Source organism: Streptococcus sp. 477 (assembly GCF_013277295.1).
GTDB classification, from domain to species: domain Bacteria; phylum Bacillota; class Bacilli; order Lactobacillales; family Streptococcaceae; genus Streptococcus; species Streptococcus pseudopneumoniae.
The window spans coordinates 1-56,756 of the sequence record NZ_VMMQ01000005.1; the positions used below are offsets into that span (position 1 = coordinate 1).

Consider the following 56,756-nt stretch of genomic DNA (forward strand, 5'->3'; position numbering starts at 1 on the left):
ACTATTCTAGTTTCAATCTACTATAAATAGGTTTCATTCGAACTTTAATAGACTATGAAAACCAGTGGAACTTATCCTGACACGGAATTCCACTGGTTTTTTCGATTTTTACCAGATTAACTTCTACTATTCTTAGCTGTGAAAATTAGTTTAGGACTTTAACTTATTTTCAATCTTCTAATCTAAAGGCCACTTCCAGTAAAGAAAAATCAGGGGTCTCCTGACTTTTACTTAGCTAATTCTCTTTCTCGTTCTTTCATTATTTTATGATTTTCATACAAACGGGATAAGAACTTAGAAATTTCTTTTAAGATAGAATAGGTTGGCACTGCGACAATCATTCCAACTACACCATAGATATTGCTTGACAACAAAAGTAAAACTAAAATCGTGATTGGATGAACCTTCATAACACTTCCTACGATTCGAGGATATAAGATATTGCCATCTACCTGCTGAACAACAAGCATATAAATCACTGCAATCAGCATTCTATGGGGATTAGTGAATATATTTGCAATAATCATAGGAATCAAACCAATACTTGGCCCCACATAAGGAATTAAATTGGCTACACCAGAAAAAATAGCAAAAACTAAAGCATATTTTAAACCAATAATACTATAGCCAATATAAGCTAAACAACCTATAATGATTGCGTCAATCGAAACTCCACTAATATAGCGAGCAATCGTCGCATTTAAATTCTTTAAGAGACCTGCGATATGCAAGCGATCCCTCTTTAGAACCGTTCTTTCAAGCATGGGCAAGAATTTATGTCCATCTAATAAGAAATAAACCAAAAAAACTGGAGTCATAATCAAAATCAAAACAGTACTGATAAGAGCTGACAAGACGCTCCCCACACTATTTGATACGCTATTTAGGATCTTTTGAAGAATATCAACATAGGATAAGTTTAACTGCTGAATTGTAGCTTCTACATCCAAATTCTGGAGCGCAGGATAATTAGATAAGTCTATGATTAAGTCTTGTACTCGACTATAAATAGTTTGACTAGATATAATCAAGCTAGATAACTGATTAATCAAAATAGGTAAGAGATAGACAACACCTATGACCATTCCCCAGACCAAAGCACACAAGGTAATTAAAATACCAAGTAAACGATTGAGTTTACAGACTTTATTTAAGAAAGTAACAATAGGGTTTGTCAAATAATAAAGAAAGCCCCCTAATAAAAATGGAATCATAATTGTATTAAGCACGCTAACAAAAGGGTTAATCAAAGACCCCATCTGTCTCCATAGGTAAAAGATGATGGTTAAGAGTAAAATTTCTGTGGTCCAAAAAAATAATTTATTTCTACGAAACATGAGTTACCTCCCTCACTCTATTTTACCATATTTTCAAAAAGCTTAACGGATGAATTATTAAAGCAAGAATATTTTTTTTCTTTATGATAGAATAAGACTACTATGAAAAAAATATTGTTAACTTTATTAACTGTCTCCCTTTTAGGAGGTGCTTCTACTGTTGCTGCTCAAGATTTTACCATTGCTGCAAAACATGCCATTGCTGTTGAGGCAAATACTGGTAAAATTCTCTATGAGAAGGATGCAACGCAACCTGTCGAAATTGCTTCCATAACAAAATTGATTACTGTTTATCTGGTCTATGAAGCTTTGGAAAAGGGAAGTATTACCCTCTCCACTCCTGTAGATATTTCTGATTATCCTTATCAATTGACGACAAATTCTGAAGCCAGTAATGTTCCTATGGAGGCCCGTAATTATACTGTCGAAGAGTTGCTTGAAGCAACTCTGGTATCTAGTGCCAACAGCGCCGCTATTGCCCTAGCTGAGAAAATTGCTGGCTCAGAAAAAAACTTCGTTGATATGATGCGAGCAAAACTCTTGGAATGGGGAATCAAAGATGCTACTGTTGTCAATACAACTGGTCTTAACAACGAGACTCTAGGAGATAATATTTACCCGGGCTCAAAAAAAGATGATGAAAACAAGCTCAGTGCTTATGATGTTGCTATTGTTGCTCGTAACCTCATCAAAAAATACCCACAAGTCTTGGAAATCACCAAAAAACCTTCTTCTACTTTTGCTGGAATGACAATCACTTCGACCAACTACATGTTAGAAGGTATGCCTGCTTACCGTGGTGGTTTTGATGGACTGAAAACAGGAACAACAGATAAGGCTGGAGAGTCTTTTGTTGGTACTACTGTCGAAAAAGGCATGAGGGTTATCACTGTTATTTTGAATGCAGATCATCAAGACAATAATCCTTACTCTCGTTTTACAGCTACATCTTCCCTAATGGATTATATTTCTTCTACATTTACACTTCGCAAAATCGTTCAGCAAGGCGATGCCTATCAAGATAGCAAAGCCCCTGTACAAGATGGAAAAGAAGATACGGTCACTGCAGTGGCTCCAGAGGATATCTATCTAATTGAACGTATCGGGAATCAATCTTCTCAATCTATTCAATTCACACCTGATTCCAAAGCAATCCCAGCACCACTTGAAGCTGGAACAGTGGTTGGCCATTTGACTTACGAAGACAAGGACTTGATTGGTCAAGGTTACATCACCACAGAGCGCCCTAGTTTCGAAATGGTTGCAGACAAGAAAATGGAAAAAGCCTTCTTCTTAAAAGTTTGGTGGAATCAGTTTGTCCGCTTTGTTAACGAGAAATTATAAAAAAATCGCGATTTAAACCGCGATTTTTTTTTATTACAAATTCATCTTCAAAGTTCTTGATTTTGAGTAGATCTAATGCTCAATGAAAATCAAAGTCCTTGATTTTGAGTATATCTAAAATCAAATTTTACCCAACTGACCCTTCCATCTCATAGCTAATCAAACGGTTCAGCTCAACAGCATACTCCATTGGAAGCTCTTTTGTGAAGGGCTCCACAAATCCCATAACAATCATTTCTGTCGCTTCTGATTCTGACAATCCACGACTCATGAGGTAATACAATTGTTCTTCTGAAATCTTAGAAACCTTAGCTTCGTGTTCCAAAGCAACTTGCGAGTTGTGGATTTCATTAAATGGAATAGTATCTGATGCCGACAAGTCATCCATGATAATGGTATCACATTCAATGTGAGAAACAGATTTCTTAGAGTTCTTGTTAAAGGTTACTTGACCACGGTAGTCAACCTTTCCTCCGCCTTTAGCGATGGATTTAGACACGATAGACGAACTGGTATGTGGAGCATTGTGAATCATCTTGGCACCAGTGTCCTGGTGTTGCCCTGCATTAGCAAAGGCAATAGAAAGCATAGTACCACGCGCCCCTTCTCCATCTAGGCAAACAGATGGGTATTTCATGGTTGTTTTGGCACCCAAGTTTCCATCAATCCACTCAACAGTCGCATCTTTCAAGGCTTTGGCACGTTTCGTTACCAAGTTATAGACGTTGTCAGACCAGTTTTGAATGGTTGTATAACGCATATAAGCTCCTTTTAAGGAAAAGATTTCTACGATGGCCGCATGCAAGCTGTTACTTGAATAAGTTGGTGCTGTACAGCCCTCTACGTAGTGGACACTTGCTCCTTCATCAACGATAATCAAAGTACGTTCAAACTGACCAGTATTTTCGTTATTGATACGGAAGTAGGTTTGAAGTGGAATATCTACCTTGACCCCTTTTGGTACGTAGATAAAGGTTCCACCTGACCATACTGCTGAGTTAAGGGCAGCCAACTTGTTATCTGTCGGCGGTACCAACTTAGCGAAGTATTGTTTAAACAAGTCTGGGTATTCTTTGAGAGCAGAATCCGTATCTGTAAAGATGATACCTAACTTCTCAAACTCTTCCTTCATGTTGTGGTAAACTACTTCTGACTCGTACTGGGCAGAGGCACCAGCTAAATAAGCACGCTCAGCTTCCGGAATTCCGATACGTTCAAAGGTTTCTTTAATTTTTTCAGGAACCTCATCCCATGAACGAGCTGGCTTATCAGATGGTTTTTGATAATAAATCAAGTCATCAAAGTCAATCTCTGACAAGTCTGCTCCCCAAGTTTGCATGGGCATTTTTTTGAAGGTTTCATAAGACTTCAAACGAAATTCTAACATCCACTCAGGTTCTCCCTTAGCAGCTGATAGTTCACGAATGACATCTTCATTCAATCCTTTTCCTGTCGATAGGACAGGCTCTACATCATCATGGAAACCAAATTTATATTCACCAAGGTCAATTGGTTTTGGTTCTACTCTTTCTTCAGCCATAATATCCTTTCTTTCATTCTTCATTTCTACTGATTCATAAGACAAAAGAAGCTTGCCTTACTGATTTTCTTGATTTTCAATTGTTTTCTTCAGGGCGTTCCAAGCTAGGGTTGCACACTTGATTCGTTGAGGAAATTTGGCAACACCTGACAAGAAGGCTGCATCTCCAAGACTATCTTGTCTGTCATCTTTTTGCCCTTGAACCATTTCAGAAAAAATGGTCGCAAGTTCTAAGATTTCTTGCTTGGTTTTTCCTAAAACTGCATCTGTCATCATGCTAGCAGATGCAGTTGAGATGGTACAACCTGAATTTAGAAAAGCGATATCCTCCAAACGATCATCTGCATCAAACTTGACAGAGAGGTTGATGACATCGCCACAGGTTGGATTGTTGAGACTGATTTGTTCAGCATCTTCCAGCTTCCCTTGGTGATGTGGATTTTTCGAATGGTCCGCTACCACTGCCATATAAAGGCTATCTAGTTTAGAAAGTGCCATTGAAAAACTCCTTTGTCTTTTGTAAGGCATCGACTAGCTTGTCGCAATCTGCCTTGGTATTGTAGATATAAAAGCTAGCGCGAGCTGTTGCTGGGACATCCAAATACTGGAGCAAGGGTTGCGCACAGTGGTGACCCGCACGAACTGCTACTCCTTCATAATCCAAAGCAGTCGCAAGGTCGTGAGGATGAAGGTCGCCTAGGTTAAAAGCAATGACACCTGAACGTTGAGCCAAGTCCTGTGAACCATAAATGGTCAGTCCTTCAATCGCCTGCAGTTTTGGATAGACGTATGCGATCAATTCCTGTTCATGGGCTTCAATGGCATCCATACCAATCGTTTCCAGATAATCCACTGCAGCAGCAAGTCCGATTGCACCAGCCATGTTAGGAGTTCCAGCCTCAAATTTCCAAGGTAATTCCTTCCAACTAGCAGATTGCTCATAGACGAAATCAATCATCTCACCACCAAATTCTACTGGTGACATTTGCTCCAGATACTTTTCTTTGCCATAAAGAACACCGATACCAGTCGGACCAGCCATCTTGTGACCTGAAAAGGCAAAGAAGTCCACATCCAAGTCCTGGACATCAATCTTCATATGAGGTGTAGATTGAGCACCATCCACTACCATGATTGCCCCAACTTGGTGGGCTAATTGAGTGATTTCCTTGATCGGATTGACCACACCAAGAACATTGGAGGCATGAGCTAGGGAAACAAATTTAACCTTATCAGTCAATTTAGCTCGCAAATCCTCCATATCCAAGGCACCATCTTTAAGACAGACATAGACAAGCTCTGCTCCAGTCTTTCGACAAGCTTCCTGCCATGGAATGATATTAGAATGGTGTTCCATTACTGAAATCAAGACCTGGTCTCCCTCAGTCAAGACTTCCTCAGCATAACGCGCTACCCAGTTCAGACTGGTTGTCGTTCCTCTGGTAAAGAGAACTTCCTTTGTAGAGTCTGCATTGATAAACTTACGAATGGTTTCACGAGCCGCCTCATAAGAAGCTGTCGCCCTTTCTGCCAAGGTATGAACACCACGGTGAACATTGGCATTGTCGTTCTCATAATAGCGGTTAATTGTTTCCAGAACTGCTAGTGGTTTTTGTGTCGTCGCAGCATTGTCCAGATAGACCAACGGTTCATCGTTGACAATCTGGTCTAAAATTGGAAAATCCTTGCGAATCGCTTCTACATCTAACATAGGCTTCCCCTTAGCGTTTTGACAATTTTTCTTCGATAGTCGCAATCATTTCATCACGAACTTCCTTGACTGGAATCTCAACGATAACGGATCCAAGGAAACCACGAACAACCAAGCGTTCTGCAGTTGCCTTATCCAAGCCACGGCTCATGAGATAGTACATGTCTTCTGGATCTACTTGCCCGATAGAAGCCGCGTGACCAGCAGTGACGTCATTTTCATCAATCAAAAGAATTGGATTGGCATCTGAACGCGCTTGGTCTGAAAGCATGAGAACACGGCTCTCTTGTTGCGCATCTGCTCCCTTGGCACCCTTGATAATGTGGCCAATACCATTGAAAGTTAAAGTTGCTTTTTCAAGAATAACCCCATGTTGCAGGATATTTCCGATTGAGTTGCAACCATAGTTTGTTACACGAGTATCAATCCCTTGCACCTGACGGCCACTTGAAAGAGCTACAACTTTCAGGTCAGCATGGCTACCGTTACCAATCAAGTCACTATCAAAATCCGCAACGACATTTCCTTCGTTCATGACACCGATAGCCCAGTCAATGCTTGCATCGTTGCCTAGTTTACCACGACGACTAATGTAAGCAGTGACGTTTTCACCTAGACGGTCGATCGCAGCAAACTTGACTTGCGCACCAGAACGTGCAATCACTTCCACTGTGATATTGGCAGTTGCTTTGGCACTTCCTTCACCGCGTGACTCTAAACGCTCCAGATAACTAATCTTAGAGTTTTTACCAGCGATAATCATAATATGCTTGTTAAACGGCACATCACTATCGCTGTCTTGGTAGAAAATTCCTTCGATTGGTTCTTTAATCTCAACATTATCAGGAATGTAGAGAACAGCACCACTATTGAAATAAGCTGTATGGTAGGCTGCCAACTTATCATCGTCATACTTGACAGATGACATGAAGAATTCCTCAACAAGCTCTGGAATTTCTTCTAAAGCTGAGTGGAAGTCTGTAAAGATGATACCCTGTTCAGCCAACTCAACTGGAATTTGCTCAAAAACAGTTTGCGTTCCTACTTGCACCAACTTCAAGTGGTTATCTAGTGCAGTGAAATCTGGAACATTTGCTGATGGCTCGCTTTCTGTAATCGTCCCATCCCCCAGATTCCAACGGTGGAATTTGACACGCTCAATAACTGGTAATTCTAGACTCTCAATCTTATCAAAAGCTTTTTGACGGAGGTCAGCCAACCAGCTTGGTTCAGCGTGCATTTCTGAAAAAAGTTTAATATTTTCTTTAGTCATTTACTTCTCCTAAAAGATACGAGGGAATTACAATTCTTCCTTGTAGTCGTAGCCAAGTTCTTCAGCTAGTTTTGCGTATCCTTCACGTTCCAAACGCGCAGCCAATTCTGGACCACCAGAAAGGACAACACGACCTTCCATCATCACGTGTACCACGTCTGGTGTGATATAGTTCAAAAGACGTTGGTAGTGAGTGATGATCATAGCACCAAAACCTTCACCACGCATGGCATTCACACCTTTAGAAACAACTTTAAGAGCGTCAATATCAAGACCAGAGTCAATCTCATCCAAAAGGGCAAAAGTTGGTTCCAACATCAAAAGTTGAAGAATTTCATTACGTTTTTTCTCACCACCAGAGAAGCCTTCGTTGAGGTAACGCTCTGCCATTTCTTCTTTCATGTTGAGCAATTCCATTTTCTCGTCCAACTTAGTGATAAACTCACGAACTGAAATCTTCTCATCATCTTCTTTACCAGCATTCATAGCGGCACGAAGAAACTCAGCGTTAGTAATACCAGGAATTTCTGATGGGTATTGCATAGCAAGGAAAAGTCCCATACGCGCACGCTCATCTACTTCCAACTCAAGGATGTTTACGCCATCAAACAAAACTTCACCTTTGGTTACTTCATAGTTTGGATTTCCCATGATAGCGGCAGAAAGAGTCGATTTACCTGTACCATTTGGTCCCATGATAGCGGCAATTTCTCCTGTTTTCAGGGTCAGGTTCACCCCTTTTAAAATTTCTTTTCCTTCAATCTCAACGTGAAGATCTTTGATTTCTAATACTGACATGATAGTTCCTTTCTTTTTCAAGACCTTTACAGTGCTTACTAGAAACATACTTGATTTCCCTAGAAAGTACGGTAATACTCAATGAAAATCAAAGAGCAAACTAGGAGGCTAGCCGCAGGTTGCTCAAAGCACCGCTTTGAGGTTGCAGATAAAGCTGACGTGGTTTGAAGAGATTTTCGAAGAGTATAAAAGGTCTATAAATATACTTTTCTAGTATAACAAAAAAAAGCCTAAAAGGCTTTGATTTTGTCTGGAAGCTAAGGGCTAGTCTTTCCTATTAAAATGCTGATCGATGACATCAACGATTTTGCCCATCACATAACTGACTCGGAAATTTCTGAAGAGTAAAATTGCCCAAAAGGCTGCCATAATATAGCGACCAGTCATCCAAGCTTCATTGAAAAAATAGGTCTCAGCAGCTGTAAACAGCGCCATAATAATAAATTGTTGTTTATTCATAAACTTATTGTATCATGAATTCTTTCTTTAGTCTTCCTCTACCTTCACTTTATCAGCCAAAAATTCAAATCCTTCTGGAATCAGGCTTTCTTCTGCTTCTTTTTCAGTTTGAGAAGATTTGGCTTTGGCTGAAAAGGCTGCGCGAACTTCTTTCCATTCCTCCATGGAAATAGCTAAAATCTCAGGTGAAAAACCTGCTGCCTGACTGAGGATGTTGCCAAACATAGTGTTGAGATTGTCCCGTTTCATGGTTTGACCAGCATTAAAGTTAGACTCAAAAGCAAGAATTGCATGGTGTTCATTGGCCGCAACCGGTTGAGAACCAACCAGCAAAGCCTTATCCGGCCCACCTAGACTTTCAATTACCTCTCCCCAGGCATTCTGCAAGCGAATCAGGTTTTGACGTGCCAAATCAGGATTTTCGACAGCCTCTTGTAAGATAGATTGAACTTTATTGCGATCTACACGATAGACTGTTTTGCCCGTAGCTGGACGACTAGGAGCTGGACTTGTTGGCTTGGATACAGTTCCCACATTTGCGAGTTCTTGTTTGAGACGTGTCACTTCCTGTCTCAGCGTAGCAATTTCATGTTCAACTGCCCCAGAAAGAGCTAGTTCAGGCTTAATCTCTGCTAAACGGATGGTCATCATCTCAGCATAAATCTTGGGCTGCAAACTAGACTTAATATCTGCTAAACTCACTGTCGCTAAGCGAATCATTTCAAACAGATTTTCCTGAGGAAGTGCCAAATTTTCTACAAAGACTGGACTATGATGAGTATTTTCTCCCCCTGTTTGAACAATTAACAAGTCTCTTAAATAGTGCAAAAGGTCGGTCACAAAACGGGTCATGCTCTTACCATTATCAAAAAGAAGACTTAAGCAAGACAAAGCTTTGGGAACATCCTGTTGAGACAAGGCAGCCACATAATCATCCAAGGCTGATAGGCTAATGGTGCCAGTAATTTCTTCAGAGATGGCAGTCGTCAATTCATTTCCCTGTGTCAAACTCAGGGCTTGATCCAAAATAGACAAGGCGTCCCGCATTCCACCTTCCGCTCGTCTGGCAATGATTTCCACAGCCTCTGGTTCAGAACTGATATTTTCTTTTTCTAAGATATAGTGGATATGTTCCTTAATATCCTGTGTCTTAATTGATTTAAACTCAAAACGTTGCACACGGGATAAAATAGTAGCAGGAATCTTGTGCAATTCAGTAGTGGCCAAAATAAAGACTACATTCTGTGTTGGCTCTTCCAGCGTCTTTAGGAGGGCATTAAAAGCCCCTGTAGACAGCATGTGAACCTCATCTATGATATAAACCTTATAACGAGCAAGACTAGGGGCGTAGGTAGATTTATCACGAATTTCACGAATTTCATCCACCCCATTATTAGAGGCCGCATCCATTTCAATGACATCTTCTAAACTACCGTCCGTCACTGCCTGACAAATATAGCAGTTATTACAAGGTTCACCACCCACTTGATTGGGACAGTTCATAGCCTTAGCAAAAATCTTAGCTACACTGGTTTTTCCCGTTCCACGTGGACCAGAAAAAAGATAAGCATGACTTATTTTTTCTTGTTCCACTGCTTGTTTAAGAGTCTTAGCCACAACTTCTTGACCAACCAACTGGGAGAAGTTTTGACTTCTATATTTTCGATAAAGTGCTTGATACATTAAGATTTTTCCCCAAACATTGTAAAGTCCCATTCTGTCTTTTCAAGCAAAATAGCGACAAATTGTTCCAAATAATCTCGATCCATTGCATCGTAATCATCAATCTCTGAAGAATCCAGATCCAGAACTCCAAGTAGTTGGCCATTCTTCATCATCGGCACCACAATTTCACTTTTAGCTAGACTATCACAAGAAATATAGTTGGGATAGGTCCTTACATCACCAACCAGGACTGTTTCCTGAAAGTGAGCTGCCTCACCACAAACACCCTTACCTAGTGCAATACGGATGCAGGAAACACCTCCTTGGAAGGGACCTAAAACCAATTCCTTTCCATCGAACAGATAAAAGCCTGCAAATACGGTATTAGGAAAACGTGATTTTATGAGAGCACTGGCGTTGGAAAGATTAGCCAAAACATTGGTTTCGCCTTCCAATAGGAAGGACAATTCTTCATTTAACATTTGATAACGTGATTGTTTTTCTGATTTTAACATAGAACTATTATATCAAAAAAGGAGCAGAGACAAAAGAAAAAATCCCTTGTTTAGTAAACAAAGGATTTTGTGAATTTTCAATTTGATTAAAGTTCGATATCACCAAACAAATCAGCCATTGAAAATCCTGTTTGTGTTTCTGGAAGTTCGAAATCACGCTTCTCTTGACGTCTTGGACGACGTGGACGAGCAGCACGTTTTTCTTCTTTTTGTCCTTCTTCTTGAGCTGGACGTTCTTCAAGAGCTTTAATAGAAAGTGATACACGCTCTGCATCTGCGTTAACTTCAAGAACTTTAACTTGAACTTCTTGACCAACTTTAAGAGCTTCTTTTGGATTTTCAATACGTTTGTGTGAAATTTGTGATACGTGAACAAGTCCATCGATACCTGGCAATACTTCAACAAATGCACCGAAGTCAGTCAAACGTTTAACTGTTCCTTCTACTACATCACCTTTAGCCAATTTTTGCTCAACACCATCCCATGGTCCTGGTACTGTTGCTTTAAGTGAAAGTGATACACGTCCTTCTTCTTCGTTAAGATCAAGGATTTTCACTTCAATTTCTTCACCAACAGTTACAACTGATTTTGGTGAAACGTTACGTTCATGTGACAATTCAGTCAAGTGAACCAATCCGTCAACACCACCAAGGTCGATGAAAGCACCGAAACTTGTGATACGAGCAACTTTACCAGTTACAACATCACCAACAGCAAATTTACCAAATACTTCAGCGCGAGCTGCTGCTGTAGCTGCTTCAACAACTTCACGACGTGAAAGGATGAAGCGGTTTTCTTTAGCATCAACTTCTTTGATTTTAGCGTCAAATTCTTGACCTACAAAACGCTCAGTGTTACGTACGAAACGAGTATCCAACATTGAAGCTGGGATAAATCCACGAACACCTTCAAATTCTACTGAAAGTCCACCTTTAACGGCACGAGTTCCTTTAACAGTAACAACTTCTTCTTCGCGACCAACAAGTTTGTCCCATGCTTTGCGAGCTTCAAGGCGTTTTTTAGATACAAGGTATGTAACTGTATCAGTATCTTTACCAACTACTTGACGAAGTACAAGAACATCCAATACTTCTCCTACTTTAACAAAGTCATTGATATCTGCATCGCGATCGTTTGTCAATTCGCGAAGAGTCAAGACACCTTCAACACCAGTTCCAGAGATTGCAACGTTAGCTTGAGTCGCATCAACTGTCAATACTTCAGCACTAACAACATCACCAGTCTCAACTTGGCTAACGCTATTTAGCAAATCTTCAAATTCGTTCATCTAAAAAATCCTCCAACAATCAAGTTTTTCTTAAACTTGACATACTTATAATTTTTTTCCTAAGCACCCGCAAGGACATGTTCATATCATTCACGTCTTTCAATTATAAAAATAAAATACCCTAAGATATTTTGCTTTTTATCTTGATTATTACCTAAGAACTGGGGTAGCTGGATTCGAACCAACGCATGAGGGAGTCAAAGTCCCTTGCCTTACCGCTTGGCTATACCCCATTGATGAAATGGAGAGAGAGGGATTCGAACCCCCGAACCCGAAGGAGCGGATTTACAGTCCGCCGCGTTTAGCCTCTTCGCTATCTCTCCTACAATCAACATGGACTATTATATCATGAAAATTTCAAAAAAACAAGACTTATTTTGCTAAATTATAATTTTCAATCAAAATTTCCACAGCTTTTTCCAATTTTTTATAAAAACTATCGACATTCCCATTCTTTATGATGGCAAATTGTCCCTCTAATTCGGCAATTTCTCCGATAACTTTTTTACCAATGATCAAGGTATAGCCTTCAAAACTGTCTTTTCCTACATTAACTTTGGCATCTGCTACTTGAATTTCGATTTTTTTATCTTTCTTACTCATTTCATACCTCTCTTCACTTTTTCTATTGTACAAGAAAATCCTAAAACTAGCAAGAAAAAACTCTATATCAGGCTTGTCTGATATAGAGTTTTATGTAAACAACCTTAATCGATTTAGCATAGCTAATAGTTAGTAAACAAGCATAAGTGACTATCCTTTTTAGATTATCAGTGAGTCTCACCACCTACTAACTGCAAATCCTTATCTTTGTAGTCTACAATAGCTTCAATAGCTACCTCTATGCCTCTTACAATATCACATAGACTCATTCCTGCAGTATTCGGCTTATTTACTACTTGTTCCATCATATATGGAATATGCATGAAACCTGCTCTCATATTAGGGAATTTTTTATCCACTAAATAAAGAGCTTGGTACATCAAATGATTGCAAACAAAGGTTCCTGCACTATTGGATACAACTGCTGGAAGTCCCTGTTTTTTAATAGCTTGTACCATCGCTTTGATAGGTAAACTACTAAAATAGGCCGATGCTCCATCAATACGAATCGGTGTATCAATTGGTTGATTGCCTTCGTTATCAGGTATGCGAGCATCATCTTGATTAATAGCCACTCGTTCAGGTGTTAAACCTGTCCTGCCGCCTGCTTGTCCAATACAAAGTACAGCATCTGGTTGATATCGTAATATTTCTGCCTCTAAAACTTCTGACGACTTATAAAAAACCGTTGGAATTTCTACCCAGCGAACTTCGGCCCCATTAATCTCAGATGGTAATAATTTTACAGCCTCCAAAGCTGGATTAATCTTTTCACCTCCAAAAGGATTAAAACCTGTAACCAATATTTTCATTTTATTTTCCTTTACTAAAATGCGAGAAAGTACATTAAGAATATGTGAATAACAATCATTACTAGAGCAACACCTGCTTGAGCCTTTATAACACCATTCTGATCTTTCATATCCATCAGTGCTGCTGGTAGAGCGTTAAAATTAGCAGCCATTGGGGTCAATAAGGTCCCACAATAACCTGCTGTCATGGCAAGAGCACCAGCCACAATTGGATTAGCTCCCAGAGCAAATACAAAGGGAACTCCAACACCTGCTGTAATAACGGTGAATGCTGCAAAAGCATTTCCCATAATCATTGTGAATAGAACCATTCCAAGAACATAGGCCAAAACTCCTATAAAGCGACTATCTGAAGGAACAATACCGCTAATCAGATGAGAGATAACATCACCAACACCTGCTACAGTAAAAATAGCCCCCAAAGCCCCTAATAATTGAGGAACAATCCCACTTGTTGAAACTTGCTGAGTCATTCGATTATTTTCTGATAACAGACTCTTAGGGTGACTATTGGTAATCACAAGAACAGAAATTGTAGCAAACAAGGCGGCAAGGCTAATCGAAATCTTGCTAAATTCTGGAATCATTTGCGCTAAGACCAACGCAAGTATTGCCATCAGCATAACTGGAATAAAAATTTTATTTTTCAACCTGTTAGATTCAATATTGGCTTTCATTTCATCTAAGGATGGCAAGGTTCCGATACGGACTTGCTTAAACAATGTTAGCAGCGATAATAGGATTACAATAATACCAATACTCATATTTGGCATATAGGAACCACCTATAAACGTAATAGACAATAGAGTCCAAAATGCAGATGTCCCAAGTCGAACTGGGTTTGTTTTATCTTTATAACTACAATAGGCTGTATGGAGAAATTGACAACCAATCACAATATAGGTCAACTCTAATAGTTGCTTTGCCAACTCTGTCATTTTTGTTCTCCTCCCCTAGTCTTTTTTGATATCAATTTTTTATCAAATAAATAATTGTAAATCCCTACTACAATAAGTGTTATAACAGCAACAATAATAGATGTAGAAGCAATCCCTGCATAATTGCTTTCATAGCCTAACTGATCTAATGTTCCCCCTATCAAGAGGACTCCCCCAGCACCTACAAACGTATTTTGAGCAAAGAAATTTCCAAAATTTTCATTCGCAGCCGCACGCGCTTTTATTGTCTCATCTTCAACCTCTGTTAACTTTCTACCTAATTGAGACTCTGCAGCTGCTTCTCCCATAGGTTGAACCAAAGGTCTGACAAACTGAGGGTGTCCTCCTAGACGAATTGAAAAGAAACCAGCTAACTCTCGAATAAAGAAATAAACTGTATAGAAGTTTCCAACTGTCAGACCTTTAATCTTTCGAATCAAATCAATTGATCGTTGCTTGAGTCCAAAGGTTTCTGACAGCCCCACAAGAGGCAAGGTAACCATAAAAATCGTGAGTACTCGCTGATTGCTAAATTCTTTTCCCAAAATCTCCAAAAATTCAACAAGAGAAACACCTGAAACTAAAGCTGTAACCAAACCAGCTAAGACTACTGTTGCAATTGTATCAAATTTTAAAATAAAACCCACAACAATGATTGCTATTCCTATTAGTTTAATCCACTCCATATCAAACTCCTTTATATTCAAAATGACAGTATTTTTTAAATTTTATCAAAAGCAATACCATTCCTTATTTAATATGCTTTTCTAGTTCTTTTTGGTATTTGCTATTGGATTCCAATTTTTCTTTTTGCCATTTTTTAAGAGCTTCGTCATATTCTTTTGTTGTAACAATATCTTTTTGCAATTTCATTCCTTTAAAGATATATGGATCCCCCTTAATACCAACTTGTGAGTATGGTTTTGAGAATGGTACTACGTTACTTACAACTGGAGAACCACCAGATGAAGCTGTTGGCATCAATAATGAACTATCTGTCAACCAAGCTTGAGCTTTGGCATATTTTTCATATCTCTTCTCTAGGTCAGTGGTCTCAGAAACAGCATCTTCTAGCAACTTCTTATATTGATCCAAACCAAGTTTAGCGACAACATCCTTATCTTTTCCTTTCGTAATACCAAGGTGTTTCATGGCAGAACCAGATTTTGGATCCATAATATTCAAGTAAGACGCTGGATCTTGATAGCTTGGAGCCCATCCTGTACTGTTCAAATCATAGTCTTTTTGAGAAGGAACACGCGCTTGTGATGTAATCGTTTCTTTTTCATTATCTGTCATTTGAAGCACATCGATGACAACATTTTCAGCACCAAGAGTTGATTCAATGGACTGTTTGAAAGAGTTGCTTTGTTGAACGGCGATAGTATCTGTTTGTTCAACCGGGACATCCAAGTGAATTGGGAAAGTTACCCCTTTAGATTCCAAGTCTTTCTTAGCTTTTTCGAAAGCAGCTTTAGCCTTGTCAGGGTTGTAGATAGAATCCTTACCGTCAACTAGCTCAACACCTTTCCATTGGTCACCATAGTTCACCAACTCTGCTTGAGCGATTTGACCAAAGTTCTTACCACCAGCTTGTACGAAGTTATCTGGAACAAGGCTGTTACGAATAATCTTGTCCGCACCATCTTCACCGTTTAGCTGGGCAGCATACGAATGACGGTTGAAGGCAAAGTTGATAGCCTGACGGAAGTCCTTATTGAGCATCGCTTCTTTTGTAGAAGTCTTTTGCTCCTCACTTGTTTTCGCAGTTTTATTGTATGACTGACGATTTACGTTAAAGGTGAAGTAATAACTACTTGAGTCCTGTGGGCTATAAGTGATTTTATCTCCGTATTGTTCCAAAGTTGAAGCAAAGTTTGAGCTGCTTGGGAAGAGACGGGCTGTCGTATAAGCACCAGAGGAGAAGCTACGGATCAAAGACTCCTGATCTGAACCATCGTAGTAGGTCAATTTAATCTTCTCAATTTTAACATTTTCTTTATCCCAGTAATTTGGATTTTTTTCATATTCAATCAAAGATTTAGAAGTCAATGTTTTTAAGAAATAAGGACCATTGTAGAGAATCCCTGCTGGGCTAACCTCTCCGTAATTCTTTCCTGATGCCTTTAAAAACTCTTCATTTACAGGCAACATCGTTGCTGTGGTCACTTTTGAATTCCAGAAACTTTCTGGCGCATTCAATGTATACTCAACTGTGTAGTCATCCAAAGCTTTAACACCAACTGTAGAGAAATCATTGGTTTCACCAGTCATATAGGCGTCTAAGCCTTTAATTGAATTTTGGATGAGAGAGACACCGTCTGACTTACCGTCAGCTACGTGTTTCAATCCTGTTACAAAGTCATGGGCTGTTACTTCTGCGTATTCTTCACCTTCTGAAGTGTACCATTTCACTCCTTTACGAAGTTTATAGGTATAAGTCAATCCATCTTTTGAGACAGACCAATCCTCAGCCAAAGAAGGAATAACATTACCATATTTATCATTTTCCATCAAACCATCAACGACATTCCCGATAATATCTGTTGTGGATGTACGCGTTGCTATGCTGTAGTCCAAGGATGCTGGATCCACTGCATAGACATAAGAAAATGTTGTCGGAGCATCTGCTTCTTTATCAGCTTTTCCACAGGCTGCTAAAAGAGCTGTTGTGCTTAGGATAAGTCCTGTTGTTAAAATCCACTTTTTCGATTTCATAAAAATATCCTTTAATATATTTTTAATCTACTTTTACAATCCAACCTTCTGGCGCTGGAATATCACCAAACTGAATACCAGTCAATTCATCATAGAGTTTACGAGTCACAGGGCCAACTTCTGTTTCACTATAGAAAACATGGAAATCATTACCGTGTTGAATACCTCCAATTGGAGAAATAACCGCTGCTGTACCACAGGCACCAGCCTCTACAAAACAATCCAGGTTATCAATTGGGACATCTCCTTCAATAGGAGTTAAGCCCAAGCGGTGTTCTGCCAAATAAAGCAAGGAATACTTGGTAATAGATGGCAAGATAGATGGACTCAATGGTGTTACAAATTCATTATCAGCTGTAATTCCAAAGAAGTTAGCTGATCCGACTTCTTCAATCTTTGTATGAGTTGATGGGTCCAGATAGATAACATCTGAGAAATGACGTGACTTGGCCATTTTTCCTGGTAAGAGACTTGCAGCATAGTTTCCACCAACCTTAGCCGCACCTGTACCATTTGGAGCTGCACGGTCGTATTCATCCTGAATCAAGAAGTTGGTTGGGACCAAACCACCCTTAAAGTAATTTCCAACTGGCATAGCAAAGATGGTGAAAATGTATTCTTCTGCCGGTTTTACCCCGATAATATCTCCGATACCAATCAAAAGAGGGCGAAGATAGAGGGTTCCACCTGTTCCATATGGAGGTACATATTCTTCATTCGCACGAACAACTGCTTTACAAGCTTCTACAAACATGTCTGTCGGAACTTGTGGCATCAAGAGACGGTCACATGTCCGTTGCAAGCGTTTAGCATTTTCATCAGGACGGAACAGTTGAATACTGCCATCCTTAGTACGATAAGCTTTCAAACCTTCAAATGCTTGTTGACCATAGTGAAGACTTGGAGAAGACTCTGAAATATGCAAAGTTGCATCCTCTGTAAGCTCTCCTTGATTCCATTGTCCATTTTTAAAATGAGCAATATAGCGATAAGGTAATTTCATATAGGAGAAACCAAGGTTTTCCCAATCAATCGTTACTGTCATATTCCACTCCTTATTCTAAAAACCTATTTCTTATATTCTACACTATTTTTCTAAAATAGCAAGTATATTTTGTAATTTTCAGAAAATTTCTTCAATAAAAAGAAACAGCTCTTAGAACTGATTCTTCATTTCACTTATTTATCTTCTGTAAATACTTCCTGAAGATAAGCATCAAAAACTTCTTCATCTGAAATCGTGTCAGAGATGAAGCTACCGTTACTTGTTCGTTCTGACAAGTTCAAGTCTTGTAATCGACTTTGATAGATTGTTCCTTTGTTAGATTGAACAAGCAGAGTTTGGCCATTCCTGTCCGCTTCTGTACTAAAGAGGTCACCAACGAAACCTTGCTCTGCAACCGCTCCTGCCAAGAAGACACGGTGCGGTTTGTTTTTCAACTCACGCAAGACTTGTAACCCTCGTTTGGCACGGCTGGTTGCCGGAATTTCGTCAATAGAAACACGTTTCAAGCTTCCACGCTGGGTCAAGAGGTAGAAGGACGAAGTATTACAGATAAAGCCAGATTGGAGGACATCATCTTCTTTCAAATTCATAGCCTTGACACCTGCAGCCTTGGCACCGACAACCGGAACCTCTTCGATATTGAAACGCAGGGCATAACCATTTTGACTAACCAAGACAACATCATCTAGTTTAATCGGAGCCACTGCTACAATCTGATCTGTATCGTCTTTGAGCTTAGCATACTTGACAGACTTAGATCTATAGGTCCGCCATGGAGTAAATTCTTTTCGCTCTACCCGTTTGATTTGACCAAGGCGAGTCGCTGCAAAGTAGGTTGTCGCATCGTCAAACTGATCCAGTACTTCCACATAAAGTATTTCTTCATTCGTTTCAAAGTTTGTGATGGTTTGGCTCAGATGCTCTCCGATGTCCTTCCAGCGAATATCTGCTAATTCATGGATTGGTCTGTAAATGACATTTCCAAGACTTGTGAACATCAAAAGATGCTGGGTTGTCTTGGCAGATTGAACAAAAATCAAACGGTCATCATCACGTTTGCCAATTTCTTCCAAGGTAGAAGCTGCAAAAGAACGTGGACTAGTACGCTTGATATAACCTGCCTTAGTCACGCTGACATAGGTATCTTCCTCGGCGATAAGACTAGCTGTATCAATCTCAATTGCTTTCGCAGTGTCTTCTAAAGAACTCAAACGAGGAGTTGCAAATTTCTTCTTGACCTCACGAAGTTCTTTCTTCATGAGATTGTACATGGTCCGTTCATCACCGATAATCGCCGCAAGCATAGCAATCTTTTCACGAAGTTCTGCTTCTTCTTCCTGCAAGACAACCACGTCTGTATTGGTCAAACGATAGAGCTGCAAGGTTACGATAGCCTCTGCTTGCTCCTCTGTGAAATCATAGCTGACCTTAAGGTTTTCCTTGGCGTCAGCCTTATTCTCAGAAGCACGGATAAGAGCAATGACTTCATCCAAAATCGAAATCACGCGAATCAAGCCTTCGACGATATGAAGACGTTTCTCAGCCTTTTCCTTGTCAAAGCGAGAACGCGCCAAAATCACTTCACGACGGTGGGCGATGTAGCTAGACAAGATTGGAACGATCCCAACCTGACGAGGAGTGAAATTGTCAATCGCCACCATGTTAAAGTTGTAGTTGATTTGCAGGTCTGTGTACTTAAAGAGATAGTTTAGAACGAGCTCCGTATTGGCGTCTTTTTTTAGCTCGATAGCGATACGAAGACCATCACGGTCAGACTCATCACGAACCTCAGCAATGCCTGCCACCTTGTTATTGACACGAACATCATCGATTTTCTTGACCAGATTGGCCTTGTTAATTTCATAAGGAATCTCAGTGATAACGATTTGTTCCTTACCACCTTTTAGCTTTTCAATCTCAGTCTTAGAACGAACAACCACGCGCCCTTTCCCAGTTTCGTAGGCCTTTTTAATTTCATCACGGCCTTGGATGATGGCTCCTGTAGGGAAATCTGGCCCAGGCAAGAATTCCATGAGCTTGTCCACCTTGGCAGTTGGGTGATCAATCATGTAGACTGTCGCATCAATAACCTCAGCCAAATTATGGGGAGGAATGTCTGTGGCATAACCAGCCGAAATCCCAGTCGAACCATTGACCAAGAGATTTGGAAAAGCTGCTGGCAAGACTGTCGGCTCTTTCTCGGTATCGTCAAAGTTCCAAGCAAAAGGAACTGTCTTTTTATCGATATCCTGAAGAAGGTAGCCTGCAATCTCTGACAAACGTGCTTCAGTATAACGCATCGCCGCAGGCGGATCACCGTCCATAGAACCGTTATTACCGTGCATTTCGACTAGAATCTCACGATTTTTCCAGTCCTGAGACATACGAACCATAGCATCATAGATAGAACTATCACCGTGCGGATGAAAATTCCCCATGATGTTCCCGACAGACTTGGCCGACTTGCGGTAGCTCTTGTCAAAGGTATTGCCATCCTTATTCATAGAATAAAGAATACGACGCTGAACCGGCTTCAAGCCATCACGAATGTCTGGCAAAGCCCGGTCTTGAATAATGTATTTGGAGTAGCGACCAAAGCGCTCTCCCATGATGTCCTCTAGGGATATGTTTTGAATGTTACTCATATAGGATACAGAGTCCTTAAAATACAAAGTGAAAATAGAAAATTCTTGAAGTAAGCAAGCTCACAAGAGAATTTATCTTTTTCACCTAGCATTTAGGGCGTGTTCAACTCCTTTCAAATTTTATATAAGTGGACTAGGTTATAACTAAAAAACGATTTATCTTTTTTACACACCGTTTAGTCCGTGTTCAGTTTTTACATGCAAGTTGAAAAGAATGATCTCACAGAAATAGACGTGTTTGGATAATAAAAAATAGATTATTCATATTCTTGTTTTAATGCATCCTTAACTTCTTCTTTTAACGAATCCAAAAAATACTTTTTAATTTTAATTACTTCATCTACAACAGAATTGTCTAAATAGAAAACTCTACCAGTCTGTTGTTCATGAAGTTTTTTTAATAAATCCTTTTTATTTGGCCAAATAAGTTTTCTTGCTGCTGGAATGAATGCTTTATGCCCAGTGAACGGTAAAGTGAAACTTTGACCTTTTTTAAATGACTTATTAATTATTGTTAAGGTAGCAAAGCCCATAACCTCTTCACCGAGCACAACAACAATGAATGGTCTAATATCATATTCATTTCCTTGATTGGAATAATAACAATACTCTTTAGAAATATTATATTTATATTTCTTACCTTCAATTTCTGTCGATTTAAATTTTAGAACTCGTAAATTATCAGGTTGCAAACCATGACTAAAAGTATTTAACTCAATCTTATTATCATCCTCTGAATAAATCAAATAGACTGTTGGATTATCTCCAAAATCACCTTCAAATTCAAAAGACTGAAACAAATAATAATTATATTTATAGTCATTTCTTGAAGTAATGGTCATTTTAGAAATCACAGGGGGAGTAATTACCAAATTGTCTATTTTCGATTTTTGAATATATGCTAGTTGAGTATCATGTTTAATATTATTTTTAAAACCAAATTCTTGCAATTGTTTTAAGAGTTCCTCTATTGAGGATACTATTTCAGAATTCGATTCTTTAATAACATTTGCTATAACAGCAATATCTGACTGAGAAAACTGAGACATTTTTCTAACTAAGTCAATAAATTTTTTATCTAGCTCATCCATCAAACTAATTGAAAAACTTTTATTGAAAGCCTGAGGATACTGATCCTCCAAAGCGTTTTTAAAATCATCATAAGTAGCAAACGTGCTTTTCAAGTGATATTCAATCATCAAAATTTCTTCAACAATATGATTTGTCTCCCAAAATCTTAAAACCTCTTCAAAATACGGATTATCTTTATGACGGTCTATCATATAATCTCGATAATCTTCGATAAGTTTTTTTAAACTCTTTTTATCAGCCTTCTCTTGCAAACCTAATGAATCATAAAATTGATCCCAAGAAAAATCCGCTATTTTACCAAACAAATATGAAGTAATTCCTAAATCTAAAAACATTATAATCCTCCGAAATGTTACTAAATGGCTTTATCCTTATCAATGGAATTCTAATCTACTACATTTAAGCATCTTCTTTCCTCAGCATACTCAATCATCTTCTCAGCTACTTCTTTATCGTAGACAAAGCCCAGCTTTTGAGCAAGTCTTTGAGCTTCTCTATGGAAAAGTTGCATCGTAGCAAACAAAGACTGAATGATTTTATCTAAACTTGAGAAATCAAGAAGATTTGAGAATTCATTCTCTTTCTCAGCAGGCAAATAGTGAAAGAGGTACTTGTAATTTTTACCGATGTCAACTGCTCCCCTATCACTTACTGCCTGCCAAGCTAAGACTTTTAAGAGTTCTTGTTGACAAATACCGTAGAGATAGTCCGTGGCATAGATGACTTGTTTGCGACAAATCCCTTTAACCACGTAGGCTGACACCCACCAAAATTCATTGCAGGAATTTTTAAAATCTGTCTCAGTAGCTGGATGTATCCAAAAACGTTCTAGATTTTGGGAATAGGGTTTAAATAAATATTCTGGGTCTTCCAAAACAGCGAATCCTGCCTCGCTATCCACCCACTCTTGAATGTGTTCTTTGGGGCAGAGAGTCAAATCAATACGATTACCATCTTCAAAGAGCATGAGGTAGAGACGACGATGGTCAAGAGCAACCTCTTGCTCAATAATGCATTTGCCAAACTGGTCTAGCCAAGAAAGGTCACTCGTCAGATTATCTAAATCGTCCACGACATAGATCACATCATAGTCTTGAAATTCATCTTTTGGGGCCTTTGGGTTTGTCCGTGAACCAGATATGGCGACAGCTTTGACTTGAAGCACTTTTGCGGTTTGAAAAATTAAATCAAGCATTTCGGGTTCAGTTCTCATGTTAATACCTTCTCGTTTTATAGATTACTAGGTGTCTGCTTCTTCTTACTGGATAGTTTTTATACTATAACTCCCCTGTCTGGTAAAGGCTATATCCTTCGTAGTAGTATGAAGCATCCACTCCCTTAAAGAAACTGGTCTGACTGAGGTCATCCGTCAAGTTATTGAGAAGTAAATACTTGAGTTCTCCAGTCGATACTGCACTACGCTTCATGGCATTGAGGTATTCATCCTTATCAATGGCGTTCCAATCTACCACCTTACCCAGCTTCTCACGAAGCATACAATCTAGCCAAATCCGCATTGCGCGTCCATTCCCCTCACGGAAAGGATGGGCAATATTCATATCCGCATACTTATCAACCACTTGATCAAAATTGTCATGAGGAAGTTTGTCAATATACTGTAAGGATTGCTCTAAAAAAATACGGGGAGCAAATTGAAAATTATCCTTTGCAATATTAACATCACGGATTTTTCCAGCGAAATCATAGATGCTGGAAAAGAGATAGTGGTGAATAGCTGACAGCCCTGCAAATGTCCCAACTTCCATCTCGAACAAGTCTCCTGTCTGAAAAAGCAGGGCAGCTTGTTTTTTTGTCAGTTTTTCTTCTGCATCTGCCAGCTGGGCTGAGTTGGTTATGCCTAGTTTATTTTCCAATGCCATATCTTCCCCTTATTAACGCCATTTTGTATAGAAAAGAGGGTATCCTTTAGCAATATGTTCTTTCAGTTCATCTGGCAACTCAAACTCTACAATGTCTGTAGTAACCCTTGGTAAGTAAGCAAAATCTCCGTTGAGTCCGCTACAATAGAAACCATTTTCCTTAGCCTCTTTGTCCAATGAAAATATCACTTTTGGAATAAAATACTCATAATCAGGCTCTCTATTAGAAATCATATTTCTTACATCCAAAATAGATGTTTTCGCATCCAACACATCAAGTACTTTCCCATACTCTGCATGACTTATTTTGAACAATCTAATCTTTGCCGCTCCTTTAGGTTTCTTATTCTCCATTTACTGGATCCTCCTTCTTACTTTTTTCAATGTAAACTGTTTGTAAGGTGTAAATAAATAGCTATTATCAAAACTCAACTTGTCCTTTTTAGGGAAAAACTGCCTAAAAATTAGGACAGCTACTCCCTAAAAAGGACAGATATACTGAACTATCTTGCTACTACTTCCTTAGTCGCAGCAATTTTTTTGTCAGCCCAGATGACTAAATCCTTGATAACTAATTTCTCCACTGCTCGAACAAAGTCAGACATAAATGTATAGTCGATTTGATTATTTTTGATAGGAAGCTTAACATCTGTCTCTTTTAATACTTTTTCATTAAAAGAGCTACTTCCCCAACTAAATGTAGAGAAACTCTTTCTTAATGAAGTAATTAAATAAAGAGCTTTATACCTATCCAATTCTACTTCTTTAGTGCGCAATACCTTAATTTTATCTCCTGTGAAATAGGGTTCTTTTTGATAAAACATCGTTGCCGTATCTTGACCAAAACTAATTGTGTTAGCAGGATTGAGAAATTCTTCACTCTCTGTAATATAACCTCGAATCCCATTGTTACTATCTCCACGAGCTACATAAGGAAACTTTCCTCCAAACTCAATCATATTTGCATTGAATTTCTTTTTACTACTGGATAAGTTAAAGACCTGAGAAAGTTGGAATACCTCCGACTCCTCTACTCTACTCTTAGTATCGGAAAGTTTTGCAAACTTGTCAAGTACTTTTTCATCATTTTTTGTAAGATGATAATCTCTGAGATTTGTTACAGTTAGATAAGCCTCGAGCGTCTCGATGCGTTCAGCCTCGAGCGCTTTGATGTAGTTTTCCATATATGAAAATGCCAATTTGTTATTGAGAGTTGGAAGTTTAACTAGGAGGTCATGAGATTTAGAAGAGCGTAGCTTATTTCCAAAATCAAATTTACCAACTAAAGATTTTTGAATTGAAGATGCTAAAAATAACATGGAGTGTTCACTATACTCTTCGTCATTCCAGTAGACACCCACATCATCTGATGCGCTAAATTCATAATTTCGATAAAAAACATTTCCAAAAATATCAATAGTCAGAGAATTTTTTGGAAAAATAGTCATCTTATTCCCAATATGTCTAACGACACCCGTATTAGTCACTCCTGCCATCACAAATGGTAAAAGGCCATCTATCTGATCTGCTTTCGTTAGACGGGAACCCTGAACAATATTACCAAATAAATCTCCTATCCGATACTCTCTCCACTCGCCCCCACTTGCTTCAAATTCCTCTTCCAATTTTTGAAGGCGAGGGCTTAGGCTTTTTTTGAGCTATCTTCCCCCTTGTTTTTCAGGAGTTGTTCCACTTCCCAAGCTAAGTAGTCAGTAACAGTCTTTTTAAAATCATCCAAGGTTGGTTTTGTATCAATGATCTGGTGCTGTTCGAAATTCCAATCATTACCCTTGTCAGTGATAAAGTCCTCAATAAAGATAGCATCTAAATCCCAAAGTTCTTTACTCACTTCCGCTCTCTTTCCAGCCTTATAAATTTTAATCACATCTTGGTAACGCTGGATAGGATTATCAACCTCTGAAATACCTCGCTTAGCACGTTTAAAACCGTCATTTCTAAAGTCAATAAATTTAACCGTCTGGTCGTAATCGTGTGCCTCATGAGCCTTAAAAATGTAGATAGAAGTCTGGACTCCTGCCATGGGAACAAAAAGGTCAACAGGCATTTTGATAGAAGCAAGTAGGGTATGCTTTTTCAAAATAGCTTTAGCTGTCTTTGTTGCCTTACCAGAACCAGCACTATCTTGAATGATAATGGCACCTAGGCCACCACGCTCCATCTTATCCAAACCATAGGCTATAAAAGGAAGACCATTTTCTTCATAAGAGAAAGGGGGATTCAGCAAGACACGATTAGCTTTAAAATCCGTAAACAGACTCTCAGGACGATTGAATGCAGAACCTTTTTCAATTCGACTAGATCCATCTCCACGAAGAATCATATTGGTTGTCGCTAAGGTATACATCTCTGCATTAAGTTCTATTCCTAGCAGGTTATCTTTCTTGAGCTTCGCAATCTCCTCGTTGGCTCGAGAAGTCCCCTTCCCAAAACTGATATTTGCATGATCTATCATCAACTCCATCGCTGAAATGAGGAAACCAGCTGAACCAGTCGCCAAATCCATAACCTTGCTCTCACTTGTTATCCCCAGAATTTGCGCCATCATTTTGGTAACATAAGGAGGGGTCAGAACAATACCAATTTCTTTTCCATCTCCCAAAGCATACTTTAGAAATTCGGAGTACATCTCCCCCATAATATCGATATGTCCACCCAAACCATCAATGGACTTGAAAATATTCTCATAGATAAAAGTGAAGATTTGCTTGGTAACAGAATTTTCCTTTTGAGGGAGAAGTTGTGCTACTTCTTTGTCATTGGTAATCAACTCGTCACGCTGGCTATCTTTGGAAATTTCTCCAAAAGAAGCCAACATGAGAGTTTTCTTATCTTCATTGATTTCACGTTCATCTAGGAAAGCCTTGATTTGATCAACAACTTTCTTACCATCACGCTTGGTTTCAGACTGCACACCTTTTAAATCGTCAGGTATTAAGCCCTCATCAACCTTTTTGCCCTTACAATCTACGATATCCTGCATAGATAATAGCATACCAGACACATAAAGCACCCGTTGAGGAGCTGTGATATTATGGTTGTGCATCAATTTATTGAGCTTTTTAGCATAGCCTTGCAAGGTCGCTTGACTATCAATCAGAATTTGGTGTTTTTCTTCTTCGCTCAAAACAGCATCTTTGTAGAATATCTCAAAGGTGGACTCATTTTCCAAAAAATCAAAAGTCGTTACCTTTGATAGCTCTTTATAGGCATTAGGAGCAGAACCAAAGACATAATAAACTTTGATAGTCACATTTTCTTCGTTATCACCTGCAACACCAACTGCGACGGCTTCATGATATTTACCACTATCAATAACTGCCCTCGCATAATGCAAAACCCCATTCACCGCAAAATCACTAATTGATTTATCATCAAACTTAATACCGTCCTTTGTTTGAGCAACTAGCTTAGATAATTTGAGTTTGTTTTCAATCAAGATAGGAACTTGTTTGTATTTTTCAATATGAAAATCTGGTTTTCCAAAATTAGTCTTAGTTTGCGTCTTAGCCGCTCCCTTAAGCGCCTCTTTGAGATAAGCACTCATAGCAGATTCTTCATTATAATCCTGCAATTTTTTCAAACCAAGATTTTCAAACTGCTTTTTCACATAGTCATTCACATCCGACTCTAATTTCCAGTTTACTAACATATTATTTTCTTTCATTAAAACACTGTCGCTTCTTCCAGCGTAAACTTGACATTATCCTCAATCCATTTACGGCGTGGTTCGACCTTGTCTCCCATGAGAACATTGACGCGACGTTCGGCGCGGGCTAGGTCTTCGATGGTGACACGGATGAGGGTACGAGTTTCTGGGTTCATGGTTGTTTCCCAGAGTTGGTCTGCATTCATCTCACCAAGACCTTTGTAGCGTTGGAGGGTAGCACCTTTACCGAACTGTTTGCGGAGTTCTTCTAGCTCTCCGTCCGTCCAAGCGTAGGCCACTTCTTCTTTCTTGCCTTTACCTTTTGACATCTTGTAAAGAGGCGGAAGGGCGATATAGACATGTCCTGCCTCGACTAGCGGACGCATGTAACGGTAGAAAAATGTCAAGAGCAAGGTCTGGATATGGGCACCGTCAGTATCCGCATCGGTCATGATAATGATCTTGTCATAGTTGGCATCTTCAAGGGAGAAGTCTGCTCCGACACCCGCACCGATGGTATAAATCATGGTATTGATCTCTTCATTTTTGAGGATATCTGCCATCTTGGCCTTGGCTGTATTGATAACCTTACCACGAAGAGGTAGAATAGCCTGGAACTTGCGGTCACGGCCTTGTTTGGCAGAACCTCCGGCAGAGTCCCCCTCGACTAGATAGAGTTCATTCTTAGCAGGATTCTTGGACTGGGCTGGGGTTAATTTACCAGACAGCAATCCCTTATCTTTCTTATTTTTCTTGCCATTTCGGCTCTCATCACGTGCCTTACGGGCCGCCTCACGGGCATCACGCGCCTTGATAGCCTTGCGAATGAGATTGGAAGCTAACTCCCCATTTTCCATGAGGAAGAAGGTCAACTTATCCGCCACAATACCATCCACAACGGGACGAGCAAGAGGGCTTCCTAGCTTGTCCTTGGTCTGACCCTCAAACTGCAAATGTTCTTCAGGGACTAGAATAGAGAGGACAGCCGCTAGCCCCTCACGATAGTCTGAACCTTCAAGGTTTTTATCTTTTTCCTTGAGAAGACCTGTCTTACGCGCATAGTCATTCATGACCTTAGTGATAGCAGATTTGAGTCCTGTCTCATGCGTTCCGCCGTCCTTGGTACGAACGTTATTGACAAAGGACAAGATGTTATCTGAAAATCCATCATTGTACTGAAGAGCTACTTCTACTTGAAAACCATTATCCTCACCTTCAAAGTAGAGGACAGGCGTCAAGGTTTCCTTGTCTTCGTTTAAATAAGAAACAAAGTCCTGTACCCCATTTTCATAGTGAAACTCAACAGACTCATCTGTTCGCTTGTCCGTCAAGGACAAGGTCACATTTTTCAAGAGAAAGGCTGACTCATTAAGACGCTCTGAGATGGTATTGTACTTGAAATCTGTCGTAGAGAAGATCGTCACGTCAGGCATAAACGTAACCTTGGTACCTGTTTTAGACTTGGGAGCTGTACCGATTTTCTTCAAGGTTGTGACAGGTTTTCCCCCATTTTCAAAACGTTGCTTATAGATTGCCCCGTCACGGGTAATTTCAACTTCCAGCCAACTTGAAAGAGCGTTAACAACGGAAGAACCCACCCCGTGGAGACCACCAGATGTCTTGTAGCCACCCTGACCGAATTTTCCTCCGGCATGAAGAATGGTAAAGATAACCTCAACTGTTGGAATCCCCATCGCGTGCATACCTGTCGGCATCCCACGACCATGGTCTTGTACAGTCAAACTCCCATCTTTATTGATGGTCACATCAATACGGTCACCAAATCCAGACAAGGCCTCATCGACTGCATTGTCGACGATCTCCCAGACTAGGTGATGGAGACCTGCCCCATCAGTTGATCCGATATACATCCCTGGACGTTTTCGAACCGCATCCAACCCTTCTAGCACCTGTATGGCATCATCATTATAATTGTTAATATTGATTTCCTTTTTTGACACAAGGAACCTCCTATTCGTTCATCTTTACTATTCTACAGGTTTTCCCAGGATTTTGCAAAATTTTTCTTTCTCCGGTGTGACAATTTCAGAAGAGATTCTCTGCCTTTCTTCTCCATTTCATGATATAATAGGAGTATGATTACAATAGTTTTATTAATCCTAGCTTATCTGCTGGGTTCGATTCCGTCTGGTCTCTGGATTGGACAAGTATTCTTTCAAATCAATCTACGCGAGCACGGTTCTGGTAACACTGGAACGACCAATACCTTCCGCATTTTAGGTAAGAAAGCTGGTATGGCGACCTTTGTCATTGACTTTTTCAAAGGAACACTAGCAACGCTTCTGCCTATTATCTTTCATCTGCAAGGCGTCTCGCCTCTCATCTTTGGACTTTTGGCTGTTATTGGCCATACCTTCCCTATCTTTGCAGGATTTAAGGGTGGTAAGGCTGTCGCAACCAGTGCTGGAGTGATTTTCGGATTTGCGCCTGTCTTCTGTCTCTACCTAGCAGTTGTTTTCTTTGGAACCCTCTATCTTGGTAGTATGATTTCACTATCTAGTGTCACTGCATCTATCGCGGCTGTTATCGGGGTTCTGCTCTTTCCACTTTTTGGTTTTATCCTGAGCAATTATGACCCTCTCCTCATCGCTATTATCCTAGCTCTTGCTAGTTTGATTATCATTCGTCATAAGGACAATATCACACGCATCAAAAATAAAACTGAAAATTTGGTCCCTTGGGGATTAAACCTAACCCATCAAGATCCTAAAAAATAAAACGCCAGTTTGAACAGAACTGACGTTTTTTGTATGCTTATTTTGATTTGATATAGTTGATACCATCTGCTTTTGGTGCAACTGCTTTTCCAAAGAAGGCTGCCAAGACAAGAATTGTCAAAACATAAGGTGCGATTTGAAGATAAACCGCAGGCACACCTTGTAGGAAAGGTAATTGAGAACCGATAACAGCCAAACTTTGTGAAAGTCCAAAGAAAAGACTAGAAAGCATGGCTCCGATTGGATTCCATTTCCCAAAAATCATCGCAGCAAGAGCGATAAATCCAGGTCCAACAATAGTTGTCACTGAAAAGTTAACTGAGATTGATTGAGCATAAATCGCTCCGCCAATTCCACCTAGGAAACCTGAAATAATAACTCCAAAATATCTCATCTTGTAGACATTGATTCCCAAGGTATCCGCTGCTTGAGGATGTTCACCGACAGAGCGGAGACGAAGACCAAATCGAGTCTTGAAGAGGATAAACCAAGCAAGGAATGAGAAGACAATGGCCAGATAACCAAGAAGACTAGTTGACTTGAAGAAGATATCACCAATCACTGGGATATTTGCCAAGACTGGGAAATCAAAGCGTCCAAAAGTCTGACTTAGGTTGTCGGTTTGTCCTTTGTTATAAAGAACTTTCACCAAGAAAACAGCCAAGGCAGGCGCCATCAAGTTCAATACCGTACCGCTGACAACATGGTCTGCACGGAAATGAACCGTCGCTGCTGCGTGGATGATAGAGAAAAGGCCTCCAACCAATCCTGCAACTAGCAAAGATAGCCATGGAGTTGCTGCTCCAAATTGTTCTGCAAATTCAAGGTTAAAGACAACTCCAGAAAAGGCACCCATAACCATAATTCCTTCAAGGCCGACGTTTACCACACCACCACGTTCAGAGAAAACACCGCCAATACTTGTAAAGATGAGGGGTGCTGAGTAAATCAGCATAGAAGACACCAAGAGGGTGAGCAAGGTTGTAATAGACATCTTTACTTACCTCCTTTAACTTGTTTTTTTGGTTTGACAAAGCGTTCGATAAGGTAATGAACACTGACAAAGAAGATAATAGACGCTGTTACAATGCTGACAAGCTCAGATGGTACCTGTGCCGCATTCATACCAGGAGCTCCAACTTGGAGAACACCAAATAGAAAGGCTGCAAAGAGAATACCAATTGGTGAGTTGGCCGCAAGCAGACTAACCGCCATCCCGTTAAATCCAACAGCCAATGACGCCCCCTGAACATAGACATTCTGGAAGGTTCCAAGTCCTTCAACAGCTCCACCAAGACCAGCCAAGGCACCTGAAATAATCATTGAGAGGATAATCGTTCTTTTTGCAGAAATACCAGCATATTCTGAAGCATGTGGATTAAGACCAACCGCACGAATTTCAAAACCAAGGGTTGTTTTCTTGAGCATAAACCAAATGACTGCAACGGCAATGAGAGCAAAGAAAATACCAATATTCATCCGTGAGTTACCAGTCAATTCAGATAACCAAGGTGTCTGATAGGTTGCATTAGCCCCGACACGAATGGTCGAATCTGTACTTTGCATGAATTCTTTAGGAAAGGCATGGATAAAGGCATTCCCTACATACAAGACAATGTAGTTCATCATGATGGTGACGATAACCTCTGACGTCCCTAGATAAGCTCTCAGAATACCCGGAATCGCTCCGACAAGCCCACCAGCAATCAAGGCAATCACGATGGTTGCTAGAATCATCAAGGGACGGGGCATATCTGGATGCGACAGGGCAAACCAACCACTTAAAATCCAACCTGCCAAAGCCTGACCAGGAAGCCCAACGTTAAAGAAACCTGCACGACTGGCAACAGCAAATCCAAGACCAATCAAGACCAAAGGCCCCATTGCACGGAAGATTTCTCCAATCCCACGCAGGCTACCAAAGGCTGTATAGAACAATTCTTCGTAGCCCCAAATAGCATCATAGCCGAAGATCCACATGACAATGGCTCCAAGTAAAATTCCAAGGAAGACAGAGATCAAGGGAACCGAAATTTGTTGTAATTTTTTAGACATCACTCTTCTCCTTTCCCAAGTTTCCACCAGCCATCAAGACACCAAGTTCTTGTTTATTGGTTGTTTCTGGTGACACAATACCTTGAATCTTACCATCATGAATAACGGCAATACGGTCTGAGACGTTTAAAATCTCATCCAATTCAAAGCTGACAACTAGAACAGCCTTACCATTATCACGCTCTTCAATCAAGCGCTTGTGGATATATTCAATGGCACCGACATCCAACCCACGAGTTGGCTGGCTGACGATAAGGAGATCAGGATCACGATCAATTTCACGAGCAATAATTGCTTTTTGTTGATTTCCTCCTGAAAGTGCAGCTGCAGGAACAAATTCACTGGCAGCACGAACATCAAATTCTTCCATTAGCTTTTTAGCATAAGAAGTAATATTTGAATAGTTCAAAATTCCATTTTTACTATGTGGTTCTTTGTAGTAGGTTTGAAGGGCAATATTTTCAGAAATCATCATTTCCAAAATCAAGCCATCACGGTGACGGTCTTCTGGAACATGCCCAACACTCAACTCTGTAATTTGTCGTGAGTGCAAGCCTACAGTTGAATTTCCTTTTAGCTCGATGCTCCCAGATTCAACCTTGCGAAGACCTGTGATGGCTTGAATCAGTTCAGACTGACCATTTCCATCAATCCCCGCAATCCCAACAATCTCTCCAGCACGAACATCCAAGGATAGATTTTTCACAGCCGGGACACCGCGGTTTTCATTAACCACCAAGTCTTTAATAGACAAGACCACTTCTTTTGGTTGAGATGCTTGTTTCTCTGTTTTAAAGGAAACAGAACGTCCTACCATCATTTCCGCCAAATCAGCATTAGTAGCCCCTGCAATTTTGACGGTTTCAATTGATTTCCCACGACGGATAACTGTAACGCGGTCAGAAACTGCGCGAATCTCGTCCAACTTGTGGGTAATCAAGATAATTGATTTTCCTTCTTTGACAAGATTTTTCATAATAGCCATCAATTCATCAATTTCTGATGGAGTCAAAACAGCCGTTGGTTCGTCAAAAATAAGAATATCAGCTCCCCGATAAAGGGTTTTTAAAATTTCTACACGTTGTTGGGCTCCAACTGAGATGTCTGCCACCTTGGCAGAAGGGTCCACAGCTAAGCCATAACGTTCAGAAAGAGCCTTGATTTCTTTGCTAGCTCCAGCAATATCTAGTACACCATTTTTAGTCAATTCACTTCCTAAAATGATGTTTTCAGCCACCGTGAAAGCTTCTACCAACATAAAGTGCTGGTGAACCATTCCGATTCCCAAGCTAGCCGCTTTAGATGGTGAATCGAGATTGACAACTTGACCGTTGACCACAATTTCACCACTAGTTGGTTCAAGAAGCCCTGCTAACATGTTCATGAGCGTGGACTTACCAGCCCCATTTTCTCCTAAAAGTGCATGAATTTCACCTTTTCGTAGGTGCAGGTTGATGTTGTCGTTGGCAACAAATTCACCAAACACCTTGGTAATATCACGCATCTCAATGACATTTTCGTGTGCCATGTGCTCTTCCTTTCAGAGTCTTATTTTATTTCAATAAAACTTGCTATTTTATCTAGTAGCAAGCTTTACTGAGACAAAATGACTTTGTCTCAACTCTTAAAAAAGCGGCCGAGGGCCGCTTCCTAAGAAATGACTTCCATCCATTATTTTGCAGGAACTTTTACGCTTCCATCAAGGATTTTAGCTTTAGCATCTTCGACAGCTTTTTTACCTTCTTCTGAAAGGTTTGTTACTGCCAAGTCAACCCCTTTATCTTTCAATGAGTAAACGATCACTTGACCGCCAGGGAATTCACCTTTTTCTGCCTTGTTAGAAATATCTTTTACAGTTGTACCAACTTGTTTCAAAGTAGATACAAGAACAAAGTTTGATTCTTTACCATCTTTAGAAGTGTATTTACCTTCTGCTTCTTGGTCACGGTCAACACCGATAACCCAAACTTTTTCATTTTCAGGACGACTTTCGTTAAGTGATTTTGCTTCTGCAAAGACACCTGCACCTGTACCACCAGCTACTTGGTAAACAACGTCTGCACCAGCTGCGTATTGTGCTGCTGCAATTGTTTTACCTTTGGCATTATCACCAAATGAACCAGCATAGTCAACTTGTACTTTGATAGATGAATCTACTGAGGCAACACCTGCCTTGAAACCAGCTTCAAAACGAGAGATAACTTCTGACTCAATGCCACCTACAAAACCAACTTGTTTTGTCTTAGTTGTTTTAGCTGCTGCAACACCTGCAAGGTAAGCAGATTCATTATCAGCAAATGTTACGCTCACAACATTATTCTTTTGGTCTTTAATCACATCATCAATCAAGACATAGTTCAAGTCAGAGTGCTCTTTTGCTGCTTCTTCAACTGCATTGTGAAGGGCAAAACCAACACCAAAGATTAGGTTATAGCTTCCAGCCGCTTGTTGCAAGTTGTTAGCGTAGTCAGCTTCACTTGTTGATTGGAAGTAAGTGAAACCGTTATCTTTTGAAAGATTGTGTTCTTTACCCCAAGCCTGCAAACCTTCCCAAGCTGATTGGTTGAATGATTTGTCATCAACACCACCAGTATCAGTGACGATTGCTGCTTTTGTCTTCACATCAGAAGATGAATCTGCCTTACGAGAAGAGCGGTTACCACATGCAGCAAGTCCAACTGCTGCCACTGCTACTAGGCCAAGACCTAGCCATTGTTTCTTGTTCATTACTGAACCTCCTAAATAAGATGTGCAACGATGTTGCAAGTATGGATTGGTTGGCCGCAAGGACCGTGCCACTCAGAGAGCGACTCAGACTAATTTAAGTCTGTAAAAGAGTATGGAAGTAATTCCCCGACCGTCATCTCGACCGTCGATTTATCTTTTGCGACTAAGGTCACTTTTAGATCTTGTTCAAAAAATTCGACCATTACTTGGCGACAAGCACCACATGGTGAAATCGGTTTTTCAGTTTGACCATAAACAATCAGCTCTGAAAATTCTCTTTGCCCTTCAGATACAGCCTTAAAAATGGCTGTTCTCTCACCGCAATTGGTCAAAGGATAGCTAGCATTTTCGATATTCACTCCCGTGTAAACACTTCCGTCTTTGGCTACTAAAACTGCTCCGATAGGAAAGTGAGAATAGGGGACATAGGCATGTTTGCTGGTTTCAATTGCCAGTTCAATCAACTCAGTAGTCGCCATCTGCCAATTCTCCTTTTAGAATGGCTACCCCAGCTGACGTTCCGATACGGGTCGCCCCTGCTTCTACAAAGGCTAGAGCATCTGCATAAGAACGAGCTCCACCAGCAGCCTTGACACCCATCTCAGTTCCAACTGTTTCACGCATTAGTTGAACATCTGCTATCGTAGCACCACCAGTTGAAAAGCCAGTAGATGTTTTGACAAAGTCAGCTCCAGCTTTTTGGGCTAATTGGCAAGCCACAACTTTTTCTTGGTCTGTCAGAAGGCACGCTTCAATAATGACTTTCACTAACTTGTCACCACTTACTTCCACGACTGCGCGAATATCTGACTCTACCAAGGCTAAATTGCCTGATTTGAGAGTCCCAACATTGATCACCATATCAATCTCATCTGCACCATTTTGGATAGCTTCTTTTGTCTCAAAAGCTTTCACAGTTGAAGTTGTTGCCCCCAAAGGGAAACCTACTACTGTGCAGACCTTGACATCTGTGCCTTCAAGCCCTTTTTTGGCATGTTCAACCCAGGTCGGATTAACGCAAACACTGGCAAAATCATACTCCCTAGCCTCAGACAACAAACAATCAATTTGATTTTCTGTTGCATCTTGTTTTAAAAGCGTATGATCGATATATTTATTTAATTTCATATTCGGATTCTCCTGCTGTTTATGAGATAATTTCTATAATTTCTCGTAAACTTTGCACCCTATCATTTATTTTAACATATTTTTGAAAATCTGTAACTAGCTGAGGAGAAATTTTTCCATTTGTGTATACTTTTGCAACAATTTCTCCCTTTTGAACAGAATCTCCAACCTTCTTTTCAAAAACAATTCCTGTTTCATAGTCCAAGGCATCAGACTTGACTGCACGGCCTGCCCCCAGTCTCATGGCATAAAGCCCAAATTCCATTGCTGGAAGAGCTGAAATGACACCCGTTTCCTGAGCAGGGATTTCCACCACATGGGACACATTTACAGGACGATAGAGGTCTTCTAAGTCTCCACCTTGGGCTTGGACCATTTCCTCAAACTTAGCCAGCGCTTGGCCATTTTCAAGATGTTGGCGAACTTCTTCAACTGTTTTATTTACATTTGCCAGACCAAGCATAATTTGAGCCAATTCACAAATAAAGTGGGTAATATCCTGACGTCCTTGACCTTGTAGAATCTCCAATGCTTCAAGGATTTCCAGACGATTTCCAATCGCACGCCCTAAAGGCTGGCTCATATCCGTAATCACCGCTACTGTCTTCCGGCCAACAGCCTTACCAAGTTCCACCATGGTTTGAGCCAACTCACGCGCCTCATCAACCGTCTTCATGAAGGCGCCCTCACCGACAGTTACGTCTAGCAAAATAGCATCCGCTCCTGCCGCGATTTTCTTGCTCATCACCGAACTCGCAATCAAAGGAATCGTGTCGACAGTTGCGGTCACATCACGGAGGGCGTAGAGAAGTTTATCTGCTTTAACCAGCTGGTCTGATTGCCCAATGACAGATACACCAATATCCTGAACCTGACGAATGAAATCTTCTTGACTGCGCTCGACTTGATAGCCCTTAATGGATTCCAATTTATCAATTGTCCCACCAGTATGGCCGAGACCACGACCACTCATTTTTGCTACAGGCACACCGAAGCTAGCAACAAGAGGAGCTAAAATCAAGGTTACCTTATCGCCGACACCACCAGTAGAATGCTTGTCAACCTTAACCCCATCAATAGCGGATAAATCAAACTCTTGACCAGTCTTGACCATCTTCATAGTCAAATCTGAGATTTCTCGTGTCGTCATTCCTTTGAAATAGACAGCCATAGCAAAGGCAGACATTTGATAATCAGGGACAGTTCCTGACACATAGCCTTCTACCAGCCATTCAATTTCACTTGAAGTCAATTCTTGACCGTCTCGTTTTTTTTGGATTAAATCAACTGCTCTCATTCTTTCACACTTCTAAGGATATAGTATCCCTTATCTTTTTTAAGGATTTCACAATTGCCAAACACATCTTCCATCTTAGACTTGGCACTTGGAGCCCCTTGCTTTTTCTGGATGACGATTGTTAAATCTCCACCAGTTTCCAAGAAATCTTTACTTTTCTCGATGATTTCATGAACGACTTTTTTTCCAGCACGAATAGGGGGATTGGAAATGATATGGTCAAATTGACCTTCAACTTGTTCATAAATGTTGGACTGGAAAATCGTCGCTTCTACTTTATTTCGTTCAGCATTTTGTCGCGCCAAATCCAAGGCACGATTATTGATATCGACCGTGGTCGCCTGAACGCCGTAAACCTTGACTAAGGACAAACCCAAAGGTCCATAACCACAGCCAACATCAAGGACTGTCTCTCCTTGGTTGACCTCCAGACACTTGAGCAAGAGTTGACTTCCAAAGTCAATCATTTTCTTGCTAAAAACACCCGCATCCGTTAAAAAGGTCATTTTTTCTCCCAACAACTCCACTCTCAACTCATGAATGTCGTGAGCAGCGTCAGGATTTTCTGCATAGTACATTTTATTCATAACCCTATTCTATCATATTTTGGATCGAATTGTAAATCGTTTACATATCCAGAATAAAACAAAAAGATTGAAGGAAGGTGCGTTACAATAGCTCCCCTTCAATCTCTTTCAACTTTTATAAGCAACTTGTATTTCATCTAGGACTACAGCTATCATTGTCATGATAAAACAACAAATTTATTGTCTATAATCAAGCGCATTTTTATTACTATTGCTTAACCTTCAGATACTTAATTATCAACAAAATTCCCAACAAAATATTTAGATAAAAGCCCAATTGATACGTTTGTGTCAGGATTTCCAAACTTGTCCAAAGTCGTATCAAATCTTCTAGTGACATGCGGAAGAAATAACCCTCTGTCGCAATCCATAGAACTAAAAAGAAATAACTACCAGCAGCAAGCCATTTCGTCCACCGTTTTTTTAGGAAGAAAGCAATCAAAAGCGAACAGATAAAGACAGCTGTTACAATGGCATGTTCCATCAAAAAAGTAAAACCGTAATAGATTTCCACAAAGCGTCTACCATTATCCGCATTGACTCCTTTTATAAAAGGTAAGGCAAAACTTAAAATAAAACAGAGTTCCAATAGGTAACGTTTCAAGATTTTCATAGTACACCTCCTATAAGTTATAAACCCCAAAGCCCCCTTTATAGCTGATAAGTCAGTAGAAAGCAGCTCCTCCTTCATCAATAAATTGTTCATCCTCTATCTACTTATATTATATACTATTGACTTACCACATTCAAGAAACCGCTTTATTTTTTTAACTTTTTATGGTATGATAGACAAAATATCTAGGGGAAAACAAATGACCAACGAATTTTTACATTTTGAAAAAATCAGTCGCCAGACTTGGCAATCTTTACATCGAAAGACCACACCTCCTTTGACAGAAGAGGAATTAGAATCCATCAAGAGTTTTAATGACCAGATTAGCTTGCAGGATGTTACCGATGTCTATCTCCCCCTAGCCCATCTCATCCAGATTTACAAGCGTACCAAGGATGATTTGGCCTTTTCAAAAGGGATTTTCCTTCAACGTGAAAGCAAATCCCAGCCTTTTATCATTGGGGTTTCTGGGAGTGTTGCCGTTGGAAAATCCACAACCAGTCGCCTACTTCAAATCCTACTGTCCCGTACACTTACAGATGCTACGGTTGAGTTGGTAACAACTGACGGCTTTCTCTATCCCAACCAGACCTTGATTGAACAAGGGATTTTAAATCGTAAGGGATTTCCTGAAAGCTATGATATGGAAGCTCTTCTCAACTTCTTGGACTGCATCAAAAATGGACAAGATGTGGATATTCCTGTCTATTCTCATGAAGTCTACGACATCGTACCTGAGGAAAAGCAAAGTGTCAAAGCTGCTGATTTTGTGATTGTTGAAGGAATCAATGTCTTTCAAAATCCACAAAACGAACGTCTCTATATCACTGACTTCTTCGACTTTTCCATCTATGTTGATGCTGGAGTGGATGATATTGAGAGTTGGTATCTGGACCGTTTCTTGAAAATGCTGAGCCTAGCCCAAAACGACCCTGATAGCTACTATTATCGTTTTACTCAGATGCCGATTGGGGAAGTGGAGTCCTTTGCCCATCAGGTCTGGACCAGTATCAATCTCACAAATCTACAAAATTATATTGAACCAACCAGAAATCGTGCGGAAGTGATTCTTCATAAAAGCAAGAACCATGAAATCGATGAAATTTACTTAAAAAAGTAATTTTCCCTTGTCAAAACGTAAGTTTTCAGATATAATGGTATAGTTAGTAAATATGGAGGTAAGAACATTGGCAAACATTAAATCAGCTATCAAACGCGCTGAATTGAACGTTAAACAAAACGAAAAGAACTCAGCTCAAAAATCAGCTATGCGTACTGCTATCAAAGCTTTCGAAGCAAACCCATCTGAAGAACTTTTCCGTGCTGCTAGCTCAGCTATCGATAAAGCAGAAACTAAAGGTTTGATTCACAAAAACAAAGCAAGCCGCGATAAAGCTCGTCTTTCAGCTAAACTTGCTAAATAAGAAACAGTCCATAGAGGCTGTTTTTTTGTCTCCAAATAGGAAAAGGTAGAAAATGAAAATTGCAATTATCGGATATTCTGGTGCTGGTAAGTCAACGCTAGCTGAAAAGTTATCTCTCTACTACTCCATCCCAAAACTTCATATGGACACACTCCAATTTCAACCTGGTTGGCAAGACAGTGACCGTGATTGGATGTTAACCGAGATGAAAAATTTTCTCACCAAGCATGAAGCTTGGGTCATCGATGGTAATTATTCTTGGTGTTATTACGAAGAAAGAATGCAGGAAGCTAACCAGATCATCTTTTTAAACTTCTCTGCTTGGAATTGTTTGCTAAGAGCCTTTAAGCGCTATTTAAAATACAGAGGAAAAGTGAGAGAAAGCATGGCTAAGGGATGCCCCGAGCAATTCAACTGGGAATTTATTCGTTGGATCTCTGGGATGGTCGAACAAAAAATGCTAAGGATAGATACCAATATTTAAACAATACTTACCCAGAAAAGATGCGTATTCTCCATTCTCAAGCAGAGATTGATTGTTTTTTGCAATCTCTTAAAAAATAGACGGTAGAGCAACATTTCATTAAGGTCACAGTATGGACTGAATGACTAAAAAAGGAAGATTTTCATCCAGAAAGTCTTCCTTTTGTGTTCTCTTTTATTCAGCAATCAAGGTTTCTAATCCAACCTTCATCATATCGGTGAAGGTATTTTGACGTTCTTCTGCAGTCGTGTCCTCATCTGGATTAACCAAGCTATCAGAGATTGTCATAATAGCTAGCGCGTCAACATGGTGTTGGGCTGCCAGATAGTAAAGTGCTGCTGCTTCCATTTCCACAGCCTTGACTCCCCATTTACCAAGCTCGATGTTCTTTTCAAAGTAGTTTGAATAAAAGACATCAGATGACAAAACGTTCCCAACGTGGGTTGTCATACCGAGATTTTTGGCAATATGATAAGCCTTATCTAGCAAATCAAAGCTAGCGATTTGTGGGAAATCGTACTGTGGCCAGTCATTGCGGATGATGTTAGAGTTGGTTGCAGCTGCCTGCGCCAAAACCAATTCACGTACGTGGACATCTGCATTCAAAGATCCTGCAGTTCCCACACGAATCAATTTTTTCACTCCGTAGTCAACAATTAACTCACGCGCATAAATCGAAATAGATGGCATTCCCATCCCAGTTCCCATAACAGATACACGGTGACCCTTGTAAGTACCAGTGTAACCAAACATGTTACGCACTTCGTTAAAACAAACAGCATCTTCAAGGAAATTCTCCGCAATAAATTTCGCACGAAGAGGATCCCCTGGAAGAAGAATTTTATCAGCAATTTCACCCTGCTGAGCAGCAATATGGATAGACATAATATAAGATACCAAACCCGTCAAAAAGCAAAGGGAAAATAGGAGTTGGGCGCAGTGAGCGATGCTCGCTAGACCAACTATCTTTTTCCCACTGCTTTTAGGGTGGGGTCAATTCCTTTCTTAATTTTGATGATATTGAGAAGATTAGAACGGCTTCAATTCAAACCCGAACTCCCCTTCTCTTCTGAGTTTTTAGAAAAGTTTTCCGCTCGTGTTCAAATCAAAACACACGCTCTACCTTTCTTTATTTTATATTGAGAAAGATACCAAACCCGTCAAAAAGCAAAGGGAAAATAGGAGTTGAGTGCAGTGAGCGATGCTCGCTAGACCAACTATCTTTTTCCCACTGCTTTTAGGGTGGGGTCAATTCCTTTCTTTCTTAACTTTGATGATATTGAGAAGATTAGACCGGATTCAATTCAAACCCGAACTCCCCTTCTCTTCTGAGTTTTTAGAAAAGTTTTCCGCTCGTGTTCAAATCAAAACACATGCTCTACCTTTCTTTTTTATATTTTATATTGAGAAAGATACCAAACTCGTTAAAAAGCCAAAGGGAAAATAGGAGTGGGGCGCAGTGAGCGATGCTCGCTAGACCAACTATCTTTTCCCACTGCTTTTATGATGGGTTCAATTCCTTTCTTAATTTTGATAATATTGAGAAGAGTAGATCGGATTCAATTCAAACCCGAACTCCCCTTCCTTTCTAAGTTTTTCCGCTCATGTTCAAATTAGAACACGCACTCTACCTTTCTGTTTATACTCTTCGAAAATCTCTTCAAACCACGTCAACGTCGCCTTGCCGTAGGTATGGTAGCTGACTTCGTCAGTTCTATCTACAACCTCAAAGCAGTGCTTTGAGCAGCCTGCGGCTAGTTTCCTAGTTTGCTCTTTGATTTTCATTGAGTATTAATTTTGTTCTTTCACAGAGAGCTACCTGAGTTCTATTCAAGCTCAGGTAGTTTTTTTATAAACTAAATTATCTAACTGTCATTGTATCATCAGATTACAAGACATCATTGTCACTCACCTTAGAGTTCAATGTTGTTTCCCAATGGGTAATTTTACGGTGGGGTTGAGCTAAAATTGGTCTGTTTTCATAGATTGTTTGCCATCTATTCCATAGTAGACCTGTCTTTTTCTCAATCTTAATTCGCAGATTTCTCATATTTTCTTTGATTGGGAGGTTGAGGACAAAACCTGCAGTCTGGTTGCGACCGTTTCCTTCCCAAGAACGACTACGAACAACTTGGTTTCCATCTTTATCTACTGTAACTTCTTCCCAAGTTATAGAGTAGCGAGCAATGTAAGCTCCACTATGTTGAATTGTCAATGTTTTGTCTTTTGCAGGAGTTTGACTGATTGGTTGAACTGGCTTAGAAATTTGTGTCGCCGTCTCACCATTCGTAGCTATAAAGCGGAAAACTTCTACTTCTGCAAGACTGAGGGCTTGATTGTTCTTACGTAGTTGCACACGAACACGGCGTCCCAATTTCCCATTTAATTGAACATCCAAGCTCGTTCCGTCAAGTTTAGAAACATACTGTCTAGCAACTTCTTTCCCTTTTTCATCATATAAAATCACATCAAAGTCTGACAGACGTTTAGAAAGTTCTCCATCCCCACGGTTATGAAGGCGAACAAGTCCTACCTGTTCTGTACGACCTAAATCAACTTCCCACCAAGGCTGGTTTTCAAATTTTGTATGGGTAATTGATTGCTGGCTATAACTACTATTGGTATTACCATCCAAGGCACGACTAGCATCTCCTCCAAAATCAGTAGAACTTTGCTTGGCTTGTTTTTTCCAAGCGATATTCTCAGCACGATATACTTGGACTTCTGCAAGACTGAGGGCATTATAGCCTTCTAGCTCAATTCGAACATAGCGCGCTTTTTTATGGTTAATCGCAATTTGTGCTGACACATCTTTAAGAGATGTTATGCGTTTTCTCTCAATTTCTTTACCAGAACTGTCTAACAGAATGACATCAAAGTTTGCCAATCTATCCTGGGCAGTGTCTGTTCGGTTGTAAATATTGATTTGGCGAATGGTTTCTTCTTTAGCCAAATCTACTTGCCACCAAGGCTTAGATTGGAAGTTGGTATGAGTGACAGAATTGTGACCATAGTTACCATCAACTTTGCCATCCACAGCTCTTCTAGCATCTCCTTCGAAAGCTGTCGAACTTTGAGTAACCTGTTTCCCTAAGGTAATATTTTCCATTGGTTCCGCGCTTGGTTGACTAGAAGATTGGGGCAGAGCCTGTTTCTTAAAGAATCGCACTTTATCCAATTTTGGATCACGATAACCATGTTTATCCAAGGTAGTTCGTTTACCAATATTAAAGTTAGGAATATCATTCATTCGACTTTCAAAATAGCCACGAGAACGGTGTTTAAAGCGTGAATTACCTGTAAATGTAACAATATCACGATCGTTATGAATCAAGGGAGTCACAACATTATCATTATCAACCACATAATGCTTAATCTTTCCGCTAACAGCTAGTTTACGGCTTTCCAAACCAACATCCCAGAAACCATTCTTAGCATTCCAAACAGTTCTGGAAGTAATCACTTTAGGAGCACTGAAAGTCGTCACTTTCCGTAATACATGGTTATAAAAATCAGGATATTTTTGGTAAGCTTCAACCGCTGCAATCTGAGCTAGGTAGCCTCCAAGAGAATGACCTGTCATATACAACTTGGTAATACTTGTATCCTTGGCTAATTCCCCAACAACCTTGCGGATATCATCCGCTTGAGCTGGTTTATTTCCCCCTAACAAAACAAAATCTGCACTTAAATCTTTCGCGTCATTCCGTCTTGTTCCACGAATAGCCAACATGTGCACCGTTCCATCTTTGAGATAAGGAAGGTCGCTCTTGGTCTCAAATAAGAAAGCATCCAAGCCACTCTCTGTATGGTAGGCTTTTTTCATCTTCCAGAAAGGAGCCAATTCATTGTGCATGAGTTTGTATTCTTGACGGTCAAGATAGAGACTAGGGAAAGGATTCTTATGATCTAAAATTTTCTCAATATAATCATCGTCTCGATAGGCTAACTCCATAAAGAGAAGAGAATCACGGTCTGTGACATACCATTCTTTCTTATTGTCGTCTTCCCCATCTGCCAAACCATCCCCATCACTGTCTGCTAGCAAGGGATGACTGTTATATCCTAGATAATCCTTACCATCTTTGTTGTACACATAAAGTTCATCTTTGTTTTTGATGCCATCTTGGTCATCATCCCCTTCCAAATCAAGAACTTTTTCACCATAGAGAGATTCATCAATCAAATCATTTTCTAAATGCAATTCCCCTTTGGAAATCTTCACCAAATCTTCTGCAGTTAGAGAACGAGTATTTGTTGGTTTTTCTGTCACAACTTCTTCTTTAGTTTCTTCTACAGGAGCATGAATAGGTGAGTCTTGAGCCGGCTCTGTTATCTCTACTTTTGACTCTTCCCTTTTGTTTTCAAGAACTTCATTTGCTTCCGGAAGCGGTTGAGGAGCTAGTCTTGGCTCCTCTCTAAGAGGAGTTTCTAGTTTTGGAGCAACATTTTCCGGCTCTCTCAATTCCTCCTTAGAATCTAGCACTCTTGTTGCCACTTCAGATGTTACATCTTGTTTTACTTCATTGGCTGAAATTCCAGCAGGAGCTAGAAATGCGAAGCAGACTGCAACAGATACAACTCCGATACTTAATTTTTTTATGCCAAAGCGCATAATTCGTTGACCAATTTTCATTATTCTTTATCTTTCTTTTCGTTTATTTGTAAGCAGACTCAAGCGAATTCTCCTTGCTCCTATATAGGACAAGGCTAAGAAATTCAGAAAGTAATACTCTTCAAAAATCTCTTCAAACCACGTCAGCGTCGCCTTATCGTAGATATGGCCACTGACTTCGTCAGTCTTATCTACAATCTCAAAACTGTGTTTTGAGCAACCTGCGGCTAACTTCCTAGTTTGCTCTTTGATTTTCATTGAGTATAAATTCATTCTTATCTCTTCTTATCATACTAGTCTGCTTGGCTAGGAAGCTAATTCCAGCATCCTAGATTCTTGTCTTTCACAATGCTAACTATCAGACTCTTTCAGTTACAAGAGCAGGAAGGATCTCATGGTATACCGATGTTTCTTCTTTGTTCCGAATAGTCAACCATGAAAGGAAAGAGGCATTCTCCCTTTTAAATCTTTTTTCTTACAATTCTGCAAGAATCGCTTTAAGCAAGCCTTTAAAGTCACCTTTGACACGTTCGGTTACTTCTACAACTTCTTCGTGATTGAGTTCTTCTTGGAAACCAGCCGCAAAGTTAGTAATACATGAAATTCCCAGAACTTTCAAGCCAGAGTGGGCTGCCACGATAACTTCAGGAACCGTAGACATACCGACTGCATCAGCTCCCAGTGTCTTATAGGCACGAATTTCTGCTGGTGTTTCATAAGTTGGACCAGTTACACCGATATAGACACCTTCATCAAGCTTGATACCAAGTTTTTTAGCCACTTCATGGGCAGTAGCACGGTATTCTGGTGTGTAGGCCTTAGACATATCTGGGAAACGAGGACCAAAGTCATCCAAGTTTTCACCCATCAATGGATTTTGCCCCGTCATATTGATATGGTCTGAGATAGCCATCAAAGTACCAGGACCATATCCAATACCACCAGCTGCATTGGTTACAATGACACCTTCACATCCAAGAACTTTCATGACACGTACTGGGAAAGTCACCACTTCCAGAGGATTCCCTTCGTAGAAATGGAAGCGACCTTGAAGAGCCAAGACCTTGCGACCTGCCAGTTCACCATATACCAATTTCCCAGCGTGACCAACTACTGTTGAACGGCCCCAGTTTGGAATCTGAGCATAGTCTACTACAACTGGATTTTCGATTTCTTCTGCCAGTTCTCCCAGTCCTGATCCAAGGATTAGACCGAACTCAGGCGCTTGAATTCCCTTGTCTTTCAGGAAAGCAGCTGTTTCATTGATTTTGTTTAAAAATCTCATTGTGTGTCTCCTTTATTATTTTTTAGCATTTGACCAATTTTGTCAAAGGTTTTAGCATTACGAATAGTAATGTGGCGATAGAAAGGCATCTTGAGCAGATCCTTGTGATAGGCAGTTTTAGAGTAGGTTTCTTCAGAAAATTTCCCCCAGAAAATACCAAGTTTTCCAAAATGAAGCACCTCATCTTCCAATTTCAAACTGCCTACTTTCTCGATGACTTGCTCCACATCCAAACCCTCAGTGTAAAAGAGAACGTCTTTTCTTGCCAAGTCTTCATTCCACCAAGCTGGTAGACTCTCAAGTTCGTCTTCATAATCTTCTTGACTCAGTAAAGAAAACCTCTGAATAAATGGATAACGAGTCCCAAAGAAAGTCTCTAACCTTTCAATCAATTTGACTTTTGAGTCTGTAGAAGTAAAGAAGATATTACCACTGTTGATGTAGCTTTCAACCTTTTCCAGTCCCAACTTTGTCAATTCTTGACGAAACTCCGCCATGACGACCTTATTCTTGCCACCAACATTAATACCCCTAACTAGCAAAGCATAGCGCGTCATCTTATACCAATTTATCTAAGAAACTTTCCCCAATCATAGCTGTTTCAACACCAAAGTTATCGGCAACAGTCGCTGAAATATCTGCAAAATGTCCTACTGGAATGACACCATTTCCTTTAAAAGCAGGACTGTAAGCCAAAAGTGGGATATATTCGCGAGTGTGGTCTGTTCCTGCATAGGTTGGGTCATTTCCATGGTCAGCAGTAATCAAGAGAAGGTCGTTCTCTCGCATGGCTGCGATAATTTCAGGTAAGCGTTCATCAAACTCATGCAAGCAATCACGATAGCCGTAAGCATTACGACGGTGGCCGTAAAGGGCATCAAAGTCAACCAAGTTTGTGAATGAGAATCCTTTTTCAAACACAGCAAGACCCATAGTCTTCAACAGTGTGTCAATTCCGTGGCTATTTGACTTGTTATGTCCCATGTCATGGTTGATACCCACACCGTTAAAGATATCATTGATTTTACCAACAGCATAAGTATCGATACCAGCTTCATTCAATTTATCCAAAACAGTCGGTGCAAATGGAGAAACGGCTAAGTCACGACGGTTGGCTGTACGAGTGAAGTTACCTGGTTCACCTACATAAGGACGGGCAATGATACGACCTAGAAGGGCTGGGCGCTCAAGGGTGATCGAACGAGCGTATTCACAGATACGGTACAATTCATCCAGAGGGATGATGTCTTCATGGGCAGCAATCTGCAAAACAGGGTCAGCTGAAGTATAGATAATCAACTCTCCAGTTTCCATCTGACGTGGTCCAAAATCATCTATAACAGCTGTACCTGAGTAAGGTTTGTTGGCTTCACGAATGACCTTACGTCCTGAAAATTCTTCGATTTTTGTCAAGATTTCTTCTGGGAATCCATTCCAGAAAGTATCGAAAGGCTCAGTAATGTTGAGTCCCATGATTTCCCAGTGCCCAGTCATGGTATCCTTACCAAGGGATACTTCTTCCAATTTTGTTGCATATCCAGTTGGATTGCTTTCTGCCGGTACAGTCTTAAGAGGAGTTTCACGAGGAATATTTCCAAGACCTATTTTAGCCATATTTGGGACATTCAAACCAACTGTTTTTGAAATGTGTCCCAGTGTGTCAGAAGCTCCATCTGGAACCCCTGCATTGACAAAGTTATTAGCATCTGGTGCTGCACCGATTCCTACAGAATCCAGTACCACCAAATGAATACGATTAAATTTAGACATCTTATGCCCCCTTCTATTTTTCTTTTCTTGAGGTTAAAATCTGAACCCCATCTCGTCCAGCAACAATGACCTTATCCACCATTTGGTTGAATAAACCGTGCTCTACGACACCAACGACATGGTCTAATTCTTGTCCAAAGGTAATTGGATTCTCGATGACATCCAAGGCAAGATCAATGATAAAGTTCTGCATATCCGTCACAAAACGTTGACCGTCTTTTTCACGGAAGCTTGGTTTGTAGCCAGCTCGTTCAAAACGACGAAAGACCTGTTCTGCACCATACTGAACCACTTCTACTGGCAATTTAAAAGCACCTAGTTTTTCGACCAGCTTGCTTTCATCCACCACCCAAATGTATTCTTTTGATGGTGTCGCAACAACCTTCTCCATCAGAAGAGCACCACCACCGCCTTTGATTCCGTTAAACTGACTATCCACTTCATCCGCGCCATCAACCGTCACATCGACCAAGTCTACTTGGTCAATAGACTTGAGCGGGATATTAAGACCTTCAGCCTGTTTACTAGTCACGCTAGAAGTCGTTACAGCTGTAATCTGCAATCCTTCTTCCTTGATACGACGACCAATTTCTTCGACAAAATAATAGGCAGTAGAACCCGTTCCCAGTCCGACAACCATACCATCGCTCACGAACTCAGCAGCCTTAATACCTGCCATTTTCTTCAGATTTTCCACTCAAACACCTCCATTAAAGAGCTACTTCTATTATACCATGTAAAGGCTTTTATTTCATCTAAAAATACCTTTAGAATACTGCCTATTTATCCTTGAAATTGAATTTTTTTAATAAAAGTAGAGTTCTGACAAATCACTTTAAGTACGGATATAAACCAAATAAACTCTAACAAAAATAGATTTATAAGAGTAAAAAAACGAACAGATTTGATTTCTTCGTGAGAAGAATGCTAAACGTTCGTTTTTTGTAAATTAAGAATAATGATACAAATTATCAACATTTTTTATCTAACTATTTTAGACATATCTTTTCATTACTTTAGGAAGACAATTACTAATCTCCGTTGGCAAAACCACATACTGTTCTTGAGCTAGTTCTTGGGCAATAACTGAATGAAGATGGGTCGCTACTGCCACACGTTCGTAAAGACTAGCTTGCTTAAACTGGCCTGCAAATCCTGAAATCATTCCAGCAAGCGTATCTCCCATTCCCCCAGTCGCCTGATAGGGACCGCCAACCTGTAACTGGCAAAAATCAGATTGGCCAACTTGCCAAATACGAGTAGTTGGACCTTTCTCCACCAAAATTGTTCCTTGAGGAAATGAAGTCAGGGCACTAGCTGTTGCATCTTCCTTTTGCTTTTCAATAGCAATACCAGACAGCTTTTCCCATTCTTTTTGGTGGGGAGTTAGGATAAGCTGGTTAGACGGAAACGACAAACTTGTCCTAGCAAGAATGGTCAGGGCACCACCATCTACAATCAAAATCTGATTCTGTTTTAAGCTAGCAAAGACCTGTTTGACTAGATCTTCTCCAAAAGCATCGTCTCCTAAACCAGGTCCCAGCAAGACAACTTCTGCCTTCTCCAACTGCTCTTTTAACAATTGCTTGTCTTGAAGAGAAAATGCCATAGCCTCAGGTAAATGGCTGTGCAGAGCTGGAATATTTTCCCTGTCCGTTCCAACGGTCACCAATCCTGCACCACTCTTAACAGCAGCTAGTGCAGCCATAATGATAGCACCTCCATAAGGATAAGTACCACCAAGCAGCAGTAGACGACCGTAGTCTCCTTTATGACTTGTACGAGAACGTTCAATAATAACTTTTTCTAGTAAAGTTTGATCAATCACTTTCATCCTTTTTTCCTCTCGCTTTTATTATACAACAAAAAGGAGGCGCAGACCTCCTTTTCTACTATTTTCCCTTAAATTCCGTAAAAGTTTGTAAGATTTTGTCTGCTACTGTCGGAGAAGGAGCTCCCTTTATCTTTAGCGTTTCATCTGCATATGGAGTAAGGCCAGCGAAATCTCCAATCTGGACAGAATAGAGAGACGTTTTAAACAGTTCAATATCGTTTTGGTCATTTCCAAAAGCAATGAAGTTCTCCCCACATAACTTTTCAACAGTTGTCGCCTTATGAGTATCCAAGGGGTTGACATAAAGACACTTTTCATGCGTATGATAAGACAGATGGGCTAGCTCCAGTCTTTCTAACTGACCAAGCAGATCATCAAGTAAATCCTCATGGTCACCCATATAAACGACTACCTTAATCGGAGTCCCTAAGTCCTCGAGTTTCTGATGACGAGCTACCTTTAGGGGATCCACACTGGAGAAAAATGGAATCTTCTCTAGAATCTGACCACTATAGTCAAAGCAATCATCTACAAAGAAAGGAAGATTATAGGTCTGGCAATAATCCACTAAAGCCTGATAAATCCTAGCATCGAGATTCATTTCATAGATAGCTTTTCCTAGATAATAGGCTACACCACCATTCAAACCTATGACCAAGCGCTGACTAAGCTCGGAACCTAATAAGCCTAAACAATCCCGATAAGAGCGTGCTGAGGCAAATACAACCTCATGTCCATAATCTTCAGCCTTTAAAAGAACCTGCCTAATCTCTTCATCTATGGTCATATAGTCAAAAGACAGCGTCCCATCCAAATCAAATACGAATTTCATTTTCCTAGTCCTTGTCCAATGTCCGAAGTGCTGCCTGATAAGTTTGCTCCATTAGCATGGTAATGGTCATAGGGCCTACACCTCCAGGAACTGGTGTGATGTGGCTAGCAAGTGGGGCAACTGCCTCATAGTCAACATCTCCACAGAGCTTCCCATTTTCATCGCGGTTCATACCGACATCAATGACAACCGCACCTGGTTTGACAAAGTCAGCAGTCACAAACTTAGCACGACCGATTGCGACCACCAGAATATCTGCTTTAGCAGCCACCTTGGCAAGATTATGGGTGCGTGAATGGGTCAAGGTTACTGTTGCATTTTTGGCTAAAAGAAGCTGGGCCATTGGTTTTCCAACAATGTTTGAACGACCGATGACGACCGCATTTTTACCTTCTAATTCAATCCCATATTCATGAAACATTTCCATAATTCCTGCAGGTGTCGAAGGAATCATGACTGGATGACCAGACCAGAGACGCCCCATGTTTAAGGGATGGAACCCATCCACATCCTTTTCTGGATCAATAGACAATAGAACCGCCTCTTCATCAATGTGTTTTGGTAATGGCAACTGAACCAAAATCCCATGCCAAGCTGGATCCTGATTGTATTTAGCAATCAGGTCTAACAATTCCTCTTGAGTAATGGTCTCTGGAACTCGCACTACTTCGCTACGGAAACCAGCCGCAAGGGCAGAACGTTCCTTGTTACGAACGTAGACTTGGCTGGCTGGATTGTCTCCAACCAAAATCACTACCAAACCAGGTACTAGACCTGTTTCTTCCTTTAATCTTGCAGTCTTTTCAGCCAACTGCCCCTGCAATTTGGCAGCTAAAGCTTTCCCATCAATAATCTGTGTCATATCACTTCTCTTTTCTTTCAAATATCTTCCATTATACCAAAAACTGCTAGTACCCTCTAACACTTCTTTCCTAGCCAACCTTATAGTTTCAAACTATAAGAAAAAGCTCTGGTTGAGCTTTTCACTAATCTTGTCTTGAAATTTTAAAATAGATTATAAAACCTTACTCAAGAAGTCTTTAGTCCGTTGTTCTTGGGTTTGTTCAAAAATCTGTTCAGGTATTCCGTCTTCAACAACCACACCGTCTGCCATAAAGATGACACGATCTGCCACCTCACGGGCAAATCCCATCTCATGTGTTACGATAACCATGGTCATTCCTGACTTGGCTAGATCTTGCATAACAGCCAATACCTCACCCACCATTTCAGGATCCAAGGCTGAAGTCGGTTCATCAAAGAGCAAAACATCTGGTTCCATGGCCAAACCACGTGCTATGGCAATCCGTTGTTGCTGTCCACCTGACAAACTCTGTGGATAAGCAGTTGCCTTATCTGGTAAACCAACTTTTTCCAAAAGTTCCTGAGCTCTCTTCTCAGCAACTGCCTTGCTTTCACCTTTGGTCTTGATAGGTGACAAGGTGATATTTTCCATCACAGTCATATTAGGAAAGAGATTGAATTGTTGGAAAACCATCCCCATCTTCTCACGCATGGCAAACAGGTCATTCTTCTTGTCCGTAATATCGACTCCCTCAAAGATAACCTTTCCTTTAGTTGCTTCTTCCAACAAATTCATAGAGCGAAGCAAGGTAGATTTCCCGCTCCCTGAAGGACCGATGATAACGACAACTTCTCCTCTTTTAATCTCGAGGTTGATGCCCTTCAATACTTCATTCTTTCCAAATGATTTATGTAAATTTTCAATTTTTATCAAGGTTTCTGTCATTATTTCTTATCTCCTTGTCCCATACGTTTTTCAAAAGCTTTCAAGGCTACGGTCAAAATAGAAGTCATAATCAAGTAATAAAAGGCTGCAAATAAAAGTGGTGTTAAAGGTAGATAGGTTGTTGTAGAAACTGTTGTAGCTCCGTTCCACAACTCCATGACACCGATAGCTGATAAGAGGGAGCTATCCTTGATAATGGTAATAAATTCGTTCCCCAATGCTGGCAAGATATTTTTGATTGCTTGTGGCAAAATCACATACCGCATCGCATTTTTAGGACGAATCCCTAAAGAATAGGCCGCCTCTAACTGCCCCTTAGGAACCGCATTAATCCCAGCACGAACAGTCTCAGAAACATAAGCACCACTGTTCATAGAAATAATCAAAATCCCTGGAATCAGACGAGAAAGATCAACACCCAAAATCCCAACCTGAATAGTCGGAGCATTGATGTGCATAAGAGCAAAGGTAATCATAATCTGAACCATCATAGGTGTCCCACGGAAAATCCAAACGTACAAGTTGGCCAGCCAAACAAGCGGTTTAAACTTTGAACGTTGCCCAAAAGCCAAGACAACCCCCAAAATGGTTCCCAAAATGACAACACAGATAGAAATAAGAACCGTCACAACAGCCCCATAGTTAAAATAAGGTAAATACTTAGGTAAAAAAGAAAAATTCATAGTCACACTGCTTTCTAAAATAGAATACTGTATGATTATAACGTATATTGAATTAAAATTCAAATCTTTTATCCAATTTATTTAAAAATCTTTAAACTAGCAGAATTAGCGAGAAATCTTAGTTTTTTTCTAGTCAAGTTGGCCTCCTTTATGGTAAAATAGTAACGATAAGAAATGAAGGAGAATCAAAATGGAATCACATTTGGTTAGAATCATCAACCGCCTTGAAGCAATGGCAAACGATGGCGGAAATTTAAAACGTAATTTTGAACGCGAAGGAGTTGTTGTTGCAGAAGTTGCGTACAGCCACGACGAAGAAAACGGCTCAATCTTTACCCTTCGTGACGTAGAAGCTCGCGAAACGTATACGTTTGATAGCATTGACTTAATTGCAATGGAGATTTACGAACTTCTCTACTAATCTAAAACAAGCTGGGATTGTCCCTGCATGTCTAACCAAAATCCTTTTTGTCTCACAAATAGGATTTTTTTATAGTCCAAATTCACAAAAATTTTCATTGCAACAACTTTTCAAAGCTGCAATCTTTTTACTTGCTTTACACCCCAATCCTGTTATAATGAGAGTATAGGAATTTGACTATTTTTGACCTTTAAACAGATCAGGATAAAGAAAGAAATGAGGTAGATGTATGCTTTGTCAAAACTGTAAAATCAACGACTCAACAATTCATCTTTACACCAATCTCAATGGAAAACAAAAACAAATTGACCTCTGTCAAAACTGCTACAAGATTATCAAAACAGATCCTAACAATAGCCTCTTCAAAGGTATGACGGATCTGAACAATCGTGACTTCGATCCCTTTGGTGATTTTTTCAATGACCTAAACAATTTCAGACCTTCTAGCAATACTCCTCCTATTCCCCCAACCCAATCAGGTGGAGGTTACGGTGGAAACGGCGGTTATGGTTCCCAAAATCGTGGTTCTGCTCAAACTCCACCAGCAAGCCAAGAAAAAGGCCTGCTGGAAGAATTTGGTATCAACGTAACTGAGATTGCCCGTCGTGGAGACATTGACCCCGTTATTGGACGCGACGATGAGATTATCCGTGTCATCGAGATTCTCAATCGTAGAACCAAGAATAATCCTGTTCTTATCGGTGAACCGGGTGTCGGAAAAACTGCCGTTGTCGAAGGCCTAGCTCAGAAAATTGTTGATGGTGATGTTCCACATAAACTCCAAGGCAAACAAGTCATCCGTCTGGATGTGGTTAGCTTGGTGCAAGGAACGGGGATCCGTGGACAATTTGAAGAACGCATGCAAAAACTCATGGAAGAAATTCGCAAACGTGAGGACATCATCCTCTTTATCGATGAAATCCATGAAATTGTCGGTGCTGGTTCTGCGAGTGATGGTAATATGGACGCAGGAAATATCCTCAAGCCAGCCCTTGCTCGTGGGGAACTGCAACTGGTCGGCGCTACTACCCTCAATGAATACCGTATCATTGAAAAGGATGCTGCCCTCGAGCGTCGTATGCAGCCTGTCAAGGTTGATGAACCAACGGTGGAAGAAACAATCACTATCCTCAAAGGGATTCAAAAGAAATACGAAGACTACCACCACGTTCAATATACCGATGCTGCAATTGAAGCAGCTGCAACTCTTTCTAATCGTTACATCCAAGATCGCTTCTTACCTGACAAGGCCATTGACCTCCTAGATGAAGCTGGTTCTAAGATGAATTTGACCTTGAATTTTGTAGACCCTAAAATCATTGATCAGCACTTGATTGAGGCTGAAAATCTCAAGTCTCAAGCTACACGAGAAGAAGATTTTGAAAAAGCCGCCTACTTCCGTGACCAGATTGCCAAATATAAGGAAATGCAAAAGAAAAAGGTCACAGACCAGGATACTCCAATCATCAGTGAAAAAACCATTGAGCATATTATTGAGCAGAAAACCAACATCCCTGTTGGTGATTTAAAAGAGAAAGAACAATCTCAACTCATCCATCTAGCCGAAGATCTCAAGTCTCATATTATTGGCCAAGATGATGCAGTCGATAAGATTGCTAAGGCTATTCGCCGTAATCGTGTCGGACTTGGTACGCCAAACCGTCCAATCGGAAGCTTCCTCTTTGTCGGGCCAACTGGGGTCGGTAAGACAGAACTTTCCAAACAACTAGCTATCGAACTCTTTGGTTCTGCTGACAGCATGATTCGCTTTGACATGAGCGAATACATGGAAAAACATAGTGTGGCTAAGTTGGTCGGCGCTCCTCCAGGTTATGTTGGCTATGATGAGGCTGGTCAATTAACTGAAAAAGTTCGCCGCAATCCATATTCTCTCATCCTTCTCGATGAAGTGGAAAAAGCTCACCCAGATGTTATGCACATGTTCCTTCAAGTCTTGGACGATGGTCGTTTGACAGATGGGCAAGGACGCACCGTTAGCTTCAAGGACGCCATCATCATCATGACCTCAAATGCAGGTACAGGTAAGGCAGAAGCCAGCGTTGGATTTGGGGCTGCTAGAGAAGGACGTACCAACTCTGTTCTCGGTGAACTCGGCAACTTCTTTAGCCCAGAGTTTATGAACCGTTTTGATGGCATTATCGAATTTAAGGCTCTCAGCAAGGATAACCTCCTTCAGATTGTCGAGCTCATGCTAGCTGATGTTAACAAACGTCTTTCTAGCAACAACATTCATTTAGATGTAACTGACAAGGTCAAGGAAAAGTTGGTTGACCTCGGTTATGATCCAAAAATGGGAGCACGCCCACTTCGCCGCACTATTCAAGACTATATTGAAGACGCAATCACTGATTACTACCTTGAAAATCCAAGCGAAAAAGACCTCAAAGCAGTTCTGACTAGCAAGGGAAACATTCAAATTAAGTCTGCCAAAAAAGTTGAAGTAAAAACTTATGAAAAAGAAGTATAAATCCTATAGAAAAGGAGTAGAAAATGAAAATTTTCTGCTCTTTTTACTAAAATAACTATAAGTTCTTGACAGCTCTGCCTTTGTCCATTATGATAATAATAAAGATACTAGATAATGAGGAAAATGCAATGGCAAACCCAACTTTCGGAGAAAAAAAAGCAAATACAGACTATGTTGCACGCTATGGAGTGTATGCAGTTATCCCTGACGCTAAACAAAAACAAATTGTTCTTGTTCAAGCACCTAATGGCGCTTGGTTCCTACCAGGTGGCGAAATTGAAGTAGGTGAAAATCATCAGGAAGCCCTAAAGCGTGAATTGATTGAAGAGCTTGGTTTCACAGCTGAAATTGGTACCTATTATGGACAGGCTGATGAATACTTCTACTCTCGTCATCGTGATACCTACTACTACAATCCTGCCCACCTCTATGAAGCGACTTCTTTCAAAGAAGTGCAAAATCCACTAGAAGACTTTAATCATATTGCCTGGTTCCCTATTGACGAGGCTATCCAAAATCTTAAACGTGGTAGCCATAAATGGGCCATCCAATCTTGGAAAAAACAGCATAAGATTGACTAATACTCTTCGAAAATCTCTTCAAACCACGTCAGCGTCGCCTGACCGTAGATATGGTCACTGACTTCGTCAGTCTTATCTACAACCTCAAAACTGTGTTTTGAGCAACCTGCGGCTAGCTTCCTAGTTTGCTCTTTGATTTTCATTGAGTATGA

At 40.3% G+C, this 56,756-nt stretch carries 52 protein-coding genes, 2 tRNA genes and 1 pseudogene; 8 read left to right on the forward strand and 47 right to left on the reverse strand.

The features are described from left to right. Window positions 1–227: 227 nt before the first annotated feature. Window positions 228–1,337: a cell elongation protein CozE gene (gene cozE / locus HT691_RS00285; protein WP_172921636.1), complete on the reverse strand. Its 1,110-nt coding sequence runs from the start codon at window positions 1,335–1,337 to the stop codon at window positions 228–230. A 102-nt stretch (window positions 1,338–1,439) separates the two neighbouring features. Here cozE and pbp3 point away from each other — a divergent pair, with 102 nt between their 5' ends. Then, window positions 1,440–2,681 carry a D-alanyl-D-alanine carboxypeptidase PBP3 gene (gene pbp3, locus HT691_RS00290; protein ID WP_023936173.1) on the forward strand — a complete coding sequence of 414 codons (1,242 nt, stop codon included), beginning with the start codon at window positions 1,440–1,442 and terminating at the stop codon, window positions 2,679–2,681. 127 nt (window positions 2,682–2,808) lie between these two features. On the opposite strand, the gene sufB is transcribed toward pbp3, so the two are convergent. The 25 genes from sufB to parE all read right to left on the reverse strand — a co-directional run bounded on the left by sufB (window position 2,809) and on the right by parE (window position 29,253). Continuing rightward, window positions 2,809–4,221 carry a Fe-S cluster assembly protein SufB gene (sufB, locus tag HT691_RS00295; RefSeq protein WP_000797052.1) on the reverse strand — a complete coding sequence of 471 codons (1,413 nt, stop codon included), beginning with the start codon at window positions 4,219–4,221 and terminating at the stop codon, window positions 2,809–2,811. Window positions 4,222–4,278: 57 nt separating this feature from the next. Next, window positions 4,279–4,719 carry a Fe-S cluster assembly sulfur transfer protein SufU gene (gene sufU / locus HT691_RS00300; protein ID WP_023936697.1) on the reverse strand — a complete coding sequence of 147 codons (441 nt, stop codon included), beginning with the start codon at window positions 4,717–4,719 and terminating at the stop codon, window positions 4,279–4,281. Then, window positions 4,706–5,932 (reverse strand): cysteine desulfurase, encoded by a 1,227-nt coding sequence (locus HT691_RS00305; protein ID WP_023936695.1) that lies wholly within the window; start codon window positions 5,930–5,932, stop codon window positions 4,706–4,708. Before HT691_RS00305 ends, sufU begins: the two co-directional genes overlap by 14 nt. A gap of 10 nt (window positions 5,933–5,942) precedes the next feature. Next, on the reverse strand, window positions 5,943–7,205 hold the full coding sequence (sufD, locus tag HT691_RS00310; RefSeq protein ID WP_023932857.1) for a Fe-S cluster assembly protein SufD: 1,263 nt from the start codon (window positions 7,203–7,205) through the stop codon (window positions 5,943–5,945). Window positions 7,206–7,232: 27 nt separating this feature from the next. After that, window positions 7,233–8,003 carry a Fe-S cluster assembly ATPase SufC gene (gene sufC / locus HT691_RS00315; protein WP_000114489.1) on the reverse strand — a complete coding sequence of 257 codons (771 nt, stop codon included), beginning with the start codon at window positions 8,001–8,003 and terminating at the stop codon, window positions 7,233–7,235. A 264-nt stretch (window positions 8,004–8,267) separates the two neighbouring features. Continuing rightward, complete coding sequence (locus HT691_RS00320; protein ID WP_001041547.1) at window positions 8,268–8,462, reverse strand: DUF3272 domain-containing protein; 195 nt, start codon at window positions 8,460–8,462, stop codon at window positions 8,268–8,270. 27 nt (window positions 8,463–8,489) lie between these two features. Beyond that, on the reverse strand, window positions 8,490–10,145 hold the full coding sequence (gene dnaX, locus HT691_RS00325; RefSeq protein WP_166727418.1) for a DNA polymerase III subunit gamma/tau: 1,656 nt from the start codon (window positions 10,143–10,145) through the stop codon (window positions 8,490–8,492). Further along, a complete protein-coding gene (locus HT691_RS00330) occupies window positions 10,145–10,642 on the reverse strand; it encodes a GAF domain-containing protein (protein WP_050219081.1) in 498 nt (165 codons plus the stop codon). Before HT691_RS00330 ends, dnaX begins: the two co-directional genes overlap by 1 nt. Window positions 10,643–10,728: 86 nt before the next feature. Then, a complete protein-coding gene (gene rpsA / locus HT691_RS00335; RefSeq protein ID WP_001001629.1) occupies window positions 10,729–11,931 on the reverse strand; it encodes a 30S ribosomal protein S1 in 1,203 nt (400 codons plus the stop codon). Between the two features lie 161 nt (window positions 11,932–12,092). After that, window positions 12,093–12,164, reverse strand: a tRNA-Gln gene (locus HT691_RS00340). Window positions 12,165–12,173: 9 nt separating this feature from the next. After that, window positions 12,174–12,254, reverse strand: a tRNA-Tyr gene (locus HT691_RS00345). 49 nt (window positions 12,255–12,303) lie between these two features. After that, window positions 12,304–12,534 carry a DUF2969 domain-containing protein gene (locus HT691_RS00350; RefSeq protein WP_000037111.1) on the reverse strand — a complete coding sequence of 77 codons (231 nt, stop codon included), beginning with the start codon at window positions 12,532–12,534 and terminating at the stop codon, window positions 12,304–12,306. A 167-nt stretch (window positions 12,535–12,701) separates the two neighbouring features. Continuing rightward, window positions 12,702–13,346, reverse strand: a complete 645-nt coding sequence (pcp, locus tag HT691_RS00355) for a pyroglutamyl-peptidase I (protein ID WP_000699369.1) — start codon at window positions 13,344–13,346, stop codon at window positions 12,702–12,704. A 14-nt stretch (window positions 13,347–13,360) separates the two neighbouring features. Then, window positions 13,361–14,284 carry a DUF979 domain-containing protein gene (locus tag HT691_RS00360; RefSeq protein WP_000137265.1) on the reverse strand — a complete coding sequence of 308 codons (924 nt, stop codon included), beginning with the start codon at window positions 14,282–14,284 and terminating at the stop codon, window positions 13,361–13,363. Beyond that, the gene (locus HT691_RS00365) at window positions 14,281–14,970 is read right to left on the reverse strand and encodes a DUF969 domain-containing protein (RefSeq protein WP_000454774.1); all 690 of its coding nucleotides are present in this window, start codon (window positions 14,968–14,970) and stop codon (window positions 14,281–14,283) included. Before HT691_RS00365 ends, HT691_RS00360 begins: the two co-directional genes overlap by 4 nt. 64 nt (window positions 14,971–15,034) lie before the next feature. Continuing rightward, the gene (locus tag HT691_RS00370; RefSeq protein ID WP_166731258.1) at window positions 15,035–17,002 is read right to left on the reverse strand and encodes a peptide ABC transporter substrate-binding protein; all 1,968 of its coding nucleotides are present in this window, start codon (window positions 17,000–17,002) and stop codon (window positions 15,035–15,037) included. Between the two features lie 22 nt (window positions 17,003–17,024). Beyond that, complete coding sequence (locus HT691_RS00375) at window positions 17,025–18,047, reverse strand: branched-chain amino acid aminotransferase (RefSeq protein WP_023932847.1); 1,023 nt, start codon at window positions 18,045–18,047, stop codon at window positions 17,025–17,027. Between the two features lie 134 nt (window positions 18,048–18,181). After that, window positions 18,182–20,653: a DNA topoisomerase IV subunit A gene (gene parC / locus HT691_RS00380; protein WP_023932845.1), complete on the reverse strand. Its 2,472-nt coding sequence runs from the start codon at window positions 20,651–20,653 to the stop codon at window positions 18,182–18,184. A 257-nt stretch (window positions 20,654–20,910) separates the two neighbouring features. Beyond that, window positions 20,911–22,080 carry a hypothetical protein gene (locus tag HT691_RS00385; RefSeq protein WP_023936678.1) on the reverse strand — a complete coding sequence of 390 codons (1,170 nt, stop codon included), beginning with the start codon at window positions 22,078–22,080 and terminating at the stop codon, window positions 20,911–20,913. 50 nt (window positions 22,081–22,130) lie between these two features. Further along, complete coding sequence (locus tag HT691_RS00390) at window positions 22,131–22,958, reverse strand: aminoglycoside 6-adenylyltransferase (RefSeq protein WP_023932843.1); 828 nt, start codon at window positions 22,956–22,958, stop codon at window positions 22,131–22,133. 64 nt (window positions 22,959–23,022) lie between these two features. Further along, a complete protein-coding gene (locus HT691_RS00395; protein ID WP_054392733.1) occupies window positions 23,023–23,625 on the reverse strand; it encodes a Fic family protein in 603 nt (200 codons plus the stop codon). A gap of 12 nt (window positions 23,626–23,637) precedes the next feature. Then, a complete protein-coding gene (locus tag HT691_RS00400) occupies window positions 23,638–23,979 on the reverse strand; it encodes a hypothetical protein (RefSeq protein ID WP_023932841.1) in 342 nt (113 codons plus the stop codon). A 149-nt stretch (window positions 23,980–24,128) separates the two neighbouring features. Further along, window positions 24,129–25,250: a restriction endonuclease subunit S gene (locus HT691_RS11165; protein WP_138706123.1), complete on the reverse strand. Its 1,122-nt coding sequence runs from the start codon at window positions 25,248–25,250 to the stop codon at window positions 24,129–24,131. Window positions 25,251–25,267: 17 nt separating this feature from the next. Further along, window positions 25,268–27,295 (reverse strand): N-6 DNA methylase, encoded by a 2,028-nt coding sequence (locus tag HT691_RS00410; RefSeq protein WP_042758490.1) that lies wholly within the window; start codon window positions 27,293–27,295, stop codon window positions 25,268–25,270. A 14-nt stretch (window positions 27,296–27,309) separates the two neighbouring features. Then, window positions 27,310–29,253, reverse strand: a complete 1,944-nt coding sequence (parE, locus tag HT691_RS00415) for a DNA topoisomerase IV subunit B (RefSeq protein WP_023932833.1) — start codon at window positions 29,251–29,253, stop codon at window positions 27,310–27,312. Window positions 29,254–29,388: 135 nt separating this feature from the next. Here parE and plsY point away from each other — a divergent pair, with 135 nt between their 5' ends. After that, complete coding sequence (plsY, locus tag HT691_RS00420) at window positions 29,389–30,030, forward strand: glycerol-3-phosphate 1-O-acyltransferase PlsY (RefSeq protein ID WP_023932831.1); 642 nt, start codon at window positions 29,389–29,391, stop codon at window positions 30,028–30,030. Between the two features lie 37 nt (window positions 30,031–30,067). Here the strand turns inward: plsY and HT691_RS00425 are convergent, their stop codons facing one another. The 9 genes from HT691_RS00425 to HT691_RS00465 all read right to left on the reverse strand — a co-directional run bounded on the left by HT691_RS00425 (window position 30,068) and on the right by HT691_RS00465 (window position 38,437). Beyond that, on the reverse strand, window positions 30,068–31,024 hold the full coding sequence (locus HT691_RS00425) for an ABC transporter permease (RefSeq protein WP_172925218.1): 957 nt from the start codon (window positions 31,022–31,024) through the stop codon (window positions 30,068–30,070). 2 nt (window positions 31,025–31,026) lie between these two features. Further along, window positions 31,027–32,085, reverse strand: a complete 1,059-nt coding sequence (locus tag HT691_RS00430) for an ABC transporter permease (protein ID WP_023932827.1) — start codon at window positions 32,083–32,085, stop codon at window positions 31,027–31,029. After that, the gene (locus tag HT691_RS00435) at window positions 32,078–33,613 is read right to left on the reverse strand and encodes an ABC transporter ATP-binding protein (RefSeq protein WP_054392736.1); all 1,536 of its coding nucleotides are present in this window, start codon (window positions 33,611–33,613) and stop codon (window positions 32,078–32,080) included. Before HT691_RS00435 ends, HT691_RS00430 begins: the two co-directional genes overlap by 8 nt. 143 nt (window positions 33,614–33,756) lie before the next feature. Beyond that, window positions 33,757–34,812 (reverse strand): BMP family protein, encoded by a 1,056-nt coding sequence (locus tag HT691_RS00440; RefSeq protein WP_023932825.1) that lies wholly within the window; start codon window positions 34,810–34,812, stop codon window positions 33,757–33,759. Between the two features lie 89 nt (window positions 34,813–34,901). Next, a complete protein-coding gene (locus HT691_RS00445) occupies window positions 34,902–35,291 on the reverse strand; it encodes a cytidine deaminase (RefSeq protein ID WP_000246089.1) in 390 nt (129 codons plus the stop codon). Further along, window positions 35,278–35,940 carry a deoxyribose-phosphate aldolase gene (deoC, locus tag HT691_RS00450; RefSeq protein WP_023932823.1) on the reverse strand — a complete coding sequence of 221 codons (663 nt, stop codon included), beginning with the start codon at window positions 35,938–35,940 and terminating at the stop codon, window positions 35,278–35,280. The genes HT691_RS00445 and deoC overlap by 14 nt, the downstream gene beginning before the upstream one ends. Before the next feature lie 19 nt (window positions 35,941–35,959). After that, complete coding sequence (locus HT691_RS00455) at window positions 35,960–37,237, reverse strand: pyrimidine-nucleoside phosphorylase (protein ID WP_172925219.1); 1,278 nt, start codon at window positions 37,235–37,237, stop codon at window positions 35,960–35,962. Next, on the reverse strand, window positions 37,234–37,824 hold the full coding sequence (locus HT691_RS00460) for a class I SAM-dependent methyltransferase (protein WP_138706125.1): 591 nt from the start codon (window positions 37,822–37,824) through the stop codon (window positions 37,234–37,236). Before HT691_RS00460 ends, HT691_RS00455 begins: the two co-directional genes overlap by 4 nt. A gap of 208 nt (window positions 37,825–38,032) precedes the next feature. Next, entirely contained in the window at window positions 38,033–38,437 is a 405-nt protein-coding gene (locus HT691_RS00465) for a hypothetical protein (protein WP_023932819.1), read from the reverse strand. Window positions 38,438–38,636: 199 nt separating this feature from the next. On the opposite strand from HT691_RS00465, the gene coaA reads away from it, so the two are divergent. The 3 genes and pseudogenes from coaA to HT691_RS00480 all read left to right on the forward strand — a co-directional run bounded on the left by coaA (window position 38,637) and on the right by HT691_RS00480 (window position 40,425). Next, window positions 38,637–39,557, forward strand: coding sequence for a type I pantothenate kinase (gene coaA, locus HT691_RS00470; protein ID WP_000180513.1), 921 nt, complete (start codon window positions 38,637–38,639; stop codon window positions 39,555–39,557). A gap of 67 nt (window positions 39,558–39,624) precedes the next feature. Further along, entirely contained in the window at window positions 39,625–39,861 is a 237-nt protein-coding gene (gene rpsT / locus HT691_RS00475) for a 30S ribosomal protein S20 (RefSeq protein WP_001274000.1), read from the forward strand. Window positions 39,862–39,913: 52 nt separating this feature from the next. After that, window positions 39,914–40,425 (forward strand): annotated as a pseudogene (locus HT691_RS00480) (DNA topology modulation protein). A gap of 94 nt (window positions 40,426–40,519) precedes the next feature. Here the strand turns inward: HT691_RS00480 and deoD are convergent. The 12 genes from deoD to HT691_RS00540 form a co-directional block, all read right to left on the reverse strand. Then, on the reverse strand, window positions 40,520–41,230 hold the full coding sequence (gene deoD, locus HT691_RS00485; protein WP_000022090.1) for a purine-nucleoside phosphorylase: 711 nt from the start codon (window positions 41,228–41,230) through the stop codon (window positions 40,520–40,522). A 1,003-nt stretch (window positions 41,231–42,233) separates the two neighbouring features. Beyond that, a complete protein-coding gene (locus HT691_RS11490) occupies window positions 42,234–44,981 on the reverse strand; it encodes a thiol-activated cytolysin C-terminal domain-containing protein (protein WP_172925220.1) in 2,748 nt (915 codons plus the stop codon). A 6-nt stretch (window positions 44,982–44,987) separates the two neighbouring features. Further along, window positions 44,988–45,233 carry a hypothetical protein gene (locus HT691_RS11185; RefSeq protein WP_101514602.1) on the reverse strand — a complete coding sequence of 82 codons (246 nt, stop codon included), beginning with the start codon at window positions 45,231–45,233 and terminating at the stop codon, window positions 44,988–44,990. A gap of 202 nt (window positions 45,234–45,435) precedes the next feature. Continuing rightward, window positions 45,436–46,245 (reverse strand): purine-nucleoside phosphorylase, encoded by an 810-nt coding sequence (locus HT691_RS00500; RefSeq protein ID WP_138706517.1) that lies wholly within the window; start codon window positions 46,243–46,245, stop codon window positions 45,436–45,438. Next, complete coding sequence (locus HT691_RS00505) at window positions 46,242–46,802, reverse strand: DUF1697 domain-containing protein (protein ID WP_138706276.1); 561 nt, start codon at window positions 46,800–46,802, stop codon at window positions 46,242–46,244. Before HT691_RS00505 ends, HT691_RS00500 begins: the two co-directional genes overlap by 4 nt. A gap of 1 nt (window position 46,803) precedes the next feature. After that, window positions 46,804–48,015 (reverse strand): phosphopentomutase, encoded by a 1,212-nt coding sequence (locus HT691_RS00510; RefSeq protein ID WP_138706275.1) that lies wholly within the window; start codon window positions 48,013–48,015, stop codon window positions 46,804–46,806. Window positions 48,016–48,028: 13 nt separating this feature from the next. Beyond that, window positions 48,029–48,712, reverse strand: coding sequence for a ribose-5-phosphate isomerase RpiA (gene rpiA, locus HT691_RS00515; protein WP_138706274.1), 684 nt, complete (start codon window positions 48,710–48,712; stop codon window positions 48,029–48,031). 297 nt (window positions 48,713–49,009) lie between these two features. Then, a complete protein-coding gene (locus HT691_RS00520) occupies window positions 49,010–49,849 on the reverse strand; it encodes an NAD(P)H-hydrate dehydratase (protein WP_138706273.1) in 840 nt (279 codons plus the stop codon). 58 nt (window positions 49,850–49,907) lie between these two features. Next, window positions 49,908–50,681, reverse strand: a complete 774-nt coding sequence (locus HT691_RS00525) for an HAD hydrolase family protein (protein ID WP_050261468.1) — start codon at window positions 50,679–50,681, stop codon at window positions 49,908–49,910. 4 nt (window positions 50,682–50,685) lie between these two features. Beyond that, window positions 50,686–51,543, reverse strand: a complete 858-nt coding sequence (locus HT691_RS00530) for a bifunctional methylenetetrahydrofolate dehydrogenase/methenyltetrahydrofolate cyclohydrolase (RefSeq protein ID WP_171043432.1) — start codon at window positions 51,541–51,543, stop codon at window positions 50,686–50,688. A 153-nt stretch (window positions 51,544–51,696) separates the two neighbouring features. Further along, window positions 51,697–52,431, reverse strand: a complete 735-nt coding sequence (locus HT691_RS00535) for an amino acid ABC transporter ATP-binding protein (protein ID WP_138706272.1) — start codon at window positions 52,429–52,431, stop codon at window positions 51,697–51,699. Then, window positions 52,431–53,114: an amino acid ABC transporter permease gene (locus HT691_RS00540; protein ID WP_138706271.1), complete on the reverse strand. Its 684-nt coding sequence runs from the start codon at window positions 53,112–53,114 to the stop codon at window positions 52,431–52,433. The genes HT691_RS00535 and HT691_RS00540 overlap by 1 nt, the downstream gene beginning before the upstream one ends. 190 nt (window positions 53,115–53,304) lie before the next feature. On the opposite strand from HT691_RS00540, the gene HT691_RS00545 reads away from it, so the two are divergent. From HT691_RS00545 to HT691_RS00555, 3 genes are all read left to right on the forward strand, one after another. Next, entirely contained in the window at window positions 53,305–53,535 is a 231-nt protein-coding gene (locus HT691_RS00545; RefSeq protein ID WP_000443574.1) for a DUF1797 family protein, read from the forward strand. Between the two features lie 229 nt (window positions 53,536–53,764). After that, on the forward strand, window positions 53,765–56,023 hold the full coding sequence (locus tag HT691_RS00550; protein ID WP_138706270.1) for an ATP-dependent Clp protease ATP-binding subunit: 2,259 nt from the start codon (window positions 53,765–53,767) through the stop codon (window positions 56,021–56,023). A gap of 128 nt (window positions 56,024–56,151) precedes the next feature. Continuing rightward, window positions 56,152–56,604, forward strand: a complete 453-nt coding sequence (locus HT691_RS00555) for an NUDIX hydrolase (RefSeq protein WP_000013081.1) — start codon at window positions 56,152–56,154, stop codon at window positions 56,602–56,604. Window positions 56,605–56,756: the final 152 nt, after the last annotated feature.

Coding starts and splice junctions, on each gene's coding strand:
- cozE (WP_172921636.1), bottom strand. CDS start 1,337: ATGTTTCGTAGAAATAAATTATTTTTTTGGACCACAGAAATTTTACTC.
- pbp3 (WP_023936173.1), top strand. CDS start 1,440: ATGAAAAAAATATTGTTAACTTTATTAACTGTCTCCCTTTTAGGAGGT.
- sufB (WP_000797052.1), bottom strand. CDS start 4,221: ATGGCTGAAGAAAGAGTAGAACCAAAACCAATTGACCTTGGTGAATAT.
- sufU (WP_023936697.1), bottom strand. CDS start 4,719: ATGGCACTTTCTAAACTAGATAGCCTTTATATGGCAGTGGTAGCGGAC.
- HT691_RS00305 (WP_023936695.1), bottom strand. CDS start 5,932: ATGTTAGATGTAGAAGCGATTCGCAAGGATTTTCCAATTTTAGACCAG.
- sufD (WP_023932857.1), bottom strand. CDS start 7,205: ATGACTAAAGAAAATATTAAACTTTTTTCAGAAATGCACGCTGAACCA.
- sufC (WP_000114489.1), bottom strand. CDS start 8,003: ATGTCAGTATTAGAAATCAAAGATCTTCACGTTGAGATTGAAGGAAAA.
- HT691_RS00320 (WP_001041547.1), bottom strand. CDS start 8,462: ATGAATAAACAACAATTTATTATTATGGCGCTGTTTACAGCTGCTGAG.
- dnaX (WP_166727418.1), bottom strand. CDS start 10,145: ATGTATCAAGCACTTTATCGAAAATATAGAAGTCAAAACTTCTCCCAG.
- HT691_RS00330 (WP_050219081.1), bottom strand. CDS start 10,642: ATGTTAAAATCAGAAAAACAATCACGTTATCAAATGTTAAATGAAGAA.
- rpsA (WP_001001629.1), bottom strand. CDS start 11,931: ATGAACGAATTTGAAGATTTGCTAAATAGCGTTAGCCAAGTTGAGACT.
- HT691_RS00350 (WP_000037111.1), bottom strand. CDS start 12,534: ATGAGTAAGAAAGATAAAAAAATCGAAATTCAAGTAGCAGATGCCAAA.
- pcp (WP_000699369.1), bottom strand. CDS start 13,346: ATGAAAATATTGGTTACAGGTTTTAATCCTTTTGGAGGTGAAAAGATT.
- HT691_RS00360 (WP_000137265.1), bottom strand. CDS start 14,284: ATGACAGAGTTGGCAAAGCAACTATTAGAGTTGACCTATATTGTGATT.
- HT691_RS00365 (WP_000454774.1), bottom strand. CDS start 14,970: ATGGAGTGGATTAAACTAATAGGAATAGCAATCATTGTTGTGGGTTTT.
- HT691_RS00370 (WP_166731258.1), bottom strand. CDS start 17,002: ATGAAATCGAAAAAGTGGATTTTAACAACAGGACTTATCCTAAGCACA.
- HT691_RS00375 (WP_023932847.1), bottom strand. CDS start 18,047: ATGACAGTAACGATTGATTGGGAAAACCTTGGTTTCTCCTATATGAAA.
- parC (WP_023932845.1), bottom strand. CDS start 20,653: ATGAGTAACATTCAAAACATATCCCTAGAGGACATCATGGGAGAGCGC.
- HT691_RS00385 (WP_023936678.1), bottom strand. CDS start 22,080: ATGTTTTTAGATTTAGGAATTACTTCATATTTGTTTGGTAAAATAGCG.
- HT691_RS00390 (WP_023932843.1), bottom strand. CDS start 22,958: ATGAGAACTGAACCCGAAATGCTTGATTTAATTTTTCAAACCGCAAAA.
- HT691_RS00395 (WP_054392733.1), bottom strand. CDS start 23,625: ATGGCATTGGAAAATAAACTAGGCATAACCAACTCAGCCCAGCTGGCA.
- HT691_RS00400 (WP_023932841.1), bottom strand. CDS start 23,979: ATGGAGAATAAGAAACCTAAAGGAGCGGCAAAGATTAGATTGTTCAAA.
- HT691_RS00410 (WP_042758490.1), bottom strand. CDS start 27,295: ATGTTAGTAAACTGGAAATTAGAGTCGGATGTGAATGACTATGTGAAA.
- plsY (WP_023932831.1), top strand. CDS start 29,389: ATGATTACAATAGTTTTATTAATCCTAGCTTATCTGCTGGGTTCGATT.
- HT691_RS00425 (WP_172925218.1), bottom strand. CDS start 31,024: ATGTCTATTACAACCTTGCTCACCCTCTTGGTGTCTTCTATGCTGATT.
- HT691_RS00430 (WP_023932827.1), bottom strand. CDS start 32,085: ATGTCTAAAAAATTACAACAAATTTCGGTTCCCTTGATCTCTGTCTTC.
- HT691_RS00435 (WP_054392736.1), bottom strand. CDS start 33,613: ATGGCACACGAAAATGTCATTGAGATGCGTGATATTACCAAGGTGTTT.
- HT691_RS00440 (WP_023932825.1), bottom strand. CDS start 34,812: ATGAACAAGAAACAATGGCTAGGTCTTGGCCTAGTAGCAGTGGCAGCA.
- HT691_RS00445 (WP_000246089.1), bottom strand. CDS start 35,291: ATGGCGACTACTGAGTTGATTGAACTGGCAATTGAAACCAGCAAACAT.
- deoC (WP_023932823.1), bottom strand. CDS start 35,940: ATGAAATTAAATAAATATATCGATCATACGCTTTTAAAACAAGATGCA.
- HT691_RS00455 (WP_172925219.1), bottom strand. CDS start 37,237: ATGAGAGCAGTTGATTTAATCCAAAAAAAACGAGACGGTCAAGAATTG.
- HT691_RS00460 (WP_138706125.1), bottom strand. CDS start 37,824: ATGAATAAAATGTACTATGCAGAAAATCCTGACGCTGCTCACGACATT.
- HT691_RS00465 (WP_023932819.1), bottom strand. CDS start 38,437: ATGAAAATCTTGAAACGTTACCTATTGGAACTCTGTTTTATTTTAAGT.
- coaA (WP_000180513.1), top strand. CDS start 38,637: ATGACCAACGAATTTTTACATTTTGAAAAAATCAGTCGCCAGACTTGG.
- deoD (WP_000022090.1), bottom strand. CDS start 41,230: ATGTCTATCCATATTGCTGCTCAGCAGGGTGAAATTGCTGATAAAATT.
- HT691_RS11490 (WP_172925220.1), bottom strand. CDS start 44,981: ATGAAAATTGGTCAACGAATTATGCGCTTTGGCATAAAAAAATTAAGT.
- HT691_RS11185 (WP_101514602.1), bottom strand. CDS start 45,233: ATGAATTTATACTCAATGAAAATCAAAGAGCAAACTAGGAAGTTAGCC.
- HT691_RS00500 (WP_138706517.1), bottom strand. CDS start 46,245: ATGAGATTTTTAAACAAAATCAATGAAACAGCTGCTTTCCTGAAAGAC.
- HT691_RS00505 (WP_138706276.1), bottom strand. CDS start 46,802: ATGACGCGCTATGCTTTGCTAGTTAGGGGTATTAATGTTGGTGGCAAG.
- HT691_RS00510 (WP_138706275.1), bottom strand. CDS start 48,015: ATGTCTAAATTTAATCGTATTCATTTGGTGGTACTGGATTCTGTAGGA.
- HT691_RS00520 (WP_138706273.1), bottom strand. CDS start 49,849: ATGAAAGTGATTGATCAAACTTTACTAGAAAAAGTTATTATTGAACGT.
- HT691_RS00525 (WP_050261468.1), bottom strand. CDS start 50,681: ATGAAATTCGTATTTGATTTGGATGGGACGCTGTCTTTTGACTATATG.
- HT691_RS00530 (WP_171043432.1), bottom strand. CDS start 51,543: ATGACACAGATTATTGATGGGAAAGCTTTAGCTGCCAAATTGCAGGGG.
- HT691_RS00535 (WP_138706272.1), bottom strand. CDS start 52,431: ATGACAGAAACCTTGATAAAAATTGAAAATTTACATAAATCATTTGGA.
- HT691_RS00540 (WP_138706271.1), bottom strand. CDS start 53,114: ATGAATTTTTCTTTTTTACCTAAGTATTTACCTTATTTTAACTATGGG.
- HT691_RS00545 (WP_000443574.1), top strand. CDS start 53,305: ATGGAATCACATTTGGTTAGAATCATCAACCGCCTTGAAGCAATGGCA.
- HT691_RS00550 (WP_138706270.1), top strand. CDS start 53,765: ATGCTTTGTCAAAACTGTAAAATCAACGACTCAACAATTCATCTTTAC.
- HT691_RS00555 (WP_000013081.1), top strand. CDS start 56,152: ATGGCAAACCCAACTTTCGGAGAAAAAAAAGCAAATACAGACTATGTT.